Origin of the sequence: Streptomyces sp. NBC_00459 (assembly GCF_036013955.1) — a bacterium.
Classification (GTDB): Bacteria; Actinomycetota; Actinomycetes; order Streptomycetales; family Streptomycetaceae; genus Streptomyces.
On sequence record NZ_CP107903.1, the window covers coordinates 2,170,006 to 2,226,106 of the forward strand.

The 56,101-nt window shown below is 69.3% G+C and carries 54 protein-coding genes and 1 pseudogene (2 of these 55 running past the window's edge); 20 read left to right on the top strand and 35 right to left on the bottom strand.

Translation table 11 applies throughout. From position 1 onward, the window contains the following. Both OHN74_RS09430 and OHN74_RS09435 read right to left on the bottom strand, forming a co-directional pair. A protein-coding gene (locus OHN74_RS09430) for a hypothetical protein (protein WP_327694074.1) crosses the window boundary here: on the bottom strand, window positions 1-534 show its 5' portion. 162 nt of this gene lie to the left of the window's left edge; the window shows 534 of its 696 coding nt (coding positions 1-534); its start codon is at window positions 532-534; its stop codon lies beyond the left edge, outside the window. After that, window positions 531-662, bottom strand: a complete 132-nt coding sequence (locus OHN74_RS09435) for a hypothetical protein (protein ID WP_327694075.1) — start codon at window positions 660-662, stop codon at window positions 531-533. The genes OHN74_RS09430 and OHN74_RS09435 overlap by 4 nt, the downstream gene beginning before the upstream one ends. A 174-nt stretch (window positions 663-836) precedes the next feature. Here OHN74_RS09435 and dapA point away from each other — a divergent pair, with 174 nt between their 5' ends. After that, window positions 837-1,739, top strand: a complete 903-nt coding sequence (gene dapA / locus OHN74_RS09440) for a 4-hydroxy-tetrahydrodipicolinate synthase (RefSeq protein WP_327694076.1) — start codon at window positions 837-839, stop codon at window positions 1,737-1,739. A 62-nt stretch (window positions 1,740-1,801) separates the two neighbouring features. Here dapA and OHN74_RS09445 read toward each other — a convergent pair whose 3' ends face one another. The 4 genes from OHN74_RS09445 to OHN74_RS09460 all read right to left on the bottom strand — a co-directional run bounded on the left by OHN74_RS09445 (window position 1,802) and on the right by OHN74_RS09460 (window position 4,400). Further along, entirely contained in the window at window positions 1,802-2,026 is a 225-nt protein-coding gene (locus OHN74_RS09445; RefSeq protein WP_327694077.1) for a hypothetical protein, read from the bottom strand. Window positions 2,027-2,179: 153 nt separating this feature from the next. Further along, a complete protein-coding gene (gene dapD, locus OHN74_RS09450; protein ID WP_327694078.1) occupies window positions 2,180-3,169 on the bottom strand; it encodes a 2,3,4,5-tetrahydropyridine-2,6-dicarboxylate N-succinyltransferase in 990 nt (329 codons plus the stop codon). 371 nt (window positions 3,170-3,540) lie between these two features. After that, window positions 3,541-4,080, bottom strand: a complete 540-nt coding sequence (locus OHN74_RS09455) for a TetR/AcrR family transcriptional regulator (protein ID WP_327694079.1) — start codon at window positions 4,078-4,080, stop codon at window positions 3,541-3,543. Next, window positions 4,080-4,400 carry a DMT family transporter gene (locus OHN74_RS09460; RefSeq protein WP_327694080.1) on the bottom strand — a complete coding sequence of 107 codons (321 nt, stop codon included), beginning with the start codon at window positions 4,398-4,400 and terminating at the stop codon, window positions 4,080-4,082. The genes OHN74_RS09455 and OHN74_RS09460 overlap by 1 nt, the downstream gene beginning before the upstream one ends. Window positions 4,401-4,612: 212 nt before the next feature. Here OHN74_RS09460 and OHN74_RS09465 point away from each other — a divergent pair, with 212 nt between their 5' ends. Further along, window positions 4,613-5,476, top strand: coding sequence for an AbfB domain-containing protein (locus tag OHN74_RS09465; RefSeq protein ID WP_327694081.1), 864 nt, complete (start codon window positions 4,613-4,615; stop codon window positions 5,474-5,476). A gap of 72 nt (window positions 5,477-5,548) precedes the next feature. On the opposite strand, the gene OHN74_RS09470 is transcribed toward OHN74_RS09465, so the two are convergent. From OHN74_RS09470 to OHN74_RS09505, 8 genes are read right to left on the bottom strand one after another with little or no spacing between them, the layout of a single operon-like run. Continuing rightward, window positions 5,549-5,881 carry a metal-sulfur cluster assembly factor gene (locus OHN74_RS09470; protein ID WP_053741509.1) on the bottom strand — a complete coding sequence of 111 codons (333 nt, stop codon included), beginning with the start codon at window positions 5,879-5,881 and terminating at the stop codon, window positions 5,549-5,551. Then, the gene (sufU, locus tag OHN74_RS09475) at window positions 5,878-6,345 is read right to left on the bottom strand and encodes a Fe-S cluster assembly sulfur transfer protein SufU (RefSeq protein ID WP_327694082.1); all 468 of its coding nucleotides are present in this window, start codon (window positions 6,343-6,345) and stop codon (window positions 5,878-5,880) included. The genes OHN74_RS09470 and sufU overlap by 4 nt, the downstream gene beginning before the upstream one ends. Window positions 6,346-6,360: 15 nt before the next feature. Continuing rightward, window positions 6,361-7,617, bottom strand: coding sequence for a cysteine desulfurase (locus OHN74_RS09480; RefSeq protein WP_327694083.1), 1,257 nt, complete (start codon window positions 7,615-7,617; stop codon window positions 6,361-6,363). Next, complete coding sequence (sufC, locus tag OHN74_RS09485) at window positions 7,614-8,381, bottom strand: Fe-S cluster assembly ATPase SufC (RefSeq protein ID WP_327694084.1); 768 nt, start codon at window positions 8,379-8,381, stop codon at window positions 7,614-7,616. Before sufC ends, OHN74_RS09480 begins: the two co-directional genes overlap by 4 nt. A gap of 7 nt (window positions 8,382-8,388) precedes the next feature. Next, complete coding sequence (locus OHN74_RS09490; protein WP_055524031.1) at window positions 8,389-8,718, bottom strand: non-heme iron oxygenase ferredoxin subunit; 330 nt, start codon at window positions 8,716-8,718, stop codon at window positions 8,389-8,391. After that, window positions 8,718-9,905 carry a Fe-S cluster assembly protein SufD gene (gene sufD, locus OHN74_RS09495; protein ID WP_327694085.1) on the bottom strand — a complete coding sequence of 396 codons (1,188 nt, stop codon included), beginning with the start codon at window positions 9,903-9,905 and terminating at the stop codon, window positions 8,718-8,720. The genes OHN74_RS09490 and sufD overlap by 1 nt, the downstream gene beginning before the upstream one ends. Before the next feature lie 57 nt (window positions 9,906-9,962). Then, entirely contained in the window at window positions 9,963-11,387 is a 1,425-nt protein-coding gene (sufB, locus tag OHN74_RS09500; RefSeq protein WP_327694086.1) for a Fe-S cluster assembly protein SufB, read from the bottom strand. After that, window positions 11,384-12,205 (bottom strand): helix-turn-helix transcriptional regulator, encoded by an 822-nt coding sequence (locus OHN74_RS09505; protein WP_327700054.1) that lies wholly within the window; start codon window positions 12,203-12,205, stop codon window positions 11,384-11,386. The genes sufB and OHN74_RS09505 overlap by 4 nt, the downstream gene beginning before the upstream one ends. 202 nt (window positions 12,206-12,407) lie before the next feature. Here OHN74_RS09505 and OHN74_RS09510 point away from each other — a divergent pair, with 202 nt between their 5' ends. The 3 genes from OHN74_RS09510 (at window position 12,408) to OHN74_RS09520 (ending at window position 15,204) form a co-directional block, all read left to right on the top strand. Then, window positions 12,408-13,331: an ABC transporter ATP-binding protein gene (locus OHN74_RS09510; protein WP_327694087.1), complete on the top strand. Its 924-nt coding sequence runs from the start codon at window positions 12,408-12,410 to the stop codon at window positions 13,329-13,331. Further along, a complete protein-coding gene (locus tag OHN74_RS09515) occupies window positions 13,328-14,110 on the top strand; it encodes an ABC transporter permease (RefSeq protein ID WP_327694088.1) in 783 nt (260 codons plus the stop codon). The genes OHN74_RS09510 and OHN74_RS09515 overlap by 4 nt, the downstream gene beginning before the upstream one ends. A 77-nt stretch (window positions 14,111-14,187) precedes the next feature. Further along, complete coding sequence (locus OHN74_RS09520) at window positions 14,188-15,204, top strand: COX15/CtaA family protein (protein WP_327694089.1); 1,017 nt, start codon at window positions 14,188-14,190, stop codon at window positions 15,202-15,204. Between the two features lie 15 nt (window positions 15,205-15,219). Here OHN74_RS09520 and OHN74_RS09525 read toward each other — a convergent pair whose 3' ends face one another. The 4 genes from OHN74_RS09525 to OHN74_RS09540 all read right to left on the bottom strand — a co-directional run bounded on the left by OHN74_RS09525 (window position 15,220) and on the right by OHN74_RS09540 (window position 18,666). Then, entirely contained in the window at window positions 15,220-15,987 is a 768-nt protein-coding gene (locus OHN74_RS09525; protein ID WP_327694090.1) for a nucleotidyltransferase, read from the bottom strand. An 18-nt stretch (window positions 15,988-16,005) separates the two neighbouring features. Next, a complete protein-coding gene (locus OHN74_RS09530) occupies window positions 16,006-17,112 on the bottom strand; it encodes an amidohydrolase family protein (protein ID WP_327694091.1) in 1,107 nt (368 codons plus the stop codon). A 119-nt stretch (window positions 17,113-17,231) separates the two neighbouring features. After that, the gene (locus OHN74_RS09535) at window positions 17,232-17,588 is read right to left on the bottom strand and encodes a hypothetical protein (RefSeq protein ID WP_327694092.1); all 357 of its coding nucleotides are present in this window, start codon (window positions 17,586-17,588) and stop codon (window positions 17,232-17,234) included. 160 nt (window positions 17,589-17,748) lie between these two features. Beyond that, window positions 17,749-18,666, bottom strand: a complete 918-nt coding sequence (locus tag OHN74_RS09540; RefSeq protein WP_327694093.1) for a heme o synthase — start codon at window positions 18,664-18,666, stop codon at window positions 17,749-17,751. Between the two features lie 395 nt (window positions 18,667-19,061). Here OHN74_RS09540 and tkt point away from each other — a divergent pair, with 395 nt between their 5' ends. The 5 genes from tkt to pgl are packed head-to-tail and all read left to right on the top strand — an operon-like array spanning window position 19,062 to window position 25,668. Further along, window positions 19,062-21,149, top strand: coding sequence for a transketolase (gene tkt / locus OHN74_RS09545; protein WP_327694094.1), 2,088 nt, complete (start codon window positions 19,062-19,064; stop codon window positions 21,147-21,149). 35 nt (window positions 21,150-21,184) lie between these two features. After that, a complete protein-coding gene (tal, locus tag OHN74_RS09550) occupies window positions 21,185-22,303 on the top strand; it encodes a transaldolase (RefSeq protein ID WP_327694095.1) in 1,119 nt (372 codons plus the stop codon). A gap of 4 nt (window positions 22,304-22,307) precedes the next feature. Continuing rightward, a complete protein-coding gene (zwf, locus tag OHN74_RS09555; protein ID WP_327694096.1) occupies window positions 22,308-23,831 on the top strand; it encodes a glucose-6-phosphate dehydrogenase in 1,524 nt (507 codons plus the stop codon). Then, a complete protein-coding gene (gene opcA, locus OHN74_RS09560; protein ID WP_327694097.1) occupies window positions 23,828-24,886 on the top strand; it encodes a glucose-6-phosphate dehydrogenase assembly protein OpcA in 1,059 nt (352 codons plus the stop codon). Before zwf ends, opcA begins: the two co-directional genes overlap by 4 nt. Continuing rightward, entirely contained in the window at window positions 24,883-25,668 is a 786-nt protein-coding gene (gene pgl, locus OHN74_RS09565; protein WP_327694098.1) for a 6-phosphogluconolactonase, read from the top strand. The genes opcA and pgl overlap by 4 nt, the downstream gene beginning before the upstream one ends. Window positions 25,669-25,810: 142 nt before the next feature. On the opposite strand, the gene pgi is transcribed toward pgl, so the two are convergent. The 12 genes from pgi to uvrC all read right to left on the bottom strand — a co-directional run bounded on the left by pgi (window position 25,811) and on the right by uvrC (window position 41,542). After that, a complete protein-coding gene (gene pgi / locus OHN74_RS09570; protein ID WP_327694099.1) occupies window positions 25,811-27,463 on the bottom strand; it encodes a glucose-6-phosphate isomerase in 1,653 nt (550 codons plus the stop codon). 57 nt (window positions 27,464-27,520) lie between these two features. Continuing rightward, window positions 27,521-28,789, bottom strand: coding sequence for an MFS transporter (locus OHN74_RS09575; RefSeq protein WP_327700055.1), 1,269 nt, complete (start codon window positions 28,787-28,789; stop codon window positions 27,521-27,523). Between the two features lie 133 nt (window positions 28,790-28,922). Beyond that, window positions 28,923-29,258 carry an RNA polymerase-binding protein RbpA gene (locus OHN74_RS09580; protein ID WP_327694100.1) on the bottom strand — a complete coding sequence of 112 codons (336 nt, stop codon included), beginning with the start codon at window positions 29,256-29,258 and terminating at the stop codon, window positions 28,923-28,925. 244 nt (window positions 29,259-29,502) lie between these two features. Continuing rightward, window positions 29,503-29,739, bottom strand: coding sequence for a preprotein translocase subunit SecG (gene secG / locus OHN74_RS09585; RefSeq protein ID WP_079054207.1), 237 nt, complete (start codon window positions 29,737-29,739; stop codon window positions 29,503-29,505). Window positions 29,740-29,862: 123 nt separating this feature from the next. Then, entirely contained in the window at window positions 29,863-30,639 is a 777-nt protein-coding gene (gene tpiA, locus OHN74_RS09590; RefSeq protein WP_327694101.1) for a triose-phosphate isomerase, read from the bottom strand. 8 nt (window positions 30,640-30,647) lie between these two features. Then, window positions 30,648-31,859, bottom strand: a complete 1,212-nt coding sequence (locus tag OHN74_RS09595) for a phosphoglycerate kinase (protein WP_327694102.1) — start codon at window positions 31,857-31,859, stop codon at window positions 30,648-30,650. Window positions 31,860-31,989: 130 nt separating this feature from the next. Then, the gene (gene gap / locus OHN74_RS09600; protein WP_164316235.1) at window positions 31,990-32,994 is read right to left on the bottom strand and encodes a type I glyceraldehyde-3-phosphate dehydrogenase; all 1,005 of its coding nucleotides are present in this window, start codon (window positions 32,992-32,994) and stop codon (window positions 31,990-31,992) included. A 224-nt stretch (window positions 32,995-33,218) separates the two neighbouring features. Further along, window positions 33,219-36,170 (bottom strand): M14 family metallopeptidase, encoded by a 2,952-nt coding sequence (locus OHN74_RS09605; RefSeq protein WP_327694103.1) that lies wholly within the window; start codon window positions 36,168-36,170, stop codon window positions 33,219-33,221. A gap of 167 nt (window positions 36,171-36,337) precedes the next feature. Then, on the bottom strand, window positions 36,338-37,321 hold the full coding sequence (gene whiA, locus OHN74_RS09610) for a DNA-binding protein WhiA (protein ID WP_053744887.1): 984 nt from the start codon (window positions 37,319-37,321) through the stop codon (window positions 36,338-36,340). Further along, complete coding sequence (locus tag OHN74_RS09615; protein WP_327694104.1) at window positions 37,312-38,379, bottom strand: gluconeogenesis factor YvcK family protein; 1,068 nt, start codon at window positions 38,377-38,379, stop codon at window positions 37,312-37,314. The genes whiA and OHN74_RS09615 overlap by 10 nt, the downstream gene beginning before the upstream one ends. Beyond that, window positions 38,376-39,428 (bottom strand): RNase adapter RapZ, encoded by a 1,053-nt coding sequence (gene rapZ / locus OHN74_RS09620; protein ID WP_327694105.1) that lies wholly within the window; start codon window positions 39,426-39,428, stop codon window positions 38,376-38,378. Before rapZ ends, OHN74_RS09615 begins: the two co-directional genes overlap by 4 nt. Then, window positions 39,425-41,542 carry an excinuclease ABC subunit UvrC gene (gene uvrC / locus OHN74_RS09625; RefSeq protein WP_327694106.1) on the bottom strand — a complete coding sequence of 706 codons (2,118 nt, stop codon included), beginning with the start codon at window positions 41,540-41,542 and terminating at the stop codon, window positions 39,425-39,427. Before uvrC ends, rapZ begins: the two co-directional genes overlap by 4 nt. A 308-nt stretch (window positions 41,543-41,850) precedes the next feature. Here uvrC and OHN74_RS09630 point away from each other — a divergent pair, with 308 nt between their 5' ends. The 3 genes from OHN74_RS09630 (at window position 41,851) to OHN74_RS09640 (ending at window position 44,888) form a co-directional block, all read left to right on the top strand. Beyond that, the gene (locus OHN74_RS09630) at window positions 41,851-42,813 is read left to right on the top strand and encodes a hypothetical protein (RefSeq protein ID WP_327694107.1); all 963 of its coding nucleotides are present in this window, start codon (window positions 41,851-41,853) and stop codon (window positions 42,811-42,813) included. 102 nt (window positions 42,814-42,915) lie between these two features. Continuing rightward, window positions 42,916-43,980 carry a LacI family DNA-binding transcriptional regulator gene (locus tag OHN74_RS09635; RefSeq protein WP_327694108.1) on the top strand — a complete coding sequence of 355 codons (1,065 nt, stop codon included), beginning with the start codon at window positions 42,916-42,918 and terminating at the stop codon, window positions 43,978-43,980. After that, window positions 43,977-44,888 carry a carbohydrate kinase family protein gene (locus OHN74_RS09640; RefSeq protein WP_327694109.1) on the top strand — a complete coding sequence of 304 codons (912 nt, stop codon included), beginning with the start codon at window positions 43,977-43,979 and terminating at the stop codon, window positions 44,886-44,888. The genes OHN74_RS09635 and OHN74_RS09640 overlap by 4 nt, the downstream gene beginning before the upstream one ends. A gap of 146 nt (window positions 44,889-45,034) precedes the next feature. Here OHN74_RS09640 and uvrA read toward each other — a convergent pair whose 3' ends face one another. Then, a complete protein-coding gene (gene uvrA / locus OHN74_RS09645) occupies window positions 45,035-48,025 on the bottom strand; it encodes an excinuclease ABC subunit UvrA (protein WP_327694110.1) in 2,991 nt (996 codons plus the stop codon). A 223-nt stretch (window positions 48,026-48,248) separates the two neighbouring features. On the opposite strand from uvrA, the gene OHN74_RS09650 reads away from it, so the two are divergent. Then, window positions 48,249-48,935, top strand: coding sequence for a maleylpyruvate isomerase family mycothiol-dependent enzyme (locus OHN74_RS09650; protein ID WP_327694111.1), 687 nt, complete (start codon window positions 48,249-48,251; stop codon window positions 48,933-48,935). A 30-nt stretch (window positions 48,936-48,965) separates the two neighbouring features. Next, the gene (locus tag OHN74_RS09655) at window positions 48,966-49,619 is read left to right on the top strand and encodes an MBL fold metallo-hydrolase (RefSeq protein ID WP_327694112.1); all 654 of its coding nucleotides are present in this window, start codon (window positions 48,966-48,968) and stop codon (window positions 49,617-49,619) included. 484 nt (window positions 49,620-50,103) lie between these two features. Here OHN74_RS09655 and OHN74_RS09660 read toward each other — a convergent pair whose 3' ends face one another. The 3 genes from OHN74_RS09660 to OHN74_RS09670 form a co-directional block, all read right to left on the bottom strand. Continuing rightward, window positions 50,104-50,547 carry a DUF2267 domain-containing protein gene (locus OHN74_RS09660; RefSeq protein WP_327694113.1) on the bottom strand — a complete coding sequence of 148 codons (444 nt, stop codon included), beginning with the start codon at window positions 50,545-50,547 and terminating at the stop codon, window positions 50,104-50,106. Window positions 50,548-50,604: 57 nt separating this feature from the next. Next, window positions 50,605-51,000, bottom strand: coding sequence for a DUF2267 domain-containing protein (locus OHN74_RS09665; protein WP_327694114.1), 396 nt, complete (start codon window positions 50,998-51,000; stop codon window positions 50,605-50,607). Between the two features lie 104 nt (window positions 51,001-51,104). Continuing rightward, on the bottom strand, window positions 51,105-51,539 hold the full coding sequence (locus OHN74_RS09670) for an Hsp20/alpha crystallin family protein (protein WP_327694115.1): 435 nt from the start codon (window positions 51,537-51,539) through the stop codon (window positions 51,105-51,107). Between the two features lie 127 nt (window positions 51,540-51,666). Here OHN74_RS09670 and OHN74_RS09675 point away from each other — a divergent pair, with 127 nt between their 5' ends. Next, the gene (locus OHN74_RS09675; RefSeq protein ID WP_327694116.1) at window positions 51,667-52,311 is read left to right on the top strand and encodes a type III effector protein; all 645 of its coding nucleotides are present in this window, start codon (window positions 51,667-51,669) and stop codon (window positions 52,309-52,311) included. Window positions 52,312-52,514: 203 nt separating this feature from the next. Here OHN74_RS09675 and OHN74_RS09680 read toward each other — a convergent pair whose 3' ends face one another. Continuing rightward, on the bottom strand, window positions 52,515-53,123 hold the full coding sequence (locus OHN74_RS09680) for a TetR/AcrR family transcriptional regulator (protein ID WP_327694117.1): 609 nt from the start codon (window positions 53,121-53,123) through the stop codon (window positions 52,515-52,517). A 111-nt stretch (window positions 53,124-53,234) separates the two neighbouring features. Here OHN74_RS09680 and OHN74_RS09685 point away from each other — a divergent pair, with 111 nt between their 5' ends. The 4 genes and pseudogenes from OHN74_RS09685 to OHN74_RS09705 form a co-directional block, all read left to right on the top strand. Further along, complete coding sequence (locus OHN74_RS09685; RefSeq protein ID WP_327694118.1) at window positions 53,235-53,660, top strand: nuclear transport factor 2 family protein; 426 nt, start codon at window positions 53,235-53,237, stop codon at window positions 53,658-53,660. Between the two features lie 561 nt (window positions 53,661-54,221). Further along, window positions 54,222-54,419 (top strand): annotated as a pseudogene (locus OHN74_RS09695) (MBL fold metallo-hydrolase); the annotation flags it as partial. 317 nt (window positions 54,420-54,736) lie between these two features. Continuing rightward, window positions 54,737-55,621: an ABC transporter substrate-binding protein gene (locus OHN74_RS09700; protein ID WP_327694119.1), complete on the top strand. Its 885-nt coding sequence runs from the start codon at window positions 54,737-54,739 to the stop codon at window positions 55,619-55,621. Next, window positions 55,618-56,101: the 5' portion of an amino acid ABC transporter permease gene (locus tag OHN74_RS09705; RefSeq protein WP_327694120.1), read on the top strand. Its footprint extends 425 nt past the window's final position; 484 of the gene's 909 nt are visible here — the first part of the coding sequence; it begins with the start codon at window positions 55,618-55,620; the stop codon falls past the right edge of the window. The genes OHN74_RS09700 and OHN74_RS09705 overlap by 4 nt, the downstream gene beginning before the upstream one ends.

The window sequence follows — 56,101 nt, forward strand, 5'->3', positions numbered from 1 at the left end:
GCTCCCCGCCACGACCCGCAGCCCGTCCCCGGCCAGCCGCGCGAACCCCGCGAGCGACACGGACGTACGCCCTCGTACGCAGCCCGCGCACGCGGCGGCCAGACCGCGCCACCCGGGCCTTCCCCAGCCCGCGTCGGCGAGCACGGCGGCGACCGCACCGCAGGCACAGGGCCCGACGGTCGCGACGCGCACCCGCTGCCGGGCGTAGCGGAAGCCGAGCTCGAAGCGGATGTAGGCACCGAGGACGGTGACGTCGAGCAGCACGGCCGACCGGTGCTCGGCGGTGCACAGCAACCCCTCGGCTGTCGCCCGGTCGTGCACACAGTGGAAACCGCAGTCGCAGCGGCGGTTCGGCGCACGGTGTCGCAGACCGTAGACGCAGGACGCGTCGGCGAGCACCCCGTACGGCAGCGCGCCGCCCAGCGACACCCCGGTGAACCCGGCCCGGGTGCCGTCCTGGGACAGCACCGGGTGGGCGATCTTGTATCCGGTCGGCGGCTCCGCCGGACGTTCCTCGGGGAGCCGCAGCCTCATCGGGCGACCGGAGTCTCTTCGACGGATGCCTCCAACTCATCGACTTCTTCGGGGAGTTGGAGTTCCTCCTCACGGACGGGGACCTGTTCCTCCGCGACACCGGTGGCGAGTGCCTTGCCGAGCCTCATGACGCCTCCCATGACCTGCTGTTCGGTGACCGTCCCACCCATGGTGACCCATGGAGCCCCGAGTTGGCACCAGCGCCTCCCGCTTTCCGACCCCCCAAACCGAAAGCATTGCTTACGAATACCAGGTACAAGATTTAAGTGGAGCTTCATGAACTCCTTGCCGAGACTGTTCGCATGACAACACCACCCGTGCCGTCCGCTCCCCCCTTCGGCCGCGCCCTGTGTGCGATGGTCACCCCCTTCACCGCAGAGGGCGCCCTGGACCTCGACGGCGCCCAGCGGCTCGCCGGCCGGCTGGTGACCGGCGGCTGCGACGGCCTCGTCCTCTCCGGCACGACGGGCGAGTCCCCGACCACGACGGACGCGGAGAAGTCGGCACTGGTACGGGCGGTGCGGGAGGCGGTCGGTGCGGGAGTGTCGATCCTGGCGGGCATCGGCACCGCGGACACCCTGCACTCCGTCGAACTGGCGCGGGCCGCCGAAAAGGCGGGCGCGGACGCCCTGTTGGCGGTCGCCCCCTACTACAGCCGCCCCCCGCAGGACGCGATCGAGGCCCACTTCCGGGAACTGGCGGACGCCTCCTCGCTGCCCCTCGCCCTGTACGACATCCCGGGCCGCACCGGTGTCCGCATCGAGCCGGAGACGATGATCCGCCTCGCCGGCCACCCGAGGATCGTCGCCGTGAAGGACTGCGCGTACGACCTGATGGGCACCCAGAAGGTGTTGTCCCGGACCGACTTGGCGTTCTACACGGGCTGCGACGAGTACGTGCTGGCGCTGTACGCACTGGGCGGCGCCGGATACATCAGCACCGTGGCCAATGTGATCCCCCGTCACTTCCGGTCGGTCATCGACACGTTCGACGCGGGCGACACGGCCGAGGCCGCCCGGCTCCAGCAACGGGCGCTTCCGCTCACCGAGTTGATGACGGCGTCGGGACTGCCGGGCGCGGTGACGGCCAAGGCCCTGCTCGGGCGACTGGACCTGCCCTCGGGCCCGGTACGAGCGCCACTACGTCCGGCCGAGCGAAGGACGACGGACCAACTACTGACGGCGTACGAGGAGTTGACCGCATAGAGTCCGGCGGCGGGGGAGGGGCGAGGTCCGTTTCGGACCTCGCCCCTCCCCAGAGCCATGGATCATTCCCAGCGATACCCGTCGCCCAACAGCAGGAAGTGCTCCAGCACGTCCTCCATCGGGTCGTCGATCTGACCGACGTTGACGAGCCCGATCTTGGGACCGTTGTGCGAGTTCGTGTTGTACTCGTCCGCGCACGCCGTCCCCGCGGGGAGCCCGCAGACCACGGCCGCGGTGGCCGCCCCCGTCAGCCAGCGCGCAGCGATCCTCGCCCGCTCGTTCGTCATGAGCTCCGCCCCTCGTCCTGCTTCGACATCTGATCGTCGGACACTGTGTCCACCCGTTCATCTGCCTGAAGCCGGACGAGGTCACGCGGAGTAACCCGTACGTGATCTTGGGACGTTGCCGTGCGTACCCGTACGGGTACCGATACGGCTACGTCAGTTGTGGCTGTGCAGGACCTCGTTCAGCCCGCCCCAGACCGCGTTGTTCGGGCGGGCCTCGACCCTGCCCGTGACGGAGTTGCGGCGGAAGAGGATGTTGGAGGCACCGGAGAGTTCGCGGGCCTTGACGATCTGTCCGTCGGGCATGGTGACGAGGGTGCCGGCGGTGACGTACAGCCCGGCCTCGACCACGCACTCGTCGCCGAGCGCGATGCCCACACCGGCCTCGGCGCCGACCAGGCAGCGCTCGCCGATGGTGATACGGACCTGGCCGCCACCGGACAGCGTGCCCATCGTGGAGGCACCGCCACCGATGTCGGACCCGTCGCCGACCACGACGCCGGCGGAGATGCGGCCCTCGACCATCGACGTTCCGAGCGTGCCCGCGTTGAAGTTGACGAAGCCCTCGTGCATGACGGTCGTTCCCTCGGCGAGGTGTGCGCCGAGGCGTACCCGGTCGGCGTCGGCGATGCGGACGCCCTTGGGGGCCACGTAGTCGGTCATCCGGGGGAACTTGTCGATGGACGTGACCTGGAGGTACAGGCCCTCGGCGCGGGCGTTGAGCCGCACCTTCTCGACGTCGTCCACGGCGACCGGCCCGAGCGAGGTCCAGGCGACGTTGGCGAGGTGGGCGAACATGCCGTCCAGGGACTGCCCGTGGGGCTGCACGAGCCGGTGCGAGAGCAGGTGGAGGCGGAGGTAGACGTCGTGCGCGTCGAGCGGCTTGTCGTCGAGGGAAGCGATGACCGTGCGGACCGCGACCACCTCGACACCCCGGCGCGCGTCCGGCCCGACGGCTTTCGCCGCACCCTCGCCGAGCGCCTCGACGGCCCGCTCGACGGACAGCCGCTCGGTTCCGGCGGGGCCGGGCTCGGCGGACAGTTCGGGGGCGGGGAACCAGGTGTCGAGAACGGTGCCGTCAGCGGCGACGGTGGCGAACCCGGCGGCCACGGCGCCGGTGGTGCGGGGAGCAGTCGTGTCGGTCATGGAGAAAACCTAACTTGAGGGAGCCCGCCCGGGCGAACCGCTACGGACCGGATCTCAAGGACCGGTCACAGGGCTGACCTGAGTTCGAGGACAAGGCAGCACCCCTCAGCGCCGGCCCGCATTTCCAGCCCGTCCGGCCGTTGAGAACAAGGCAGCGTCCCTCAGCACCGGCCCGCATTTCCAGCCCGTCCGGCCGTTGAGAACAAGGCAGCGTCCCTCAGCACCGGCCCGCATTTCCAGCCCGTCCGGCGCTTGAGGACAAGGCCCGTTCAGGGCCGGTGGGGGGTCTGGGGGCGCAGCCCCCAGTGGGGGTCCCCCTCTGGGGGAGGGATGGGACGGGTAGGGGCGGCGGGGGCGAGAAAACTCCCCCCTCACCCCCGCAGCACCCGCCCGAACACCTCCCGAGCAAACCCCTCGTCATAAGCACCGCCGGTAAGCAGCACCTGCAGACAGATCCCGTCCATCACCGCCACCAACGCCCGGGCCGTCACCGCGTCCGTCCGCCCGCCCAGCAACTCCACGACCCCCTCCGCCCACTCGGCCGCCACGGGCCGCAACGCCGGCCTCCGAAGCGCCGCCAAGTACAACTCGCACTCCAGCTCGACCCCCGCCCGGTCCCCCGAGAGCCACTCCCCCAACAGCCCGGCGAGTTCCCCCGCCGGATCGAGCCGGTCGTCCCGCAGCCCACCCCGCGCGGCCACCACCTTCGCGAACCCCTCGTTCGCCTGCCGCAGCGCGGCGACGAGAAGCTCGTCAAGGGTGCTGAAGTGATACGTCGTGGACCCCAGCGGCACATCCGCCTCCGCGGCCACCGACCGATGACTCAGCCCGGCGATCCCCTTCTCCCCCACCACCCGGATCGCCGCGTCGATGATCCGCTGGCGCCGCTCGGGGTCGTACCGCCGCACCATCAGTGCGCACCGCCCAGGTTGAGCACGACGACCCCGCCGATGATGAGCACGATTCCCGCGACCTTGGTCACACTCATGCCCTCCCCGAGGAACACCGCCCCGATCGTCGCGACGGCCGCCGTGCCGATCCCCGACCAGATCGCATACGCCGTACCGACGGACACGGTCTTCAGCGTCTGCGCGAGCAGCACGAACGCGACGGCATACCCCAGACCGGTCAGCACGGAGGGCCACAACCTGCTGAAACCGTCGCTGTACTTCATCGCGGTCGTGGCGCCCACCTCGGCGGCGATGGCTCCGACCAACAACACATATCCCATGTGTACGAGTGTACGCATTGATGTGTACGGTCGTACACAGTACCTGCCCAAATCCACCCGCACTCCGCACCACGCCACCAACTCCCCCGTCCTCCGGTCTCATTGAGGAAACAACCCTTCTCACGGCACTGGACGTCACCTAGCCTCGCGTCCATTACTGTTTCAACCACACGTTCACACGTTCGCCACAGGCGACGCCGGAGGAACAGCGCATGACAGAAGAAAAGCCCCGGCTCATCCCAACTCAACCGTGGGAGAACGGCTGGGCCCCGGACACCTCGCGTGTGCCCGGGACGCGGCGGCTCTGGATGGCGGGCACCCTGGCCCTGTCGGTCGTTGCCGCCTGTGTGACCGCGATCGTCATCACGGACCGGCAGGCCGAGGATCCGGTACCGGTGGCGAAGATACCCGCGCCTTCGCCCGGTTCGACGTACCCCGGGCTGCTCACCTTCGCCTCCCCGTCGGCGTCCGAAAGCGTGCCCCCGGGCGGAAAGAGCGGCCTGTCGTCGGCGCAGCCGACCACCTCGGCCGCCACGACTCCCGCCCCCGCTCCGGACGTCAAGGGCTCCGCCTCCGCTCCCGCCTCTCAGGCCCCCGGGAAGCCCGCCGCCTCCCCGTCCCCCAGCAAGTCCTCGGCCGCGCCCACGACGCCGGACCGCTCCTCCCTGAGGTCCGTCGAGTCGATCAACTACCCCGGCCGCTACTGGCACGTGTCAGGCGGTCTGGTGAGGCTCGATCCGGTCGGCGGCTCGGAGTCCCGCGAAGACTCCAGCTTCAGCCTGGTGCCGGGACTGTCCAACGGCTCCTGCTACTCGTTCAAGACGCACGACGGCAAGTACCTGCGCCACCGTGACTTCATCCTGCGCGCCGACCGCAACGACGGCTCCTCGCTGTTCAAGCAGGACGCCACCTTCTGCGCCGGGTACGCGGGGAATTCGGGCACCGTGATCCAGTCGGTCAACTACCCCAACTACGCACTGCGCCACAGGAACTTCCAGCTGCGCCTGGACCCGTACGGCTACAACACGACCAACCGGCAGGACTTCTCCTTCCGCGTGGTGGCCCCGCTGGCCTGAGACGCATGCGAAAGCGGCGGCACCCGAGCAGGGTGCCGCCGCTTTCGCATGCGGTGTTCGTTCGAGTGGCCCTCAGACGTTGAACCCGAGCGCCCGCAACTGGTCCCGTCCATCGTCCGTGATCTTGTCCGGGCCCCACGGCGGCATCCACACCCAGTTGATGCGCAGCTCGTTGACGATGCCGTCCGTGGCGGACTTGGCCTGGTCCTCGATGACGTCCGTGAGCGGGCAGGCCGCGGACGTCAGGGTCATGTCGATCGTCGCGATGTTCGCGTCGTCGATGTGGATGCCGTAGATCAGGCCCAGATTGACGACGTCGATGCCCAGTTCGGGGTCGACGACGTCGTACAGCGCCTCGCGGACCTCGTCCTCCGAGGCCGGCTTCATCTCAATGGTCTCGCTCATGCCGTCTTCCTTTCGGCGGCGTCCGAGCCCAGGGCCTGGGCCGTCGCATCCTTCCACGCCATCCAGCTGAGCAGCGCGCACTTCACCCGGGCCGGGTACTTGGAGACACCGGCGAACGCGACAGCGTCCTCCAGCACCTCCTCCATCTCGTCGTCCGGTTCGAGCTTGCCCTTGGACTGCATCAGCTCCAGGAAGGTCTCCTGGATCTTCTGCGCCTCGGACAGTTCCCTGCCGACCAGGAGCTCGTTCAGCACGGAGGCCGACGCCTGGCTGATCGAGCAGCCCTGGCCCTCGTACGAGACATCGCTGATCGTCGTGCCGTCGTACTTCACGCGCAGGGTGATCTCGTCGCCGCATGTCGGGTTGACGTGGTGCACCTCGGCGTCGCCATCCCGGAGACCGCGCCCGTGCGGGTGCTTGTAGTGGTCCAGGATGACTTCCTGGTACATCGAATCAAGCTTCACGACTCAGCCAGCTCCTCAGCCGAAGAAGTTCCGTACGTGCTCCAAGCCGTCGATCAAAGCATCGATCTCGGCCGGTGTGGAGTACAGATAGAACGACGCTCGCGTGGTCGCAGGAATTCCGTAGCGCAGGCAGACCGGCCGGGCGCAGTGGTGGCCGACACGGACCGCGATGCCCTGCTCGTCGAGGACCTGGCCCACGTCGTGCGGATGGATGTCCCCGAGCGTGAAGGAGATCGCCGCCCCCCGGTCCTCGGCCGTGGACGGGCCGATGATCCGCAGGTCGGGAACCTCGCCGAGCCGCTTCACCGCGTACTCGGTGAGCGCGTGCTCATGGGCGAGGATCTTGTCCATGCCGATCGCGGAGAGATAGTCGATCGCCGCACCGAGGCCGACCGCCTGCGCGATCGGCGGAGTGCCCGCCTCGAACTTGTGCGGGGCGGGAGCATACGTCGACGAGTGCATCGACACGGTCTCGATCATCTCGCCGCCGCCCAGGAACGGCGGGAGGTCCTCCAGCAGCTCCTGGCGGCCCCACAGCACCCCGATGCCCGTCGGGCCGCACATCTTGTGGCCGGTGAAGGCCACGAAGTCGGCCTGGAGGGCCTGTACGTCCAGCGGCATGTGCGGGGCGGCCTGCGAGGCGTCGATCAGGACCAGGGCCCCGACCTCCTGCGCGCGGCGCACGATCTTCTCGACCGGGTTGACCGTGCCCAGGATGTTGGAGACCAGCACGAAGGAGACGATCTTCGTCTTCTCGGTGATGACCTCGTCTATGTTCGAGAGGTCGAGCCGGCCGTCGTCCGTGAGGCCGAACCACTTCAGCTTCGCGCCCGTGCGCTGCGCGAGCAGCTGCCACGGCACGATGTTGGAGTGGTGCTCCATTTCCGTGATGACGATCTCGGTCTCGTGGTCGACCCGGTAGGGCTCGTCGGCCCAGCCGAGCATGTTGGCCACGAGGTTGAGCGACTCGGAGGCGTTCTTGGTGAAGATCACCTCGTCGCGGCTGGGCGCGTTGATGAACGCGGCGACCTTGTCGCGCGCGCCCTCGTACAGCGCCGTGGCCTCCTCCGCGAGCACATGGATGCCACGGTGCACGTTGGCGTTGTGCTGCTCGTAGTACTCGGAGAGAGTGTCGATCACCTGGCGGGGCGTCTGCGAGGTCGCCGCGTTGTCCAGGTAAACGAGCTTCTTGCCGTCGTGGATCACCCGGTCGAGGATCGGGAAGTCCTTACGGATCGCCTCTGTGTCGAGGAGGCCAGGCAGCTGGGTCACTCGGATACGCCACCCTTCACGTCGTACGACTCGTAGCCCTCGTTCTCCAGCTTGTCGGCGAGCTCGGGGCCACCCGACTCGACGATCCGGCCGGCCGAGAACACGTGGACGTGGTCGGGCTTGATGTAGCGCAGGATGCGTGTGTAGTGCGTGATCAGCAGGGTGCCGACCTCGCCGCTCTCGCGGACGCGGTTGACGCCCTCGGAGACGATGCGCAGGGCGTCGACGTCCAGACCGGAGTCGGTCTCGTCGAGGATCGCGATCTTCGGCTTGAGCAGCTCCAGCTGGAGGATCTCGTGGCGCTTCTTCTCACCGCCGGAGAAGCCCTCGTTGACGTTGCGCTCGGCGAAGGAGGGGTCCATGTTGAGGCGCTGCATGGCCTCCTTGACCTCCTTGACCCACAGGCGCAGCTTCGGCGCCTCACCGCGGATGGCGGTGGCGGACGTACGAAGGAAGTTGGAGACGGAGACGCCGGGGATCTCGACCGGGTACTGCATCGCCAGGAACAGGCCCGCGCGGGCACGCTCGTCGACGGACATCTCCAGGACGTCCTCGCCGTCGAGGGTGACGGTGCCACCGGTGATCGTGTACTTCGGGTGACCGGCGAGCGAGTAGGCGAGGGTCGACTTGCCGGAGCCGTTGGGGCCCATGATGGCGTGGGTCTCGCCCTGCTTCACGGTGAGGTCGACGCCCTTGAGGATCTCCTTCGTGGCGTTGTCGGCCTCGACGGTGACGTGCAGGTCGTGGATTTCAAGCGTTGCCATGGGTTCCTCAGGACTCCTGGGTGAGGGAGACGAGCACGTCGTCCCCTTCGATCTTTACGGGGTATACGGGGACGGGGCGCGTCGCGGGAAGGCCGGACGGCTTGCCGGTGCGGAGGTCGAAGCTGGAGCCGTGCAGCCAGCACTCGATCTGACAGTCCTCCACCTCGCCCTCGGAGAGCGAGACGTTCGCGTGCGAGCAGATGTCGTGGATCGCGAACACCTCGCCCTCGGTACGGACGACCGAGACCGGCGTGCCGTCGAGTTCCACCCGCTTGGGGGTGTCCTCGTCCAGCTCGCTCAGCCCACAGGCGCGTACGAACGTCGGGGAGGCAGTCATCAGACCGACGCCTCCAGCTCCTCGTCGATCTTCGTGAGGAGGCGCTGCTCGATGTCGTCGACACCGATCTGCTGGACCAGCTCGGCGAAGAAGCCGCGGACGACCAGTCGGCGGGCCTCGTCGGCCGGGATGCCGCGGGCCATCAGGTAGAACAGCTGCTCGTCGTCGAACCGCCCGGTGGCACTCGCGTGCCCGGCGCCGACGATCTCACCGGTCTCGATCTCGAGGTTCGGTACGGAGTCCACGCGGGCGCCGTCCGTGAGAACCAGGTTGCGGTTCAGCTCGTAGGTGTCGGTGCCCTCGGCCTTGGCCTCGATCAGCACGTCGCCGATCCACACCGCGTGGGCGCCCTCGCCCTGGAGCGCGCCCTTGTAGGCGACGTTCGACTTGCAGTGCGGGGTGTTGTGGTCGACCAGGAGGCGGTGCTCCTGGTGCTGGCCGGCGTCCGTGAAGTACAGGCCGAACAGCTCGGCCTCGCCACCGGGACCGGCGTAGGAGACGCGCGGGTGGAGGCGTACGAGGTCGCCGCCGAAGGTGACCACGAAGGACTTGAAGGTGGCGTCGCGGCCGATCAGCGCGCTGTGCTGGGCGACGTGCACGGCCTGGTCGTCCCAGTCCTGGATGGAGACGACGGTGAGCTTGGCGCCGTCGCCGAGGACGTACTCGACGTTGGCGGCGATCACGGCGTCACCGGTGTGGTCGATGATGACGACCGCTTCGGCGAAGGCGCCCAGCTCGATGAGCTGGTGGCCGTAGCGCACCCCGCCCTCGCCGTGCACGGCGACGCGGATCGGCTCGGTGAGGACCATCTCCTTGGGGACGGTGATCACACCGGCCGCCTCGAAGGAGCTGAACGCCTGGGCGGCGACGCGGTCCACGGGGGTGCCGGCCCGCCCGAGGCGCGCGTCGTCACGGCCGACGGCCTCGACGGTGACGCCTGCGGGTGCCTGGACGTCCACCTTCACGCCGGTGCCGGTGGCGACGGCGGTGCCGTCGTGCAGCCCGCGCAGGCGCTCCAGCGGGGTGAACCGCCACTCCTCCTCGCGGCCGTGGGGGACGGGGAAGTCCGCCACGTCGAAGGAGGGGGGCGCGCTCATGCGCGTGGCAACGGTCGACTCGGCCGCGGCAGCAACCGCGATCGAGCCGGCGGTGGTGCTGCCCACCGGAATATTCTGGGCCTCAGCCATGGCTGTCGGTCTGCTCTCTTTCCTGCGTAAGTGGCTTGATGGGACGGCGACCGGCGATCAGCCGACCGAACCTTCCATCTGGAGCTCGATCAGCCGGTTGAGTTCCAGCGCGTACTCCATGGGCAGTTCCTTGGCGATCGGCTCGACGAAGCCGCGCACGATCATCGCCATCGCCTCGAACTCGGACATCCCGCGGCTCATCAGGTAGAAGAGCTGGTCGTCGGAGACCTTGGAGACGGTCGCCTCGTGGCCCATGGACACGTCGTCCTCGCGGACGTCGACGTACGGGTACGTGTCGGAGCGGGAGATGGTGTCCACCAGCAGCGCGTCGCACAGCACGTTGGACTTGGAGCCGTGGGCGCCCTCGCCGATCTCGACGAGACCGCGGTAGGACGTACGGCCGCCACCGCGCGCGACGGACTTCGACACGATGTTCGAGGAGGTGTTCGGCGCCATGTGGACCATCTTGGAGCCGGCGTCCTGGTGCTGGCCCTCGCCCGCGAAGGCGATGGAGAGGGTCTCGCCCTTGGCGTGCTCGCCCATCAGGTAGACGGCCGGGTACTTCATCGTCACCTTGGAACCGATGTTGCCGTCGATCCACTCCATGGTCGCGCCCTCGTACGCCACGGCGCGCTTGGTGACCAGGTTGTAGACGTTGTTCGACCAGTTCTGGATGGTCGTGTAGCGGCAGCGGGCGTTCTTCTTGACGATGATCTCGACGACCGCGCTGTGCAGGGAGTCCGACTTGTAGATCGGCGCCGTACAGCCCTCGACGTAGTGCACGTAGGCACCCTCGTCGACGATGATCAGGGTCCGCTCGAACTGGCCCATGTTCTCCGTGTTGATACGGAAGTAGGCCTGGAGCGGGATCTCGACCTGCACGCCCTTGGGCACGTAGATGAACGACCCGCCGGACCAGACGGCGCTGTTCAGCGACGCGAACTTGTTGTCGCCGACCGGGATGACCGTCCCGAAGTACTCCTTGAAGAGCTCCGGGTGCTGCTTCAGCGCGGTGTCGGTGTCGAGGAAGATGACGCCCTGCTCCTCCAGGTCCTCACGGATCTGGTGGTAGACGACCTCGGACTCGTACTGGGCCGCGACACCGGCGACGAGGCGCTGCTTCTCCGCCTCGGGGATGCCGAGCCTGTCGTACGTGTTCTTGATGTCCTCGGGCAGGTCCTCCCAGGACTCCGCCTGCTTCTCCGTGGAGCGCACGAAGTACTTGATGTTGTCGAAGTCGATCCCCGACAGGTCCGAGCCCCAGTTGGGCATGGGCTTCTTGTCGAAGAGGCGCAGGCCCTTCAGACGGAGCTTGGTCATCCACTCCGGCTCGGACTTCTTGGCCGAGATGTCGCGGACGACGTCCTCGTTGATGCCGCGCCTGGCAGAGGCACCGGCCACGTCGGAGTCGGCCCAGCCGTATTCGTACGTACCCAGACCCTCGAGCTCGGGGTGGGCGGTCTCCTCGATGGGGAGCGTCATGCTGGGTTCCTCCCGGCGGTACTTGCAGATGCTTTATGGGTGGTGGTGGACAACTGTGGAGCAGGTGGCGCCGAGGCGTGTGAGGCCTTGGGAATGAATGTCGTGCACACACCGTCGCCGTGGGCGATGGTCGCGAGCCGCTGGACATGCGTTCCGAGCAGCTGGGAGAAGATCTCAGCCTCTGCCTCGCAGAGCTGCGGGAACTTCTCCGCGACGTGGACCACCGGGCAGTGGTGCTGGCAGAGCTGCTCTCCGACCGGTGCGCTGCGCGCCGTAGCAGCGTACCCGTCCGCGCTCAGGGCCTTGGCCAGTGCTTCGGCGCGCTTTTCGGGGCCGGCGGCCTCGACGGCCTCACGGTAGCTCGCGGCCTGCTCGGCGAACCGGGCACGCGCGAACGTGAGCACCGCCTCGTCGCCGCCCTCGCGCGCTGCGATCCAGCTCAGCGCGTCCATGGCGAGCTTGTCGTACGACTGGTCGAAGGCGTCGCGTCCGCAGTCGGTGAGCGCGAAGGCCTTGGCGGGCCGGCCACGGGTACGCGCCCCGTAGACCCGCTGCTCACGCGGTTGTACGACGTCGTCGGCGACGAGCGCGTCCAGGTGACGCCGTACGGCCGCATGGGTCAGTCCCAGGCGCCCGGCGAGTTCGGCGACGGTCGACGGTCCGTGGTCCAGGATGGATCGCGCGACCCGGTTGCGCGTCGAGCGCTCACCGGTCGCGATCTCCTCCTGGGGGGCGCCCGTGGAGGCCGCCGCGCCCTCGCCATCCCCGCCGTCGTATTTCACAACACCATTGTTGCGTAATTCCTCAGAGCACGGCAAGCCGCGTCCGGCCCGCACGACGGTGCCCTGCATCACTTAGGCTCACCTAACCTGACCTGCGGAAACGATCTTTGATCGATCAGAGACCGCCCCGGAGCAGCACAGGAGCACACCCGGAGCCGGGCCCGCACCGGGCCACGAACGGGTCCTGATCCGGCCCCGCGCGCCTGGGCCCACCTTCCCGTACCTAGACTCTGGAACCATGCGAAGCGAGCCCGTGGTCCAGGTCCAGGCCCTGGTGAAGCGGTACGGAACGAAGACCGCGGTGGACGGCCTCGACCTGGTGGCCCTGGCGGGCATCACCGCCGTACTCGGCCCGAACGGCGCGGGCAAGACGACCACCGTCGAGACCTGCGAGGGGTACCGCAGACCGGATTCCGGGACGGTGCGCGTCCTGGGCCTCGACCCCGTGCGGGAGGCCGCCGCCCTGCGTCCACGGGTCGGCGTGATGCTCCAGTCCGGCGGTGTCTACTCGGGCGCCCGCGCCGACGAGATGCTCCGCCACGTGGCGAAACTCCACGCACACCCGCTCGACGTGGACGCCCTCGTCGAGCGCCTCGGCCTCGGCAGCTGCGGCCGGACGACCTACCGCCGCCTCTCCGGGGGCCAGCAGCAGCGTCTGGCGCTCGCGATGGCCGTCGTCGGCCGCCCCGAGCTGGTCTTCCTCGACGAACCGACAGCCGGCCTCGACCCCCAGGCCCGCCGCGCCACCTGGGACCTGGTCCGCGACCTGCGCGCCGACGGCGTCTCCGTCATCCTCACCACCCATCACATGGACGAGGCCGAGCAGCTCGCCGACGACGTCGCGATCATCGACGCCGGCAAGGTCATCGCCCAGGGCAGCCCCGAACAGCTGTGCCGCGGCGGCGCCGAGAACACCCTGCGTTTCATGGGCCGACCCGGCCTGGACGTGCACTCCCTGCTGAAGGCCCTCCCGGCGGACTGCACAGCCGTCGAACTGACCCCGGGCGCCTACCGCGTGGGCGGCAAGGTCAACCCGCAGCTCCTCGCGACGGTGACGTCCTGGTGCGCCCAGCACGGGGTGATGCCGGACCGGATCTCGGTGGAACGGCACACCCTGGAAGACGTCTTTCTGGAGCTGACCGGCAAGGAGCTGCGTTCATGACCACCACCGCCGGCGGTACGGGCACGTACACCCCACAGCCGGGTGCCGCCCCGCTCCCCCGCATGATCGGGGCGCAGGCGGCCCTGGAGACGAAGATGCTGCTGCGCAACGGCGAGCAGCTGCTGCTGACGGTGATCATCCCGGCTCTGCTCCTGCTGCTGTTCGGCTCGGTGGACATCGTCGACACGGGCGCCGGCAAGGCCGTCGACTTCCTCGCCCCGGGCATCCTCGCGCTCGCGGTCATGTCCACAGCCTTCACCGGCCAGGCCATCGCGACGGGCTTCGAGCGCCGCTACGGCGTCCTGAAGCGGCTCGCCTCCTCGCCTCTCCCCCGCTGGGCCCTGATGACGGCGAAAACAGCGTCCGTGCTGGTCACCGAGGTCCTCCAGGTCGCCCTGCTGACGGCCATCGCCTTCGCGCTCGGCTGGTCCCCGCACGGCAACCCCTTCGCCGTGCTCCTCCTGCTCCTCCTCGGCACGGCCGCCTTCTCGGGCCTCGGCCTGCTGATGGCGGGCACCCTGAAGGCGGAGGCCACGCTGGCCGCCGCGAACCTCGCCTTCCTGCTGCTCCTGGTGGGTGGCGGGGTGATCGTCCCCCTGGACAAGTTCCCGGCCGGCGCCCAGGACGTACTGGGCCTGCTCCCGATCTCGGCCCTGTCGGACGGGCTGCGGGACGTGCTGCAGCACGGCGCCGGGATGCCGTGGGGCGACCTGGGGATCCTCGCGGTGTGGGCGGTCGTGGGACTGGCGGCGGCCGGCCGGTTCTTCCGCTGGGAGTGAGCGGTGGGAGCTGGCCTCAGAGGTGACCGAGGGGCCGGGGGACCCCTCGTGAAAGCGTGCACAAGCAGCCGCCTACGATGGGACGCGTGCCAAAGATGACCCCCGCCGAGGCCCTGTCCGCCGTGCGGAACCCGCTTGCCCTCATCGCCGCCCGCTGGACGCCGACCCCCCGTACCGTGCGGCGTGCGGCGCTCGCCGCGCTCGTCATGTCGGTGGTCATCGTGGTCACCGGCGGTGCCGTACGGCTGACCGGTTCGGGCCTCGGCTGCCCGACCTGGCCCAAGTGCACCGACGACTCGCTGACGACGACGAGCGCGATGGGCGTGCACGGCGTCATCGAGTTCACCAACCGCATGCTGACGTACGTGCTGTGCGCGGCGGTCGGCTGGGCGATCATCGCCGCCCGCTCGGAGAAGCCGTACCGCCGCAGTCTGACCCGGCTGGGCTGGGCGCAGTTCTGGGTCGTCATGAGCAACGCGGTCCTGGGCGGCGTCGTAGTCCTGGTCGGCCTCAACCCGTACACGGTCGCGGCCCACTTCCTGCTCTCCTCGGCCCTGATCGCGGTCGCCGCGGTGATGTGGCAGCGCACGCAGGAGGGCGACGGGGCGCCCCAGCCGCTGGTCGGCAAGGCCGTGCAGCAGTTGGTGTGGTTCCTGGTGGTCGCCACGGTCCTGCTGATCGCCGTCGGCACGGTGGTGACCGGGTCGGGCCCGCACGCGGGTGACTCCAGCGAGATCGAACGCATGCCGCTCGACTGGGAGAACGTCAGCAAGCTGCACGCGGTGCTCGCCTGGATCGTGGTGACACTGACGTTCGCCCTGTGGTTCGTCCTGAAGGCGGTCGACGCCCCCAAGGGCCCGCTGGACCGCACCCGGGACCTGTTCCTGATCCTGCTCGCCCAGGGCGTCATCGGATACGTCCAGTACTTCACGAACCTCCCCGAGGTCCTGGTCGGCCTGCACATGCTCGGTTCGGCACTGGTGTGGATCGCCGTCCTGCGTGTCCTGCTGGCCCTGCGCGAGCGCCCCGCGCTCCCCGCCCCGGCCGACGTACCCGGCCCGGCGACCGAGGCGACGGTCGGCACGCGCGCGTAGACGTTCTTCAGGGCATCAGCTGTACGAGGTCACCAGACGGTCGATCGCGCCGCCCAGGTAGTCCCGCGTCAGCTCGGCTCGCCGCTCGCGCCACCCTTCGTCGTCCGGTCCGCCTTCCTGCCGGTACCGCCGCCGCGCGATGTCCTCGACGACCTCCGCGGGTGCCCCCAGCCCCGGCAGCAGGTCCAGTGCCTCCCGTTTCGAGATCAGGCTGCCGTCCCTCAGGGTCATGGTGGCCCGGGCGAAGGTGACCAGCCCCAGATCGACCCAGACGTCCTGAGTCCAGAGGTGGGCCTTGTCCACGACGGGCCGCCAGAAGTCGCGCTGGTCGTGTACGACGAAGTCGGTCAGCTGCCGGTCCGGCACCACCGGAAGCAGCTCCCCGGGAGCCTTCCCGTGCAGCACCCGTCCGAAGGCGTGCAGCTCGCGCCGGGTCACCGGGGTGACGGTGCGCCGGAACAACTGGCTGTGCGCCCAGGTGAGGTGCCGTCGCCCGGGGTTGGCCGTCGTCGCGTCGGACAGGTAGGTGCAGTGCAGCAGCGGGGCGAGCGGGTGCGCGCGCAGACGGGCGTGCAGCTTTCCCACCCGCCAGGCGGTGCCCGGCCCGATCGGCCCCTCCAGGACGGCGATCAGGTCGAGGTCGCTGCGGCCCTCCTGGTAGTCGCCGCCGCCGAGCGATCCGTGGGCCCAGACGGCGACCGGGGCGAGTGCTCCCAGCTCTCCCAGGAAGCGGTCCAGCAGGGCCTCGGTCGAGGCATCCGTACGAGTCCCGTGTGTCGTCATGCCCCCAGTCTTCACACCTCACCCCAGCCCATACACGCGCCGCGCGTTCCCCGCCGCGATCAGTCCCGCCACCCGCTGCGCGTCCCCCAGCGACCACGCCCCCTCGGCGACCCAGCCGCCGAGCACCTGGCCGAGGGCCTCGCGGAAGAGTCGGGCGCCCACCACATGGAGCTCGGGCAGGCCGTGGGCACCACTGGAGAAGATGATCTTGCCGAACGGGGCGAGTTCGAGGATCTCGGCGAGGATGGCGGCGGCCCGGGCACCGGTGCGGACCAGGGCGGCGCCCAGGTCGGCGTACACATGCGGGAAGACCCCGGCGAGGTGGGCCGCGTGGCGGTGGTACGGGTACCCGTGCAGCAGCACCAGGTCGGTGCCGAGGCCGGCCGTCGCCCGGACGAAGTCCGTGAGCAGGACCGGGTCGGTGCGGTCGATACGTAAGCCCGGTTCGCCCAGTCCGGCGTGCAACTGGAGCGGCAGGCCCGAGGCGATCGCGATCCACAGCAGGTGGCGCAGCAGCACCGGGTCGCTGAGCGTGCCGCCGACCCGGCGCCCGGCCAGCCAGCGGCCCGCCGCGCCCCGGACCTCCCCCGGCCCGGGCGGATCGGGCGCGAGCGCCAGTCCGTGCCGTACGCCCGCCACGGAGGTGAAGGCGACGGCGCTCGTCGCCGCGCCGTGCACCGACTCGGCGAGGTTGGCGAGGAAGGACTCGACGGTGCCCGAGGTGTCGGCCACCTGTTCGGCGAGGAGTTCGAGCCGGACGACCTCATGGGCGTCGGCGGCCCCCGCGGCGGCCATCTCACCGGGCCCAGTGAGGTCGCCGGGCAGCCCGGCGTCCACCAGATATGTCGTGATTCCGCTCCCCCGCAGCAGCCGCCGGCCCGATTCCAGTACGCCGAGTTCACGGCGCCGGGCGAGATAACGGGCGGGGGAGGCGTGCGGTTCCAGGCCGAGCAGCGGGGGGCACCAGCGGCGTACGGCGAACCCGGTCTGGGTGTCGAAGAGGGTGGTACCGGCGGCGGGCGGCCCCTCGGTACGCGCGAGCTGGGCCTCGAAGGTGCCCAGGCCCAGCTCTGTTCTCAGTACGCCGTGGCAGTACTGGTCCACGAGGGACGGCGTTTCGATCATCCGGGCTCCCCGTGACTGGACCGTGTGTTCCTAAGGTCCTAACGGGTGAACCGACAATCAGGTGTTGCTCGCGCACACCCCGTGGGAACGACCGACGCCGACCGGCCACTCCCCGCACCTCACGGCTTGCCCGGCCCGCCCACCTGGATTCCCGCCATGCGTGTCCACTCGTACGGCCCGGTGGTCACCTTGGCCGCGAACTCGCCGTCGAAGTCCTCGTGGACGGTGATGCCGGCCTTCTCGACGGCCTGCTGGGCGATCGCGTACGTGGGGGCCACGAGGTCGCCCCAGCCGCCGTCCTCACCGACGAGCACGATCCGGGCCCCGCGCTCCCCGATGTACGCCACCTGCCCCTCGGCACCGCCGTGCTGCTTGGCGAAGCCCTCGATCCGCTTGGCCAGCTTGGCCGCCCTGCGCTCCGCCTTGGCTGTCTGCTTGGCGTCGGCGGTCTCGTCAACCTGCTGCGTGTCTGCCATGGCCAGGATGCTACCGACGAGTAGATCGGCTGGCGACGGCGGGTGGAAGTGGCCTTGCCCACGTAACACCGGCGACCGGGGCGCCCCATAGGGGCGCGGGGCTGCGACATCAGTGGCTCCGCCACGGGGCGCGACCGGCCACATCGCACCCGCGGCCGAACTACCGCAGGAAGGGATCCACCGCGACAGCCACGAACAGCAGCGACACATAGGTGATCGACCAGTGGAACAGCCGCATCTCCTTGAGCTTGCCCCCCGACGCCTCGGCCCGCGCACGCCCCTGCAGGGCATGCGCCTCCCACAGCCACCACCCACCCGCCGCCAGCGCCACCGACGTGTAGAACCAGCCGGTGTAACCCAACGGAGTGAGCAGCAGCGAGACGAAGACCATCGCCCAGCTGTACGCCACGATCTGCCGGGCGACCGTCTTGTTGGAGGCGATGACCGGGAGCATCGGGACGCCCACGCGCGCGTAGTCGTCCTTCACCTTCATGGACAGCGGCCAGTAGTGCGGCGGGGTCCAGAAGAAGATGACCAGGAAGAGGATGAGCGGCGCCCAGGAGAGCGAGTTCGTGACCGCGGACCAGCCGATGAGGACCGGCATACAGCCCGCGATGCCGCCCCACACGATGTTCTGCGACGTACGCCGCTTGAGGATCATCGTGTAGACGACCACGTAGAAGAGGAGCGCGCCCAGCGACAGCCAGGCCGACAGCCAGTTGACCGTGAGGCCGAAGAGGAGGGTGGAGACGACGGCGAGGGTGATGCCGAACGCCAGACACTCGCGCGGGCTGACCATGCCGGTGACCAGCGGGCGCTGCGAGGTGCGGTCCATGAGCGCGTCGATGTCACGGTCGATGTACATGTTGAGCGCGTTGGCGCCGCCCGCGGAGAGATAGCCGCCGAGGCAGGTGAGCAGGACGAGTCCCAGATCCGGTACACCCTGCTCCGCCAGGAACATCACCGGAACGGTGGTGATCAGCAGCAGCTCGATGATCCGCGGCTTGGTGAGAGCCACGAACGCCATGACACGGGCCCCGAACGGCCGGTGGCTCGGGCTCTGACTCGTCCCGGTCATCCCCGCTGGACGGGATTCAACGGCCGTCACGCACACCCCTGACAGAGACATTCCAACAAGCCCCCGGCTGTGAAGTCCCGGTAGAGGCTCGCGCTTACCACGCCACTCTAGACGTTGCCCAGACCCCGCCCTTCGCGGGGGTGGGGTCGTGTTGGGGGGTGCTTTGTGACGGGCGTGACGTGGCTCCATTGAGCACTCGGACGGCGCGCTTCGTATTGCAGTCCGGCAGTGGTCGGGAGGCGGACGCGAAGCAGTCCCGGCAGTCTGGAATGACTCGAAATACTGCACGTTCTTACGAGGGTAGGCTCGACAAAGGCCGAGGGTGTCAGCCCCCGGCAGCCGGTGGACACAGAGGACTCCGGCATTAGACATGTGGAGAGGAGCCCTGACCCAGGGTGAGCACCAAGCCGACCACCACAGACCTCGAGTGGACCGAGTTGGACCAGCGGGCCGTCGACACCGCCCGCGTCCTGGCCGCCGATGCCGTACAGAAGGTCGGCAACGGCCATCCCGGTACGGCGATGAGCCTGGCCCCCGCCGCGTACACCCTCTTCCAGAAGGTGATGCGGCACGACCCGGCGGACGCCGACTGGGTCGGGCGCGACCGTTTCGTACTGTCCGCCGGCCACTCGTCCCTGACCCTCTACACCCAGCTGTACCTGGCCGGTTTCGGCCTGGAGCTGGACGACCTGAAGGCGTTCCGGACGTGGGGTTCCAAGACCCCTGGCCACCCGGAGTACGGGCACACGACGGGCGTCGAGACGACGACCGGTCCGCTCGGCCAGGGTGTCGCCAACGCCGTGGGCATGGCCATGGCCGCCCGCTACGAACGCGGTCTGTTCGACCCGGAGGCACCCGAAGGGGAGTCCCCGTTCGACCACTTCATCTTCGCGATCGCCGGTGACGGCTGCCTCCAGGAGGGCATCTCCGCGGAGGCGTCCTCGCTGGCCGGCCACCAGAAGCTCGGCAACCTGGTCCTGCTGTGGGACGACAACCACATCTCGATCGAGGGCGACACCGAGACGGCCGTCTCCGAGGACGTCGCCAAGCGGTACGAGGCGTACGGCTGGCACGTGCAGCGGATCGCCCCGAAGCCGGACGGCGACCTCGACCCGCACGCCATCTACAACGCCGTCCAGGCCGCCAAGGCGGTCACGGACAAGCCGTCGTTCATCGCGATGCGCTCGATCATCGCCTGGCCCGCCCCGAACGCCCAGAACACCGAGGCCGCGCACGGCTCGGCGCTCGGCGACGACGAGGTGGCGGCCACCAAGCGTGTCCTCGGCTTCGACCCCGAGCAGTCCTTCGAGGTCTCGGACGCGGTCCTGAACCACACCCGCGAGGCGCTGGAGCGCGGCCGTCAGGCCAAGGCCGAGTGGGAGAAGTCGTTCCAGGAGTGGCGCAACAACAACGCGGAGCGCGCCGCCGAGTTCGACCGTATCGCCGCTGGTGAACTGCCCAAGGGCTGGGAGGAGAAGCTCCCGGTCTTCGAGGCGGGCAAGGGTGTCGCCACGCGTGCCGCGTCCGGCAAGGTCCTCCAGTCGCTGGGTGCGGTCATCCCGGAGCTGTGGGGCGGCTCGGCCGACCTGGCCGGTTCGAACAACACGACCATCGACAAGACGTCCTCCTTCCTCCCGGCGGACAACCCGCTGCCGGAGGCGGACCCGTACGGCCGTACGATCCACTTCGGTATCCGCGAGCACTCGATGGCCGCCGAGATGAACGGCATCGCGCTGCACGGCAACACCCGTATCTACGGCGGTACTTTCCTCGTCTTCTCCGACTACATGCGCAACGCGGTACGCCTCTCCGCGCTGATGCACGTACCGGTGACGTACGTATGGACGCACGACTCCATCGGCCTCGGCGAGGACGGCCCCACGCACCAGCCGGTCGAACACCTGGCCACGCTGCGCGCCATCCCGGGCCTGAACATCGTCCGCCCGGCCGACGCCAACGAGACGGCCATCGCCTGGCGCGAGATCCTCCGGCGCTGGACGAAGGTCTTCGGCAAGGGCGCCCCGCACGGCCTCGCGCTGACCCGCCAGGGCGTGCCGACGTACGAGGCCAACGAGGACACGGCCAAGGGTGGCTACGTCCTCTTCGAGGCCGAGGGCGCCGCGCCCGAGGTCATCCTCATCGCGACCGGTTCCGAGGTCCACGTGGCCGTCGGCGCCCGTGAGCTGCTCCAGGCGGAGGGTGTGCCGACGCGGGTCGTGTCGATGCCGTCCGTGGAGTGGTTCGAGGAGCAGGACCAGGGGTACCGGGAGAGCGTTCTGCTCCCGTCCGTCAAGGCGCGCGTCGCGGTCGAGGCCGGTATCGGTCTCACCTGGCACAAGTACGTAGGGGATGCCGGTCGCATCGTTTCCCTGGAGCACTTCGGCGCGTCGGCCGACGGCAAGGTCCTCTTCGAGGAGTTCGGCTTCACTGCCGAGAACGTCGCCGCAGTAGCCAAGGAATCGATCGCCGCAGTCCAGCGCTGACGCTGGCATACCGACACGTAGGAGATGCATTTTCCATGACAGACGCACTCAAGCGCCTCTCCGAGGAAGGCGTCGCGATCTGGCTGGACGACCTGTCGCGCCAGCGGATCACGTCCGGCAACCTCGCCGAACTGATCGACCAGCAGCACGTGGTGGGCGTCACGACCAACCCGTCGATCTTCCAGAAGGCGATCAGCAGCGGTGACGGCTACGAGCAGCAGCTCACCGAGCTCGCCGCCCGCAAGGTCACCGTCGAAGAGGCCATCCGCATGATCACGACGGCGGACGTCCGTGACGCCGCCGACATCCTGCGTCCGGTCTTCGACTCGACGCAGGGCCAGGACGGCCGGGTGTCGATCGAGGTCGACCCCCGTCTCGCCCACAACACCACCGCGACCGTCGCCGAGGCCAAGCAGCTGGCCTGGCTGGTGGACCGACCGAACACCCTGATCAAGATCCCGGCCACCGAGGCGGGTCTGCCGGCGATCACCGAGGTCATCGGCCTCGGGATCAGCGTCAACGTCACGCTGATCTTCTCGCTGGAGCGCTACCGCAAGGTCATGGACGCCTACCTGGCGGGCCTGGAGAAGGCCAAGGACCGCGGCCTGGACCTGTCGAAGATCCACTCCGTGGCGTCCTTCTTCGTGTCCCGCGTGGACACCGAGATCGACAAGCGGATCGACGCGCTGGGCACCGACGAGGCCAAGGCCGCCCGCGGCAAGGCCGGTCTGGCCAACGCGCGGCTCGCCTACCAGGCGTACGAAGAGGTCTTCGGCTCGGAGCGCTGGGCGGCCCTCGACAAGGCGCAGGCCAACAAGCAGCGTCCGCTGTGGGCCTCGACCGGCGTCAAGGACCCGGCGTACAAGGACACCCTGTACGTCGACGACCTGGTCGCGCCGAACACCGTGAACACCATGCCGGAGGCGACCCTGTTCGCCACCGAGGACCACGGACAGATCACCGGCAACACCATCGCCGGTACGTACGAGCAGTCCCGCGCCGAGCTCGACGCGGTCGAGAAGCTCGGGATCTCGTACGACGAAGTGGTCCAGCTCCTGGAGGACGAGGGCGTCGAGAAGTTCGAGGCGTCCTGGACCGACCTGCTCAAGTCGACCGAGGCGGAACTGACGCGCCTCGCCCCCTCGGAGGGCTGAAACCTTGTCAAGCAGCAACCCGCTGCGTGACCCCGCAGACCGACGGCTCCCGCGTATCGCGGGGCCGTCGGGCCTGGTCATCTTCGGGGTCACCGGCGACCTGTCACGCAAAAAGCTGATGCCTGCCGTGTACGACCTCGCCAACCGCGGGTTGCTGCCGCCAGGTTTCTCCCTTGTCGGCTTCGCCCGGCGCGAGTGGGCGAACGAGGACTTCGCGGCTGAGGTCCACGACGCTGTCAAGGAGCACGCCCGTACACAGTTCCGCGAGGAGGTCTGGCAGCAGCTCATCCAGGGGATGCGCTTCGTCCAGGGCACCTTCGACGACGACGAGTCCTTCGAGCGGCTGCGCTCCACGATCGACGAGCTGGACAAGGCGCAGGGGACGGGCGGCAACTTCGCCTTCTACCTCTCCGTGCCGCCGTCCGCCTTCCCGGTCGTCATCAAGCAGCTGAAGAAGCACGGTCTGGCGGACCAGGACAACGGTTCCTGGCGGCGCGCGGTCATCGAGAAGCCCTTCGGTCACGACCTCAGGTCGGCCGAGGAGCTGAACACGACCGTCGAGGAGGTCTTCGCCCCGGACCAGGTCTTCCGGATCGACCACTACCTCGGCAAGGAGACCGTCCAGAACATTCTGGCGCTCCGCTTCGCCAACCAGATGTTCGAACCGATCTGGAACCGGTCGTACGTCGACCACGTCCAGATCACGATGGCCGAGGACATCGGCATCGGCGGCCGGGCCGGCTACTACGACGGCATCGGCGCGGCCCGTGACGTCATCCAGAACCACCTCCTCCAGCTGATGGCCCTGACGGCCATGGAGGAGCCCGCCTCCTTCGACGCGGACGCGCTGGCCGCCGAGAAGACCAAGGTGCTCGGCGCGGTCAAGCTGCCGCAGGATCTGGGCAAGGACACGGTCCGCGGGCAGTACGCGGCGGGCTGGCAGGGTGGCGAGAAGGCCATCGGCTATCTCCAGGAAGACGGCATCGACCCCAAGTCGAAGACCGACACCTACGCGGCGATCAAGGTCGAGGTCGACAACCGCCGCTGGGCGGGCGTCCCCTTCTATCTCCGCACCGGCAAGCGTCTGGGCCGCCGCGTCACGGAGATCGCGGTGGTCTTCCAACGGGCGCCCCACTCCCCCTTCGACCACACGGCGACGGAGGAACTGGGCCAGAACGCGATCGTCATCCGCGTCCAGCCCGACGAGGGCATCACGGTCCGCTTCGGCTCCAAGGTGCCCGGCACCTCGATGGAGATCCGGGACGTGTCCATGGACTTCGCGTACGGCGAGTCGTTCACGGAGTCGAGCCCGGAGGCGTACGAGCGGCTGATCCTGGACGTCCTCCTCGGGGACTCCAACCTCTTCCCGCGCACCGAGGAGGTCGAGCTGTCCTGGCGGATCCTCGACCCGATCGAGCAGCACTGGGACAAGCACGGCAAGCCCGCGCAGTACCCCTCGGGCACGTGGGGCCCCGTCGAGGCGGACGAAATGCTCGAACGAGACGGACGGAGCTGGCGGCGCCCATGAAAATAGACCTCACGGACACCACGGCCAGCAAGGTCAACAAGGCGCTGGTGCAGGGCCGTCGGGCCATAGGCACACCGGCCGTCGGCATGGTCCTCACCCTCGTCATCGTCACCGACGAGGAGAACGCGTACGACGCCCTGAAGGCGGCGAACGACGCCTCGCGCGAGCACCCCTCACGCACCCTGGTGGTCGTCAAGCGCGTCTCCCGCTCCCCCCGCGACCGTACGACGTCCCGTCTCGACGCCGAGGTCAGGGTCGGCGCTGACGCGGGCAGCGGCGAGACGGTCGTCCTGCGACTGTACGGCGAGGTCGTCGACCACGCAGACTCGGTGGTCCTGCCCCTGCTGCTGCCGGACGCCCCGGTGGTCGTCTGGTGGCCGGTGAACGCCCCGCTGGACCCGGCGAAGGACCCGCTGGGCGCTCTGGCACAGCGCAGGGTGACGGACACGTACGCGGCCGAGCAGCCGGTACGGGAACTGGCGGCGCGCGCCGACGCGTACACGCCGGGCGACACGGACCTCTCGTGGACCCGGATCACCCCGTGGCGCTCGATGCTGGCCGCCGCCCTGGACCAGGTCACCTGCGAGGTGGACGCGGTCGAGGTGGAGGGCGAGGAGTTCAACCCGAGCTGCGAGCTGCTGGCGATGTGGCTGGCGGACCGGCTGGACGTCCCGGTGAAGCGCTCCCTGTCCTCGGGCCCCGGTCTGACGGCGGTCCGGATGCGGACGAGCACCGGCCCGATCATCCTCGACCGCGCCGACGGCTCCCTGGCGACCCTCTCCATCCAGGGCCAGCCCGACCGAGCGGTGGCGCTCAAGCGGCGCGAGACGGCCGAGCTGATGGCGGAGGAGCTGCGGCGTCTGGACCCGGACGACACGTACGCGTCGGCGCTGCGGTACGGGGTGGAGCGGCTGACCGCCTCGACGGCACCCGAAACGCCGGCACCGGCGTCGGCCCTGGCACTGGAACCGGCGAAGAGGGAGACCCCGGCGGAGTCCTCGGACAGGGCCACACCGGCCCTGATACCGCCGGTGAAGAAGGCGGCCTCGAAGTGAGTACGGCACCGCAGCTCGTCGTCCACCGCGACAAGGAGCTGATGGCCGAGGCCGCGGCGGCCCGCCTGATCACGAAGATCGTGGACGCGCAGGCCTCACGGGGCTCGGCGTCGGTGGTCCTCACCGGCGGCCGCAACGGCAACGGCCTGTTGGCCGCCCTGGCCTCCGCGCCCGCCCGGGACGCGATCGACTGGGCCCGGCTCGACCTGTGGTGGGGCGACGAACGCTTCCTGCCCGAGGGCGATCCGGACCGCAACATCACCCAGGCGAAGGAGGCGCTGCTGGACGCGGTGCCCCTGGACCCTTCCCGCGTCCACGCCATGCCCGCTTCGGACGGCTCTTACGGCTCCGACGTGGACACGGCAGCGGAGGCGTACGCGGCGGAACTGGCGAAGGCGGCGGGCCCCGAATCCCACGGCCCGGTCCCCACCTTCGACGTCCTGATGCTGGGTGTGGGCCCGGACACACACGTGGCGTCGCTCTTCCCGGAGCTGCCTGCGGTACGGGAGACGGAACGCACGGTGGTGGGCGTCCATGGCGCCCCGAAGCCCCCACCGACCCGGGTCACCCTCACCCTCCCGGCGATCCGCGCGGCCCGCGAGGTATGGCTGCTGGCGGCGGGCGAGGACAAGGCCGGGGCGGCGGCGATAGCCCTTTCGGGCGCTGGCGAGATCCAGGCCCCGGCAGCAGGCGCCTACGGCAGACAACGCACCCTGTGGCTACTGGACGCGGCAGCGGCATCCCGACTCCCGAGGGCGCTGTATCCACCGGCATCGCCCTGACCTGACGCCGGACGGGCTGGCATCTTCAGCCCGTCCGGCGTTTGAGGACTAGGCCCGTTCAGGGCCGGAGGGGGGTCTGGGGGCGCAGCCCCCAGGTACGGGATGGGACGGGTAGGGGCGGCGGGGGCGAAACAAACACCCCCTACCTCCCGCGCAGCTCCCGATACGTGGCGACCAGCGCCACGGTGGACGCATCCAGCCCCGACACCTCCACCCCCTCCGTCAACGCCGGCTCGACCCGCTTCGCCAGCACCTTCCCCAGCTCGACCCCCCACTGGTCGAACGAGTCGATGTTCCACACGGCCCCTTGCACGAACACCTTGTGCTCGTACAACGCGATCAACTGCCCCAGCACCGACGGAGTCAACTCCCGCGCCAGCACAGTCGTCGTCGGATGGTTGCCGAGGAACGTCTTGTGGGCGACCAAATCCTCCGGCACCCCTTCGGCCCGCACCTCGTCCGGTGTCTTGCCGAAGGCCAGTGCCTGCGTCTGCGCGAAGAAGTTGGCCATCAGCAGATCGTGCTGGCCCTTGAGTCCGTCGCTCAACTCCCCCACCGGCTCGGCGAACCCGATGAAGTCCGCCGGGATCACCTTCGTCCCCTGGTGGATCAACTGGTAGTAGGCGTGCTGTCCGTTCGTCCCGGGCGTGCCCCACACCACCGGCCCCGTCTCCCACTCCACCGGCAGCCCGTCCCGCCCCACCGACTTGCCGTTGGACTCCATGTCGAGCTGCTGCAGGTAGGCCGTGAACTTGGACAGGTAGTGGCTGTAGGGCAGTACGGCATGCGACTGCGCACCGAAGAAATTGCCGTACCAGATGCCCAACAGCCCCAGCAGCAGCGGCACATTGCTCTCCGCCGGAGCGGTCCGGAAGTGGTCGTCGACCAGCGCGAACCCGTCCAGCATCTCCCGGAACCGGTCGGGGCCGATCGCGATCATCAGCGACAGCCCGATCGCCGAGTCGTACGAGTACCGTCCGCCGACCCAGTCCCAGAACTCGAACATGTTGTCCGTGTCGATGCCGAAGTCGGCGACCTTCCCACCGTTCGTCGACAGCGCCACGAAATGCTTGGCGACCGCCTCCTCCGCACCCCCCAGACCCGCGAGGAGCCAGGAGCGGGCCGAGGTGGCGTTCGTGATCGTCTCGATGGTGGTGAACGTCTTCGACGCGACGATGAAGAGCGTCTCGGCCGGGTCCAGGTCACGGACCGCCTCGTGCAGATCCGCACCGTCGACGTTCGACACGAACCGGAACGTCAACTCCCGTGCCGTGAACGCCCGCAGAGCGTCGTAGGCCATCGCCGGACCGAGGTCCGAGCCACCGATGCCGATGTTCACGACGTTCCTGATGCGCTTGCCCGTGTGGCCGGTCCACTCGCCCGAGCGCACCCGGTCCGCGAAGGCCGCCATCCGGTCCAGGACCGCGTGCACGGCCGGGACGACGTTCTCCCCGTCGACCTCGACCACCGCGCCTCGCGGCGCCCGCAGCGCGGTGTGCAGCACCGCACGATCCTCGGTCGTGTTGATCTTCTCGCCGCGGAACATGGCGTCCCGCAGCCCGAACACGTCCGTCGTGGCGGCCAGCTCGCGCAACAGTCGCAGCGTCTCGTCGGTGACGAGGTGCTTGGAGTAGTCGATGTGCAGATCACCGACCTGGAGCGTGTACCCGGCGCCGCGCCCGGGGTCTGCCGCGAACAGGTCCCGCAGATGGGTGTCCGCCAGCTCCTCACGGTGCTTGGCCAGGGCCGTCCACTCGGGCGTCTGGTTGAGCCTGCTACGGCTGTCTGCGTTCATCTCGGACTTCCGCCTCTTTCCTGCCTGGGCCCCCGCTGCCGGTCCCAACCTAATTGATCAGTGCGGTGGTGGAGCTGTCGTCGTACCGTCGTCCGGTCCAACAACAGATACGTCCGACCGAAGCGCCGGTATCAGTGCGGTGACCGACAGAACGAAGAAGGCGGCGGCCAGCAGCGCCGGCGTGTTGAGTCCCCACGCCGCCGCGACGGCTCCGCCCAGCAGCGCGCCCAGGGGCGCTCCGGCGACCGCCAGCGTACGAAAGGCCGAGCTGACCCGGCCCAACATCTCGGCGGGGCTGCGGCTCTGCATCAGGGTCGTCGAGTTGACGTTCCACACCATCCCCATGGACCCGAACACCGCCATGGCAGCCACCAGTGCGGCCAGGCTGCGCACCGAACCCATGACGACCAGCGCGCCGATCTGCACCATGCCGGCGAGCAGCACGGCCCGTAGCCGCCCGAGCCTGCCGACGAGTCGGCCGTTCAGCGCGCCGCCGGCGAGGCTGCCGACCGTGTACGCGGTCATCGCCGCCGCGTACCCCGCGTTGCCCGCGTCCAGCCAGTCGGTGACCAGCAGGACCATGGTGGCGATCAGGGCACCCATGCCCACGTTGCACAGTGCCGTGGCCGCGCACAGGCCACGCAGCGGCCCGTCGTGCCACAGGACGCGCAGGCCGGCTGTGATCTCCGCGCGCAGGGTGCTGCCCGCCGGTCTCGGGGCCTGCGCGGACACCTCGGGCCGCAGCGAGGCGACCAGGGCCGCCCCGGCCAGGAAGGTGAGGGCATCGGCAGCGAAGGGAACGGCCAGGCCCAGCGCGATGAGCACCGGCACCACGGGCCCGCCCAGCAGGCCGCCCGCGATGCGCTGACCGGTCATCAGGCGGGCGTTCGCGCCACCGAGCGCTTCCTTGTCGACCAGGGTCGGCAGCAGGGCGGTCGAGGCATTGTCGAAGAGGGTCTGAAGGGTCGTCAGCGCGAAGGCGAGCGCGATGAGCAGGCCGATCGAAGCGTGCCCGAGACCGACGGCCACGGCGAAGCAGGCGACCAGCAGCCCTCGTACCGCGTCCACCGTCCACATGGCGCGCCGCTGGTCGACCCGGTCCGCGACGGCCCCGCCCAGCAGGCCGAAGACGAGCCAGGGCAGATAGCCACAGGCCGTCACGGAAGCGATGAGCAGGGGCTTGTCGGTGAGAGTCGTGGCGAGCAGGGGCAGCGCGGCCGTGCGCAGCGCGTCACCGAAGCTGGAGAGTACGGCGGCGCTCCACAACCGTCCGAAACCCCCGCGCCACGCGGGCACACGCGCTCCCGCCAACTCGACCGTCGTCACCATTCCCCCTTGCGGTTCGCCGATTCACAAACCGTAGAGGGCACCACTGACAATCGGTCGGGGAGCCGGTGCGTGACGCCCCGTCAAACGGCTCCGGTCAGGCACCTCTCGGTACCTGACCGGCCGTCAACTTCTAGACCTCGCCCCGCAGTTTGGCGAGCGCCTCGGCGAGGATCGCCTCACCGTCCGCATCGCTGCGCCGTTCCCGTACATACGCCAGGTGCGTCTTGTACGGCTCGGTTCGCGGCGGGTCCGGTGGGTTGTCCCGGTCCTGTCCGGCCGGAAAGCCGCAGCGCGGGCAGTCCCAGGTTTCGGGAACCTGCGCGTCGCTGGCGAAGCTGGGCACCGTCTCGTGTCCGTTGGAGCACCAGAAGGAGATGCGCAGCCGTGGCGCGGACTCGCCACGCTCGGCCTCGCCCATCGGCCCCGCCCCGACCCGGCTTCCTCGGATCGCGTTGCCACTTGCCACGGTCGTAACTCCCTGCGTAATGGTGCCGCGAAGCGAGTCGACTTTTTCGCTTCGTTGCGAGCGCCTCAGTCTACGTAAGGCCCAACGCGCGTCCAGTGCTCGGAGTTACAGGCCCTGCACCAAGACGCAAGCCCCATGATAGGCCGCCCCTGGCGGGGCGTACCGAACATGGGGCCTTACGTGCGGAATGTGCGTGCGTAATGTGCTGTCGTACCGGAATTTGACGACCGGTGTCAGCCGCTGATCAGTTGTTCACCTTCATCAGGATGCCGAGCACCACAATGCACGCGAACCACAGCAGACCGAGCACCACGGTGATGCGGTCGAGGTTGCGCTCGGCGACCGAGGAGCCGCCGACGGACGACTGCATGCCGCCACCGAACATGTCGGAGAGGCCGCCGCCCTTCCCCTTGTGCATCAGCACGAGCAGCATCAGCAGCAGGCTGAAGACGATCAGGGCGATCGAGAACCCCAAAACCACGGCTGGACCAACTTCCTCGGATTCTGATGGACGACGGGGCCGGAACTCTCATTCGGAACGCTCGGCGCACCAAATACTAGTTTCGGCCCCGCCAGGGTACGACGGATCTCCGCTAGCGCATACTCACTGGTCGCGGAACCGAACGATCTTGACGAACTCTTCGGCGTCCAGCGAGGCGCCGCCGACCAGTGCGCCGTCGATGTCGGGCTTCGCCATGATCTCGGCGACGTTGCCGGACTTCACCGAGCCGCCGTACTGAATGCGTACGGCGTCGGCGACATCCTGGGAGTAGAGCTCGGCGAGCTTCACACGGATCGCCCCGCAGACCTCCTGGGCGTCGTCGGAGCCGCAGACCTTGCCGGTCCCGATGGCCCAGACGGGCTCGTACGCGATCACGACGGTCTCGGCCTGCTCGGCCGGGAGGTCCTTGAGGCCGCCCTCGACCTGCGCGAGCGTGTGGGAGACGTGGTTGCCCGCCTCGCGGACCTCCAGCTCCTCGCCGACGCACAGGATCGGCGTGAGGCCGTGCTTGTAGGCGGCCTTCACCTTGGCGTTGACGAGCTCGTCGGTCTCGTTGTGGTACTGGCGGCGCTCCGAGTGACCGATCGCGACATAGGTGCACTTGAGCTTGGCCAGCATCGGGCCGGAGATCTCGCCCGTGTAGGCGCCGGTGTCGTGCGCGGAGATGTCCTGGGCGCCGTACTTGATCTTGAGCTTGTCGCCGTCGACCAGGGTCTGTACGGAGCGCAGGTCGGTGAAGGGCGGCAGAACCGCGACCTCACAGGCGTCGTAGTCCTTGTCCGCGAGGGCGAAGGCGAGCTTCTGGACGTGGGCGATGGCCTCGAGGTGGTTGAGGTTCATCTTCCAGTTGCCCGCCATCAGCGGCGTGCGAGTGGTCATGTGCGGGGTCAGCCTTCCAGTGCGGCGAGGCCGGGGAGCGTCTTGCCCTCGAGGTATTCGAGGGAGGCGCCGCCGCCGGTCGAGATGTGGCCGAATGCGTTCTCGTCGAAGCCCAGGATGCGCACGGCCGCGGCGGAGTCTCCGCCACCGACGACCGTGAAGGCCGGGGAGTCGAGGAGAGCCTGGGCGACCGCCTTGGTGCCCTCGGCGTAGTCGGGGTGTTCGAAGACGCCCATGGGACCGTTCCAGAAGACGGTGGCGGCGTCGGCGAGCTTCGAGGCGTACAGCGTGCTGGACTCCGGACCGATGTCCAGGCCCATCTGGTCGGCGGGCATCGCGTCCGCGGCGACGGTGGTGGGGTTCGCGGGAGCCTTGGTCTTCAGGTCCGGGAACGCGGAGCCGACCAGCACGTCGACCGGGAGGATCAGCTCGACGCCGTTCTTCTCCGCGCGCTCGATGTACTCGTTGACGGCCGGGAGCTGGTCCTCCTGGACGAGCGAGGCACCGATCTCGTACCCCTTGGCCTTGAGGAAGGTGAACACCATGCCGCCGCCGATGAGGATGCGGTCGGCCTTGCCGAGCAGCTGGTCGATGACGGCGAGCTTGTCGGAGACCTTGGCGCCGCCCAGCACGACGACGTACGGCCGCTTGACGTCCTCGGTGAGCTTCTTGAGGACAGCGACCTCGGTGGCGATGAGGTAGCCGGCGTAGTGCGGCAGACGGGCCGGCAGGTCGAGGACCGAGGCGTGTCCGCGGTGCACGGCGCCGAAGCCGTCGCCCACGTAGACATCGGCGAGGGCGGCCAGCTGATCGGCGAACTCGCCGCGCTCGGTGTCGTCCTTCGACGTCTCGCCGGCGTTGAAACGCAGGTTCTCGAGGACCGCCACCTGGCCGGGCTGAAGGCCGTTCACGGCGTCGTGGGCGGCGGGGCCGACGGTGTCCTGGGCGAAGGCCACGGGGGCGTCCAGGAGCTCACCGAGGCGCTCGGCGGCGGGCAGCAGGGAGAAGACAGGGTCCGGGGCGCCCTTGGGGCGGCCCAGGTGGGAGGCGACGAGGACCTTGGCGCCGGCGTCCGCGAGGGCCTTGACGGTGGGCAGGACGGCCCGGATGCGGCCGTCGTCGGTGATGACTCCGTCGGCCAGCGGCACGTTCAGGTCGGCGCGGACGAAGACCCGCTTGCCGTCGACTCCTTCAGCGAGGAGTTCGTCGATCGTCTTCATGAAGGGACTCCTAGGGAGGGCTCTTTTGTCCGGGAGGGGCCGGATCGATCAGTACGTGCCACAGGGCTCGGGCAACGCTGCGCTGCGTTGCCCGAGCCCTGTGCTCACATCGAAGTGCCTGCCCTGAGACTCAGAGCTGGTTGCCGACGAAGACCGTGAGGTCGACGAGGCGGTTGGAGTAGCCCCACTCGTTGTCGTACCAGCCGATGATCTTCACGCTGTTGCCCTGCACCATGGTCAGGGAGGAGTCGAAGGTGCAGGACGACGGGTCGCTGACGATGTCCGAGGAGACGATCTGGTCCTCGGTGTACGTCAGGTAGCCCTTCAGCTCGCCCTGGGCGGCCTTCTGGAACGCGGCGTTGACCTCTTCCTTGGTCACCACACGCTCCGTCTCGACGACCAGGTCGGTGACGGAGCCCGTCGGGACCGGCACACGCATCGCCATGCCGTTGAGCTTGCCCGCCAGCTCCGGGATGACCACGCCGAGCGCCTTGGCCGCACCGGTGCTCGCCGGGATGATGTTCTCGGCGGCGGCACGCGCGCGGCGCAGGTCCTTGTGCGGGAAGTCCTGGAGACGCTGGTCGCTGGTGTAGGCGTGGACCGTGGTCATCAGGCCCGAGACGACACCGAAGTTCTCCAGGAGAACCTTGGCCATCGGCGCCACACAGTTGGTGGTGCAGGAGGCGTTGGAGATGATGTGGTGGTTCGCCGCGTCGTACTTGTCCTCGTTGACGCCGAGAACGATGGTGATGTCCTCGTCCGAGGCCGGAGCCGAGATGAGGACCTTCTTGGCGCCGCCGGCGATGTGCTTCGCGGCGTCGGCCTTCTTGGTGAAGATGCCGGTCGACTCGATGACGATGTCGACGCCCAGCTCACCCCAGGGGATGTCGGCCGGGTCGCGCTCGGAGAGCACCTTGATGGTGTGACCGTCGACCGTGATCGTGTCGGCGGTGTGCGTCACCTCGGCCTTGAGGCGACCCAGGATCGTGTCGTACTTCAGAAGATGAGCTGTGGTCGCGGTGTCACCCAGGTCGTTGACAGCCACGATCTCGATGTCAGCACCCTGCTCCAGCAGCGCGCGGAAGTAGTTACGACCGATGCGGCCAAAGCCGTTGATGCCTACGCGGATCGTCACGAACCGATCTCCTCGTTAGGTACGCCGGCTTTCGTGCCGGCGAGTTGTATGGGATGTCCCCGACCGCCTACGACCCTACCTCTCCGAGGCCCGGGTGGTGACATCGAGATGCCCCATACACGGCAGGGCGGTCCGTACCCGCCAGTAGGGGTACGGACCGCCCAGGTTTCACACCGCGATCACCCGATCGAAATCGGCACGATCACCCGATGAACGGGTGTTGATCAGCCCTTCAGCGCGGCCAGGGCCTTGCCGAGGAGGGCCTTCCGGTCGGCCGCCGTGGCGACGTGCTCCAGGCCGAAGCCCAGCAGCACGGTGTCATCGGTGGTGACCGCTCCGTACGTCTTGAACAGTTCGCCCGACAGACCCCAGTCCTTGATGACGGCGGGGCTGCCCGCAGGCGGTCCGGGGGTGCTCCAGGCGCCCAGGGACGTCTCGAAGCCCTCGACCGCGCCCGCCGTGCCGCCGATCACGACGGTGGCGTTGTCGGCGAGGACGCCGCGGCCTCCGGAGCCGGGGTCGGTGATGTAGCTGAGCGAGATCTCCACCTTCTTGCCCGCGTAGGCCGAGAGGTCGAAGTCGACCTCCTGCCAGCCCGCGGAGGTCCCGGTGAAGCTGTTCCAGGAGCCGCTGGTCCCGGTGGGCGTGCAGGCGCCCGAGCCGAGGGTCAGATAGCGGGAGAGAGCGGGATGGCCCTGGATGAAGAAGCCGGCCTCGCACTCGGTGGGCACGGTGGTACTGGTGGCGCCGCCCTTCTCCGGGAGCGTGGTCCAGTCGTCGGCCCCGGCCGTGTGGGCTTCGAGTACGGCGTGGTCGTAGCCCTCCTCCGTGTCCCACAGGAGCTGAGTACGGAAGGTGGGCGCGTCGGCCGCGCTCACCCCGGTGAGGTCGATGGTGCGGGCGAGACGGTTCCAGGCGTAGTCGGTGTGCGTGACGGCCGCCATGGAGGAGCCCGCGTACGGTCCGTACGGGTTGACGGTTCCGGGATATCCGCCCGCGCCCGCGCTGGCGAACTGCGGGTACGTCGCCACGGGCAGGCTGTCCGAGGTGGCGCTGAAGGACCCGGCCGCGTTCAGCGGGTTGCCCGGCGCGGCGCCCAGAGCGCCGGTGAAGCCGGTGAGCTTCCCGGTGCCGTTGAAGGCGGTGACGGACGGCAGGGTCGTACGGGAGTAGGCGCCCAGGTAGTACTGGCTGAAGTCGTTCGACAGGGTGCCCCCGCCGAGGTCGACGGAGCCGCCCGCGGTCTCGCCGGCCTCGACCAGCTTGCCGCCCTCGTTGAGGTAGGCGCGCAGCTGGAGCTGGGTGGCGTTGCCCGGCCGTACGGCGCCCGTGTAGTGGACGACCGTCTTGAAGTGGCCGAGCACGCCGAGCGCGTCGGGTGCGCCCAGGGCGGCGACGTCCCAGACGAGCGGCTTCCTGCCGTTGGCCTTCAGCGCGTCGACGTAGACCTGCGTCTGTGTGGCGGTCGCGCCCTCCTCGGCGACGACGAGCGTGTCGGCGCGCGGCCGTTCGGCGACCGTGTACGTGAAGTGCGTGCTGCTGGTGCGCTTCTTGTCCTTGGTCCTGCCGGTGAACCAGACCTCGACCTTGTCGCCCGGGTCGCCGTCGGTGACCTTGGCGCGGTACTCGTCGAAGTACAGGTTGTCGTCACCGCCGAAGGTCTCGCCGCCCTTCCATGCCTTGAGTGCCGTGCTCTTCGTACGGCCGCCGTCGACACGGTAGTTGAGCCGCTTGTCGCCCACGGACCTGCGTGCGACGACCGAGACCTCCTGGTCGGCGCCGCGCGAGTACGAGGTGGTGAAGGGTGCCGGGGTGAAGTCCGGGGCGTCGATGCCGACCGAGGACTTCGGCTGGTCGGGCCTGCCCGCGGACTCGGCGACCGACAGGGCGAACGGGATGTTCTTGGCGAACTCCTCCTGGATCAGCTTCTCGTCGTCCGGGAAGGTGAAGACCGAGGCGCAGTCGGCCGCGTTCCAGGCGTCGTCCGGATAGAGGTTCGACACGGTCTGGCAGGTCGACATCTCCGGGGTGAACATCGCCGTGCCGTTGACGTTGGCCGCGTGGCCGTCCGCCTCGCCGTTGGTCGTGTACAGCTCGGAGGAGAGCTGGGGGTGGTAGCCGGGGATCGCGGAGTTCTCCGGGGTCCCGGCCAGCGACTTGTAGAGGACGTCGTCGGGGCTCGGCGAGGCCACCTGCCAGCCGACCCCGTAGAGGAGGAGCTCGGCGGCGGAGTGGTAGTTGATGCCGTACTCGAAGCCGATGCGCCGCTCGAAGGCGTCCAGGGCCTTGGTCTCGGGCTCCGAGCCCGGGCCCGCGCCGCGGTAGGTCTCGCTGGTGGGGAACGGGGACGAACCCTCGTTGTCGTAGCCCCACTTGTAGGCGAAGTTGCGGTTGAGGTCGACACCGTCGCCGATGGTGGTGGCGCCGTCGCCGTTGATGTCCCGCATGTTCTTGCGCCACTGGCGTTCGCCGTCGGCCCGGTGGGTGAAGTCGTAGCCGTCGGGGTTCGCGGACAGGACGAACCACAGTTCGGTCGAGTCGACGATCTTCTTGATGCGCTTGTCCTTGGAGTAGCTGTCCAAGTAGTGGTGCATCAGACGCCGGGTCATCTCCGGCGTGATCCATTCACGCGCGTGCTGATTGGACATGTACAGGACGGACGGCTTGGCGCCGTCCTTGGTCTTCTTCGCGCCCTTGGTCAGTTTGAGCGCGAGGATGTCCTGCCCCTGCAGGGTCTTGCCGATGGAGACGACCTTGGTCAGGGCCGGGTTCTCCTGTGCGGTCCGGAGGATCTCCTCCTGGAGGTTGCCGGCTCCGCTGTACGGCCGGAACACACCGTCGCCGGCGGCGGCCACGCGCGCGCGTGCCTTCGCCGTGAGCGTGTGCTCCTTGAGGTCGACACCCTTGTCCTCCAGCTGGTCGGCCTGTTTGTCGGTGAGGTAGACCTCGACCGTGGCCGTGCCCTTCTCCGGTGCCTGCTCCCCGAGCTCGTGGCCGTCCTGGCCGGCCGCGAGGAGCAGGGGTATCTGCGCCTTCGTGACCTCGGCGCGGAAGACCTTGACCTCGTCGGCTCCGGGCGTACCGGCGTCCTCCGCGGCCACGGCGACGGGCACGATTCCCGCGCCGCCCATCAGGAGTGCGCCGGTGGCGAGGATCGTTCTCGCTCTGCGTCTCATGTACCCCCCTAGCGACGGTCCGCCGCAGTGGCGGACCAGATGCCAGGCTCATGACAGTTCATGATCCAGTCAAGGGGGCACCAACAACTGACAAACGCCGATACCGGCACCCGAAGCGGGTACCGGCACCGGCGTGTTGAGGCTCCGTCAGCCTGCCGCGAGCTCCGTCAGCCCGCGTCGGCCATCTCCTCGGTGAGGTTGGACTCCGTCCCCGGGATGCCGAGGTCCTGGGCCCGCTTGTCCGCCATGGCGAGCAGCCGGCGGATCCGGCCCGCGACGGCGTCCTTGGTCAGCGGCGGGTCGGCGAGGGCGCCCAGTTCCTCCAGGGAGGCCTGCTTGTGGTCCATGCGCAGCCGGCCGGCCGCCGCGAGGTGCTCGGGGACCTCGTCGGCGAGGATCTCCAGCGCGCGCTGGACCCGGGCGCCGGCGGCGACCGCCGCTCGCGCGGAACGGCGCAGGTTGGCGTCGTCGAAGTTGGCGAGACGGTTCGCGGTGGCGCGGACCTCGCGGCGCATCCGCCGCTCCTCCCAGGCCAGCACGGACTCGTGTGCGCCGAGCCGGGTGAGGAGGGCGCCGATCGCGTCCCCGTCCCGGACGACGACCCGGTCGACGCCCCGCACCTCGCGGGCCTTGGCCGCGATCGAGAGGCGGCGGGCGGCACCGACGAGGGCCAGCGCGGCCTCGGGGCCCGGGCAGGTCACCTCCAGGGACGAGGAACGTCCCGGCTCGGTGAGCGAGCCGTGGGCCAGGAAGGCGCCTCTCCAGGCCGCCTCCGCATCGCAGGTGGCCCCGGAGACCACCTGCGGGGGCAGGCCTCTGATCGGGCGCCCACGGCCGTCCACGAGCCCTGTCTGGCGGGCCAGCTGATCGCCGCCCGCGACCACCCGGACCACGTAACGGGAGCCGCGGCGAAGTCCGCCGGGCGCCATCACGATCAGTTCGGAACTGTGGCCGAAAATCTCCAGAATGTCCCGCTTGAGCCGACGAGCCGCCATCGCGGTGTCCAGCTCCGCCTCGATCACGATGCGCCCGCTCACCAGGTGGAGGCCGCCGGCGAACCGCAGAATGGCAGAGACCTCCGCCTTCCTGCAGCAGGTACGGGTGACGGGGAGCCGGGAAATCTCGTCCTTCACCGCTGCCGTCATCGCCATGGGCCGATCCTTCCATGCATCCGAAAAATACGGTCGTACGCGGCGGCCAACAGCTCCGTATCGTGCCGAGGAGATCCGTCGGTCCGGGCCACCGGCGCCAGCTCGACCGCGGCACCGAACCGTTTGGCGGCATCGGTCAGCAAGTCGCGGTCGGGCACGGCGGCCTCGTCGGCCAGCACCACGTCCAGGGCGAGTTTAGGGGCGTGTCGTCCCAAAACCTCCAAATGACGCTGCGGGGAGAAGCCTTCGGTTTCTCCGGGTTGCGGCGCGAGGTTCAGCGAGAGTACCCGTCGGGCCTTCGTCTCGGTGAGCGCCTCCAGCAGTTCGGGCACCAGTAGATGCGGGATCACGGAGGAGAACCAGGATCCCGGCCCGAGAACCACCCAGTCGGCGTCCAGGACCGCCGCGACGGCTTCCGGGACGGCGGGCGGGTCGTGCGGCACGAGATGCACGCTCTGCACCTCGCCGGGCGTCAACGCGACGGTCGCCTGTCCCCGTACGGTGTCGACGTCGTCGGGCCGCTCCGGGTCGTGCCCCTTGACCAGGGCCTGCAGTTCCAGGGGTACGGCGGACATCGGCAGCACGCGGCCGTGCGCGCCCAGCAGCCTGCCGACCAGGTCGAGTGCCTGGACGTGGTCACCGATCTGCTCCCACAGGGCGACGATCAGCAGGTTGCCGACCGCGTGGTCGTGCAGGTCGCCCTTGGACTGGAAGCGGTGCTGGATGACACGGGCCCAGGTCTGGCCCCATTCGTCGTCGCCGCACAACGCGGCCAGGGCCTTGCGGAGGTCGCCGGGCGGCAGGACGCCCAGCTCGTCGCGCAGGCGCCCGCTGGAGCCGCCGTCGTCGGCCACGGTGACGACGGCGGTCAGGTCGCCGGTGATCCGGCGCAGTGCGGCGAGCGAGGCGGACAGGCCCATGCCGCCGCCCAGGGCGACGACCTTGGGCTGGGCGCCCCGGCGGCGCGGCTTGGCGCCCCGGGCCTCGACGGGCCGGCCCGCGCGGCCCTCGCCGGCGACCCGGCGCAGCCTGCTCAGCCGCGGTGTACGTCCCGTCATTCCCGTCCCATGTCCCGGTGCACGATCACGGTCTCCACGCCCTGCGAGGCGAGGCGGGCGGCGAGCTTCTCGGAGGTGGCGACCGAACGGTGCTTGCCGCCCGTGCAGCCGACCGCGATCGTCACATAGCGCTTGCCCTCGCGGCGGTATCCGGCGGCGATGAGCTGGAGCAGCTCGGTGTACCGGTCGATGAACTCCTTGGCGCCGGGCTGGTTGAAGACGTACGCCGACACCTCCTCGTTGAGGCCGGTGTACGGACGCAGTTCCGGGACCCAGTGCGGATTGGGCAGGAAGCGCATGTCCACGACCAGGTCGGCGTCGACCGGGAGGCCGTACTTGAAGCCGAAGGACATCACCGTGGCCCGCAGCTCGGGCTCCTCCTCACCGGCGAACTGGGCGTCCATCTTGGCGCGCAGTTCGTGCACGTTGAGGCTGGAGGTGTCGATCACCAGGTCGGCGTCGCCGCGCAGTTCGCGCAGCAGTTCGCGCTCGGCGTCGATGCCGTCGACGATGCGGCCGTCCCCCTGGAGGGGGTGCGGTCGGCGCACCGACTCGAAGCGGCGCACCAGGGCGTCGTCCGAGGACTCCAGGAAGACGATCCGCCGGGTGACGCCCTTCGTCGCCAGATCGGCGAGCGACTCACGGAGGTTGTCGAAGAAACGCCTGCCGCGTACGTCGACGACGACCGCGATCCTGGCGACGTTGCCCTGGGACCGGGCGCCGAGCTCCACCATGGTGGGGATCAGCGCGGGCGGCAGGTTGTCGACGACGAACCAGCCGAGGTCCTCCAGACACTTGGCCGCTGTCGAACGGCCCGCTCCGGACATGCCGGAGATGATCACCAGCTCGGGGATGGCCGCTTCGGCCGCCCCTGCTGTCTCGATGCCCGTACCCACTTGCTCTCCGTCTTCCTGGCCCGGTGGTTCCTGGCCCGCCGCGTCACCCGGTGCCGGGCCCTCGGCGTGTCGCGAGCGATCATGGCCCGCTTCCTTGTGACCTGCCTGGCCGTCCGCTGTGTGCTCGGCCTTCGGTGTCTCGTGCTCGGTCATGTCTCCTGCCCCCGTCGCTCGTCCGGGGCGCCCGCGGCTACGGGTTCCCCCGGGGCACCGGCCCTCGTTCCGGGTGCCCCGTCCTGCGTGTCCGCTGTGCCGTCCGTGTGTTCCGTGTCTTCCATGATCTCTCCGGTCGCCGTGTTCACGGCGGGTGCGGCCGGGGCCGCCTGTGCGAGGGCCACGGCGATCGTCTCGGCCGTCTTGAGGCCTATGCCGGGAACCTCGCGGATCTGGTCGATTGTGGCGGACCGCAGCTTCTTCACCGAGCCGAAATGCTTGATCAGCGCCTGTTTGCGGGTTTCGCCGAGTCCGGGGACGTCGTCGAGCGGGCTCGCCCGGAAGCGTTTGGCCCGTTTGACGCGCTGGTAGGTGATCGCGAAGCGGTGGGCCTCGTCCCGTACACGCTGGAGCAGATACAGGCCCTCACTGGTGCGGGGCAGGATCACCGGGTCGTCCTCGCCGGGCACCCAGACCTCCTCCAGGCGCTTGGCGAGGCCGCAGACGGCGATGTCGTCGATGCCCAGCTCGTCCAGCGCCCGCTGGGCGGCGGCGACCTGCGGCTGCCCGCCGTCGACGACGACGAGCTGCGGCGGATAGGCGAACCGCTTGGGCCGCCCCTCCTCGTCCTTCAGCTCCTCGCCGGGTTCCCGGCCGAGCTCCTGACCGGTTCCCGGGCCGGGGTCCTGGCCGTCCGCCCATTCCCCGGTCCTCTCCTTCTCGGCGATGTAGCGCTTGAAGCGTCGGCCGATGACCTCGTGCATGGACCGGACGTCGTCCTGTCCCTCGAAACCCTTGATCTGGAAGCGGCGGTACTCGCTCTTGCGCTGCAGTCCGTCCTCGAAGACGACCATCGACGCCACCACGTCGTCGCCCTGGAGGTGGGAGATGTCGTAGCACTCGATCCGCAGCGGGGCGCTGTCCAGGTCGAGGGCCTCGGCGATCTCCTCCAGGGCGCGCGAGCGGGTCGTCAGGTCGGAGGCACGCTTGGTCTTGTGCAGCACGAGCGAATGCTGCGCGTTGCGCTGCACGGTCTCCATGAGGGCCTTCTTGTCGCCGCGCTGCGGGATGCGCAGCGAGACGCCGGCTCCGCGCCGCTCGGCCAGCCACTCCTGGACGGGCTCCACGGGGTCGGGCAGCGCGGGGACGAGCACCTCCTTGGGCACGGAGTCGCCCTTCTCCTCGCCGTAGAGCTGCTGGAGGGCGTGCTCGACCAGTGCCCCGGTGGTGATCTCCTCGACCTTGTCGGTCACCCAGCCCCGCTGGCCGCGCACCCGCCCACCGCGAACGTGGAAGATCTGCACGGCAGCTTCCAGCTCGTCCTCGGCGACCGCGATCAGGTCTGCGTCGGTCGCGTCGGCGAGTACGACCGCGCTCTTCTCCATGGCCTTCCGCAGGGCGTCGATGTCGTCGCGCAGCCGGGCCGCCCGCTCGTACTCCATCTCCTCGGCCGCTTCCGTCATCCGCTGTTCGAGCCGGCGGATGTACGTCCCTGTGCGGCCGGCCATGAAGTCGCTGAACTCGTCGGCCAGTTCGCGGTGTTCCTCGGCCGAGACCCGCCCGACGCAGGGCGCCGAGCACTTGCCGATGTAGCCGAGGAGACAGGGGCGGCCGGTGCGGGCGGCGTTCTTGAAGACGCCGGCCGAGCACGTGCGCACCGGGAAGACCCGCAGGAGCAGGTCCACCGTGTCGCGGATCGCCCACGCGTGCCCGTACGGCCCGAAGTAGCGGACGCCCTTGCGCTTCTGACCCCGCATCACCTGCACACGCGGGTACTCCTCGTTCATCGTCACCGCGAGATACGGGTAGCTCTTGTCGTCGCGGTACTTGACGTTGAAACGGGGGTCGTACTCCTTGATCCAGGAGTACTCCAGCTGGAGCGCCTCGACCTCCGTGGAGACCACCGTCCACTCCACGGAGGCGGCCGTGGTGACCATCGTGCGGGTGCGCGGATGGAGACCGGCAAGATCCTGGAAGTAGTTGGCCAGGCGTTGGCGCAGGCTTTTCGCCTTCCCGACGTAGATCACCCGGCGGTGCTCGTCGCGGAATCTGTACACCCCGGGAGAGTCCGGGATCTGTCCCGGCTTGGGGCGGTAGCTGGAGGGGTCGGCCATGTCTCACACCCTACTGGCGGGGTGTGACAGCGCGGTGATCCTGTGGACCGGCGCCGCCGGTCCCGGGGAGGGGCGGACAGGAGAGCGGGAGCCTCAGCGGTCGCGCATGTTGCGTCTCAGGTGTTGTCGCGCATTGGTCAACACGCTTCAATGCGGGGGAACTCGGGGCGGTGAACGGCCGCGTACGCACGTGCGGACACAAGGACACAGACACGGGGACGCCGCGCAGGCCCCGCCGGGCCGCCCCGGTTCGACCCCACACGTGCGGTCCGACCAGCCGCCGTGATCATTCACAGAAGGGCCCCTGCATGCGCCAAGGCACACCGCACGCGGACGACGACGTCGCGGAGGACGCCACCGCGGATCTGGAGACGGCTCTGCGAAACGGCCCCTTCCATGTGGCCCTGCGGGCCGCGATCACCGCGCGCGGTCTGCCGCTGCAACGTGTCCAGCACCATCTGTGGCGGTACGGGGTCAAGGTCGGCGTCACCAGCCTGAGTTACTGGCAGCAGGGTGCCCGCCGCCCGCAGCGGCCCGAGTCGCTGCGGGCCGTGAGAGCCCTGGAGGAGATCCTCCAGCTGCCGGACGAATCGTTGATCCGGCTGCTCTCCCAGGACGACGAACGCGCGGGCACCCAGCGTCCCTCCGGGCGTTCGTACCGCTCCCTGGTGGAGGCCTCCGGAGCCCTGGAACAGCTGCTGGCGGAGCTGGAGACGCCGCTCGACGGCGGCCTGCACACCCTCGGCCTGCACGAACGGGTACGGATCGGCACGCACCGTGAACTTCTCGCCCGCGAGGCCCACCACATCGTGCGCGCCCACCGGGACGGCACCGACCGTTTCGTCGCCGTGCACCACGGCGATCCCGGTTGCGCGCCGGACCGTATGTCGGTCCACGCCCTGGAGAACTGCCGCACGGGGCGGATACGCCGGCACCACGACACCGGGGTACTCGTCGCCGAACTCCTCTTCGACACGCGACTGCGCGCAGGCGATACGTTCCTCTTCCGCTACGCCGTGGAGGACGGCACCGCGGGCGTGTCCCGTGAGTACGTGCGCGGATTCGGCGTCGCGGGCGGCCAGTACGCGCTGCAGGTCCGCTTCGACGACGGGGCCCTGCCGGTGCGCTGCCACCGTTTCGCCCAGCACTCACCCGCGGCGCCCCGCAGTGGTCGCCAGGACCTGCCGGTGAGCGCCCGCCACCGCTCGGTCCACCTCGTCGAGCCGAGGCTGCGACCGGGAATCCTGGGCATCGGCTGGGACTGGGAGTGACGTAAGCGATTGCGTAAACGCTTACGTAAGCGTTTACGTCTCTCTGCGCATGCGATACGTTTCCGCCGTTGACGCCCGATCGGGACGGGAAGGCGGGGCTCCATGGCGACGATGGCCGACGTGGCGCGGCACGCCGGTGTGTCCGTGGCGACCGTCTCCCACGTGCTGAACGACACCCGTGTCGTGCGCCCCGCGACCCGTCAGGCCGTCCTCGACGCCATCGAGGTACTGGGTTACACCCCGAACACGCTGGCCCGTTCCCTGGTCACCGCACGGACGCGGTCCATCGGACTCGCGGTGTCGGCGATCAGCAACCCGTACTTCACGGAGATCCTCCAGGGCGTCGAGGCCGGTGCTCTGGAACACGGCTACAGCCTCCTCGTGGCCGACCCGCACGACGACCCCGAGCACGAGCGCAAGGTCGTCCAGCTGCTGCACGAACGACGCGTGGACGGCATGATCGTCGCCCCCTCGGCGGATCCGAGCGCTCTGGTCACCTACCTGACCCGGCACGGCGTACCGACCGTGTTCCTGGACCGGCTGCTCGACACCTCCTCGGACAGCGCCCCGCGCTTCGACCAGGTGTGCGCCGAGAACACCGAACCCATGGCCCGGCTGGTCGCCCACCTCACCGCGCTCGGGCACGAACGCGTCGGACTGGTCGCGGGCCGCCCCGGCCTCAGCACGACGACGGAACGGATCGCCGGCTACCGCATCGGCCTCGCGTTCGCCGGGCTCCCCGTCGACGAACGCCTGGTGGTCCACGGCGACTCCGAGTCGGAGGGGGCCGAGCGGGCCACCGCCGCCCTTCTCTCCCTCGCGGCGCCGCCGACCGCCCTCGTCACCGCCAACAACGTGATGACCATCGGCGCCCTGCGTGCCCTGCGCGAGCGGGGTCTCACCGTGCCGGACGACCTGGCACTGTGCTGCTTCGACGACTTCGCCTGGGCCGACCTCTTCACCCCGGGGCTCACCGCCGTCGCACAGCCAGGCAAGGACATCGGCGCCCAGGCGGTGCGTCTGCTCCTGGACCGCCTGGCCGACCCGGACCGCCCGACCCGGACCGTGCGGCTCCCGTGCACGTTCGTCCATCGCGAGTCGTGCGGATGCGCGGCCCGGGAGCACGCCGAGAACTCCCGCCAGGCCGAGAAAGGACCCGTCTCATGATCGTCGTCGCCGGTGAGGCACTCATCGACCTGGTGCCGCGCGCGGCGGGCGCCCTCGCGGATCTGCGACCGGCGCTGGGCGGCGGGCCCTACAACACGGCGGTGGCCCTGGGCCGCCTCGGCTCCCCCACCGCGTTCTGTTCCCGCGTCTCGTCCGACGCGTTCGGCGAGGCGCTGCTCGACGGGCTGCGTGCGGCAGGCGTCGACGTGTCGTCCGTACAGCGCGGCAGCGAGCCGACGACGCTGGCGGTCGCCTCGATCGGTGTGGACGGCTCCGCCGCCTACTCCTTCTATGTCGAGGGCACCGCCGACCGGCTGTTCACGGCGCCCGCTCGGCTCCCCCGCACAGCCAGGGCGGTGTCCTTCGGCACCTGCTCGCTGGTCCTGGAACCGGGTGCGAGCGCGTACGAGGAACTGCTGCGGAGCGCTGCCGCACAGGGCGTGTTCACCGCGCTCGATCCGAACATCAGGGCGGGATTGATTCCCGACGCGGATGCCTACCGGGCCCGTTTCACGAGTTGGCTGCCGTCGGTGTCGCTGCTCAAGCTCTCGGAGGAGGACGCGAAGTGGCTCGGCGGAACTCCGCGCGAGTGGCTGGCCGCCGGTCCCTCCGCCGTCGTCGTCACCCGGGGCGGCGACGGGCTGACCGTCTTCACCCCTGACGGTGGCGAACACTCCGTGCCCGGTGAGGAGGTCGACGTCGTGGACACGATCGGCGCCGGCGACACCGTGAACGCGGCGCTGCTGCACGGCCTGTCGGCCCGGGACGCGCTGTCGCCGGCGGCCCTGGCCGACCTGGGCCCCGACGGCTGGACCGACCTGCTCCGCCTCGCGGCCCGCGCGGCGGCGATCACCTGCTCACGAGCGGGGGCGGAACCTCCGTACGCGGCCGAACTGGGCGCACTCTAGGGCCGGTTCGGCCGACCGGGGTGTGAGGTCGGGGCGGTCGGCCGTATTCGGCTGTATGTGGTTGTCGAACGTGCGGCGGCCCGTGGGGAGTACCCGCGGGCCGCCGTGTCTGCTGTGTTCGCCGTGGTTCCGAGCGCGTCGACAGCTCAGGCCTTGCGGGCCCGAGCTGTCGTCTTCTTCGCCGGAGCTGTCTTCTTCGTGGCTCCGGCCGTCTTCGTCGCCGTCGACCTGGCCGCGACCGCCTTCTTGGCTGCCGTCTTGCGCGGGGCCTTCACCGAGGTGGCGTCGCTGACCCGCTCGGCGCCCAGGACCTCACGCAGGAACTTGCCGGTGTGGCTGGTGGCTACCCCGGCGATCTCCTCGGGCGTGCCCTCGGCGACGACGAGACCACCGCCGGCGCCTCCCTCGGGGCCCATGTCGACGACCCAGTCGGCGGTCTTGATGACATCGAGGTTGTGCTCGATGACGATGACCGTGTTGCCCTTGTCGACCAGGCCTGAGAGGACCTTGAGGAGCTTGCTGATGTCCTCGAAGTGCAGACCGGTGGTCGGCTCGTCCAGGACGTAGACCGTGCGGCCGGTGGAGCGCTTCTGGAGTTCGCTGGCGAGCTTCACCCGCTGGGCCTCGCCGCCGGACAGGGTTGTCGCGGACTGGCCGAGCCTGACGTAGCCGAGGCCGACGTCGTGCAGCGTGTTGAGGTGGCGGGCGATCGCCGGGACGGCCTCGAAGAAGTGACAGGCCTCCTCGATCGGCATGTTCAGGATGTCGGCGATGGACTTGCCCTTGTAGTGGACCTCCAGGGTCTCCCGGTTGTAGCGGGCTCCGTGGCAGACCTCGCACGGGACGTACACGTCCGGGAGGAAGTTCATCTCGATCTTGATGGTGCCGTCGCCCGCGCAGTTCTCGCAGCGTCCGCCCTTGACGTTGAAGGAGAAGCGGCCGGGCAGATAGCCCCGCACCTTCGCCTCAACGGTCTCCGCGAACAGCCTGCGGACGTGGTCGAAGACACCGGTGTACGTCGCCGGGTTGGACCGCGGGGTGCGGCCGATGGGCGACTGGTCGACGTGCACGACCTTGTCGACGAGGTCGTCGCCGTCCACGCGCGTGTGGCGGCCCGGCACGCTGCGGGCGCCGTTCAGTTCGCGGGCGAGGTGCGTGTACAGGATGTCGTTGACCAGCGTCGACTTGCCGGAGCCGGACACCCCGGTGACGGCCGTGAGGACACCCAGCGGGAACGACACGTCGATGTCCTGCAGGTTGTTCTCGCGGGCCCCGTGCACGGTGAGCCGGCGGGAGGGGTCCTGCGGGCGCCGGATGTCGGGCAGCGGGATGGCCTTCTTGCCGGACAGGTACTGCCCGGTCATCGACTCCTCGTTGGCGAGCAGTTCCTTCAGGGAGCCGCTGTGCACGACCCTGCCGCCGTGCTCGCCCGCGCCTGGGCCGATGTCGACGATCCAGTCGGCGACCTTGATGGTGTCCTCGTCGTGCTCGACGACGATGAGCGTGTTGCCCATGTCCCGCAGCCGGACCAGGGTCTCGATCAGCCGGTGGTTGTCGCGCTGGTGCAGACCGATGGAGGGTTCGTCGAGGACGTACAGGACACCGACCAGCCCGGAGCCGATCTGGGTCGCGAGGCGGATGCGCTGAGCCTCGCCGCCGGAGAGGGTGCCGGCCGCGCGGTTCAGCGAGAGGTAGTCGAGGCCGACGTCGACCAGGAACTTCAGCCGCTCGTTGACCTCCTTGAGCACCCGCTCGGCGATCTTCTTGTCGCGGTCGTCGAGTTTCAGCTCGGCCAGGAAGTCCGCGCAGTCGCTGATCGACATCGCGGCGACCTCGGCGATGGACTTCTCCATGACCGTGACCGCGAGGACGATCGGCTTGAGGCGGGTGCCCTCGCAGGTGGGGCAGGGCACCTCGCGCATGTAGCCCTCGAAGCGCTCCCGGCTGGCGTCGCTCTCGGACTCGCTGTGCCGCCGCTTCACGAACGGGACGGCGCCCTCGAAGGGCGTGGTGTACACGCGCTCCCGGCCGTACCGGTTGCGGTAGCGGACCTCGATCTGGGTCTTGTGACCGTGCAGAAGCGCCTTCCGCGCACGCTGCGGGAGGCCCGCGAAGGGGATGTCCGTGCGGAATCCCAACGCGTCCGCGAGGGCGGTGATGAGGCGGCTGAAGTAGTCCTTGGTGTGGCCGTGCGACCAGGGGTGGATGGCGCCCTCGTCGAGGGACTTGTCCTCGTCCGGGACGATCAGCTCGGGGTCGACCTCCATGCGCGTGCCGATGCCCGAGCAGTCGGGGCAGGCACCGAAGGGCGAGTTGAAGGAGAAGGAGCGGGGCTCCAGTTCCTCGAAGGACAGGTCGTCGTACGGGCAGTACAGGTGCTCCGAGTACATGCGCTCGCGCTCGGGGTCGTCCTCGGGGAGGTCGACGAAGTCGAGCACGACCATGCCGCCGGCGAGACCGAGGGCGGTCTCCACGGAGTCGGTGAGGCGGCGCTTGGCGCCCTCCTTGACCGTGAGGCGGTCGATGACCACCTCGATGGTGTGCTTCTCCTGCTTCTTCAGCGTGGGCGGGTCGGACAGCTGGATCGTCTCGCCGTCCACACGCGCGCGGGAGTAGCCCTTGGTCTGGAGGTCCGCGAACAGGTCGACGAACTCGCCCTTGCGCTCCCGCACGAGCGGTGACAGCACCTGGAAGCGGCTGCCCTCCGGCAGCTCCAGGACCCTGTCGACGATGGCCTGCGGCGACTGACGCGAGATGGGGCGACGGCACTCGGGGCAGTGCGGCTTGCCGATGCGCGCGAAGAGGAGACGGAGATAGTCGTAGACCTCGGTGATGGTGCCCACCGTCGAGCGCGGGTTGCGCGAGGTCGACTTCTGGTCGATCGAGACGGCCGGTGAGAGGCCCTCGATGAAGTCGACGTCCGGCTTGTCCATCTGGCCGAGGAACTGGCGGGCGTACGACGAGAGCGACTCGACGTAGCGGCGCTGGCCCTCGGCGAAGATCGTGTCGAAGGCCAGGGAGGACTTGCCCGACCCCGACAGGCCCGTGAAGACGATGAGCGAGTCGCGCGGGAGGTCGAGCGAGACATTTTTGAGATTGTGCTCGCGCGCGCCACGGACGATGAGACGGTCGGCCACGCCGGTCCGCACCTTTCTTGAGAGAAGTGACAGGGGCGGGGCCCCCGTGCTTTCTCAGACTAGGGGGAGCCACTGACAACGCCGGTCGGATTCCTGGGGTGGTAACAATCCCCGGCCATCCAGCATGCCCGACGCCGCACTCGACCATATAGCACGCACATTCGATTTGCGGGCCTGTCCCATCGGCTTCACCCGAACGTGTGGCGGGGCTATCGTCGGCTCCATGGCCGATCATGTGCGCGACCTGGCATCTGTACACGACGCGACGGAGCGACTGCTCACCGCAGTCGCGAAATTGAACAACGATTCGGTGGCCGAACCGTCACGGCTGCCTGGCTGGACCCGCGGCCATGTCCTGGCCCACCTCGCCCGCAACGCGGACGCCCTCGTGAACGTCCTCGAAGGACGTCTCATGTACGTCTCCGGGGAGGCCCGCGACGCCGGCATCGAGCGGGACGCCCCACGCCCCCTCGACGTACAGCTCTCGGACGTGCGCGAGAGCGCCGCCCGCTTCCAGGAGGCGGGGGCAGTGCCCGCGGACTGGTCGCGCACGGTGGAGCTGCGCAACGGGGTCACCGACACCGCCTCGCGGGTCCCGTTCCGCCGCTGGATCGAGGTCGAGCTGCACCACGTCGATCTGGGGATCGGGTACGAGCTCGAAGACCTTCCGGCGGAGTTCATGGAGCGGGAGATCACGTTCCTGGCCGACCGGTTCACAGGCCATCCGGAGGTGCCGCCCACGGTGATCACGGACGGCACGCGCGCGTGGAGGACGGGAAGCGAAGCGGGCGGGCCCGAGGTCACGGTCACCGGAGCCGCGCCCGAGCTGCTGGGCTGGCTCGCCGGTCGCCGCGACGGAGCGGAACTCGACGTCCAGGGCGGAGCACTGCCCACACTGCCCGCGCTCTAGGGTCACCGGCGCCGCTATAGGCTGAACGTCATGACGTACAGCGGAGCGGTGAAGGTCGGCGGCCCTGCCGATGTGCACGAGTTGCCGGACCTGATGATCACCAAGGTCGCGGTGGGCCCAATGAACAACAACGCCTATCTGCTTCGCTGCCGGGCCACGGACGAGCAGTTGCTGATCGACGCGGCGAACGACGCCCATACGCTGATCACACTGATCGGTGACGACGGCATCGCGTCGGTCGTCACCACGCACCAGCACGGGGACCACTGGCAGGCGCTCGCGGAGGTCGTGGAAGCCACCGGTGCCCGTACGTACGCGGGCCGGGACGACGCCGAGGGCATCCCCGTACCCACCGATGTACCGGTCGCCGACGGTGACACGATCCGCGTCGGGCGTGTGGAACTCACCGCACGCCATCTGGTCGGGCACACTCCGGGTTCGATCGCGCTCGTCTACGACGACCCGCACGGGCATCCGCACGTGTTCACCGGGGACTGTCTCTTCCCTGGCGGTCCTGGGCGGACGACGCGTCCGGAAGAGTTCAACTCCCTGATGGGCGGCCTGGAGACGAAGCTGTTCGACGTCCTGCCTGACGAGACGTGGATCTACCCCGGCCACGGCAACGACACCTCCCTCGGCACGGAGCGGCCCCACCTCGCGGAGTGGCGCGCACGAGGCTGGTAACCCGTCCGACGACGACCGCCCCCGTTTCGAACCGAAGCGGGGGCGGTCGCGCGTTCAGGCACGTCGAAGCTCCGGCAGCGAAGCCACCCGCCAGGAACATGCAGAGGGTCCCGGGAAGACGTCTCGCGCCACGTCGCCATCGCGGTACGTTCTCGCCCGGCAAGATGCGTACGCCGCCCGCCGACACCGGCGCCCACGCCGAAAGGTGATCGACCGGTCAAGGTCCTCCGGGGCCCGCTTCCCCCGGCATATCTCGATACGGCGGGAGCGTGGGAGACCGCCAGGAGCGAGCAGAAGATGCCAAGGAAGCAGGCGACCGCGGCGCAGAAGGCCCGCCAACGCCAGGCGGCCACCGGCGGGAAGTACACCGCCGCCCTCCGCGCCGGACCCGGAAGAGAAGTTCGGTGACCTGTGCTGGAAGGGCACGCCATGGCCCCAGGTCCCCGACGTGCGGTGGGGTCGCGTCCGCCCCGCACGTCGCCGGCTACGCGGCGGGTGTGAGCTCGGCGCGGCCGAACAGCAGGGCGTAGCCGGTGGGGAGCCGGCCCAGGACGCGGGTGATGAGGTCGGAGCCTGCGTGGGCGGCGACGGCGGAGAAGACGGATCCGGTGTCCCAGCGGGTGGTGGCCAGGGAGGCACCGGTGCGGGCGGCGAGGTCCTTGACGAAGGCCCAGCCCGTCAGGGGCTGGGGGTCGGGGATCTGCGCAGTCAGCACGCGTGCGCCCTCCAAGGGCAGACAGGCGGCGAGATCGACGCGTTCGTCACCGGTCAACTGGCGCCCCAGGCCGGAGAGGACCAGGCGGACGGCTTCGTCGGCCCGCTCACGGGTGGGGTAGGCGCCTTCGTAGCGGACCTTCTCCAGCATCTGCTCGTACGCCGTCGAGTACGGCTGCCGGTGCTCAAGCGGTTCGCGCACGTCGGTGATCACTGCGGTGCATGCCTTTCATGGGAGCCATGGTGCCGGTGTGCGGCACCGAGGTACGGGTCAGGTGGGAAGGGGGCGGCCGAAGAGGAGGTCGTAGCCGACGGGGAGCTGGAGCAGGATCTGCCCCAGCAGGTCATCGCCGACGGCGTCGGCGACCGTGGACAGCACGGCGCCGACGTCCCAGGTGGCGGTCTGCTCGGTGGCGCCCTCGATCCAGGCGGCGGTCGCCCGGACGAACCGCTCCGGGGGTAGCGGTTCGGCGCTCTGCAGCGGGTTGAGCAGGATCAGGGCGAAGCCCTCTGGCAGGCGCGCCGCCAACTGGGCGCGGACTTCGCCGACCAGGTGCGCGCCCAGCAGGGCGAGCACCACGCGGGCCGCGCGCTCGGCTTCCTCCGCAGTGCCGTATTCGCCCCGTTCCTTCACGTGGTCGAGGAACGCTTCGCGTCGCAGAGTCATGTCGGCCGCCACCCATGCTTGTTTCTCGGACTGCCCACGGGGTCGCGGAGGACGGGGTGAGGGGGAGATCAGGTGCCCGTCCTCCGCACCGGTCCGGCCAGGTGTCAGCCGGAGATCTCCTGGCGGCCGGAGCCGACGCCGATGGAGATCTTGCGGGGCTTGGCGCGCTCGGCGATCGGGATGCGCAGGGTGAGCACGCCCGCGTCGTAGTCGGCCTTGATGTGCTCGGTGTCGAGGGTGTCGGCGAGCACGATCTGGCGGGAGAAGACGCCCAGGGGCCGCTCGGACAGCTCCATCTGTACGTCGTCGGCGGCCTTTGTCACCGGCCGGCGCTCGGCCTTGACGGTGAGCATGTTCCGCTCGACGTCGATGTCGATCGCGTCTGCGGTGACACCGGGAAGGTCGAAGGCCACTACGTAGTCGTCGCCCTCGCGGTAGGCGTCCATCGGCATCGCCGACGGCCTCGACCAGGTACCTGGGCCCATCAGCTGCTGCGTCAGCCGGTCCAGCTCACGGAAGGGGTCAGTGCGCATCAACATCGTGAAAACACCTCCAGCAGGTTCAGGCAGTTGCTGCCAATGCGCTCACTGACACCGTTGTAACATGTCATCCAATGGATGACAAACATGATGTCGTCTACGTGATGACAATCCGAGGGAGGTGTCTGTGACCGCAGCCGACCAGCCGTCCACGACCAGCACGAACGCCCACAGTCCGGCGTCGTTCCTCGCCGCCGTGGCGGCCCTGAACGCCATAGACGGCGCCCTGCGCGACGCCCATCGGGACTCTCCGGACATGCCCGACGGGCCCGGGACCGGACCTGGTCCCGGGCCGGAGCAGGCGCTGGCCTCCCTGATGCTGCTGCGGCAGGTGCGCGAGCTGCTCGCCGGATGGGAGACCGGCCTGATCGAAACCGCCCGCGACGCGGGCGCCAGCTGGGCCGACCTCGCCCATCCCCTCGGCGTCGCCAGCCGCCAGGCAGCCGAACGCCGTTACCTGCGCGGCCGGCCCGGCCCCGCCGGGACCACAGGCGAGCAGCGCGTGACGGCCACCCGTCAGGCCCGTGCCGTCGAACGCACCACCGCCGCCTGGGCCCGTGCCAACGCCGCCGACCTGCGCCGCATCGCGGGCCAGATCACCGCCCTCACCGACCTGCCCGCCACCGCCCGCCGCCCGCTCGACAAGCTCCACGCGGCCCTCGCCCACGACGACCCCGCCGACCTCGTCGCCCCGCTGACCGCCACCCGCCCCTACCTGGCTGCCACCCACCCCGGCCTCGCCGCCCGGCTCGACACCCTCACACCCCCCTGAACCCACCCGTTGTCCCAGGGCATGCGCGAGATCCCCCTGCCGTCACCTGACGCAGCTCCGCGCTTCTTCAAGCCAGGAGCCGGTGAGCAAGGATCGCCATATCCCCTCCGGACTGCCTCATCTGTCACATAGGGTGACGCTCTGGTTCGCCACGGCGAGCTCCAGGGGGCCGGGTACGGGGCGCGGGCAGCGCAGGGAAGTCATCACGGGGCGTCGCCTTCCGTGTGGGGCTGACCCAGGGGTGCGATTCCCGCGTGCACCAGACGGAGGAACAACGCCCTCCGCTGTTGCCGCAACTGCGGGTCCGCGCTCGTCTTCTTCAGCCCGTCCTCGACCGCGAGGAGGAGAAGCACGATGTCCTCGGCGGTCGCGCCGGAGGTCGCGAACTGCACTTCTCCCGCTGCCTCGGCGGAATGCAGCGCGGAGGTGAGCCGGACGACCAGAGCCGCATGGGCCTCGCCGGCGATGTCCCCGGCGACGTCGAGACTCGCGTCGAGGACTTCCCCGCCGTGCACGCTCGACGAGATCTGCGCCAGGAGTCCCCCGAAGTAGGCGGCCATCGCGGCATCGACTCGGGACAGCGCATCGCCCTGCCGGGTGAGAGCAGTGTCCACCTCGCCGAGCGCCCAGGAGTGCGCCCGGCGGGACCCTGCCCGGAAGAGATCTTCCTTACTGGGGAAATGCAGATACAGGGCAGCCCGGGACATCCCGGCGGCACGGGCCACGTCCTGCATGGTGGTCTTGCCGTAGCCGTACTGACAGAAGGCACTCAGTGCGGCATCGAGGATGTGTTCCGTTCGGTCGTCTGCCATGCTGTGATCATGACGCAATGGACTCCCAGCGTCAATGAGTCCAATTTGGCTGGTCATCTTGGGTTCCACACTCAGTGCCCGACCTCTCAACCCATCAGGAGCAAAGGCCCCATGACACAGACAGCAGCCGTCCCGGCCGGTGGTGCGATCGCCGAGCAGATCCGCGAGGTCGAGCGGGCCAGGCTCCGAGCGCTCGTAGCAGGCGACATCCGTGCCGCTTCCGAGCTGCACTCACCCGACTTCCAGCTCGTCACCCCCGTCGGTCACCTGCTGCCCAAAGACGCATACCTCCAGGCGATCGCGACCGGAGACATCGACTACGTGGAGTGGGAACCCGGCCCCATCGACGTCCGGATTCACGGGACCGCCGCCGTCATCCGCTACCAGGCCACGCTGGAGGTGATCTTCAAGCATCACCGGGTACCCCGCGCGAGTTATTGGCACACCGACACCTATGAGAACGCAGACGGCCAGTGGCAAGCGGTCTGGTCCCAGGCAACCGCGATCGAGCAGATGACAGAGCGCCCACTCCCGTAGCGGACCCGGACCGCCGGACCTGAGAGCGCCGCAGCTCCCAGGGGGCATGGGCGCGTCCGCGGACATTTGCCGCACGCTCCGCTCACCTCGGTGATATTCCGACCCAGACGGGTCGCCGGCGGACCCGCGTGGAAGGACGCGATCGCCCTGGCCGCCGCGCTCGCCACCGAGCCCACTGTTGTGGCCGCGCTCGCTACGACGCCGAGCGCCGACCGCGCAGCCAGGCCGTCGTGCGGGCCGGCCGGACGGGCCGGCTGCCCTCCCACCCACTGACCGTCGCCCTGCGGAACGATGCAATGCGGCCGACACCCTCCCACACCGCAACACACATGCCCCTTCGGCACCACGCCTGGATCCCAGCATGGCGGAGCTGATCCGATTCGCGCCCCGCCGGCTCACCCCCAGACGCCTTCCCAGACAAAGTCGAGTTGGGTGTCTTGCCGTTGGCGGTCGCGGTCGGCGTCGGCGTCCGGGTGCGTGCTGATCTTGTTCCGGACGACCTGTGGCAGCGGGTGGCTCCACTGTTGCCGCGTGCTCCCGAGCGCAGTCAGCGCTATCCCGGGCAACCGCGCGTTCCCCGGCGGCGTGGGCAACACACGCAAGGACCCGGAAGCCTTCGCCAGCCTGATCCACGACGTGGAGACGAAGATCTTCGGCCCGCTCCCGGACGAGAGCTGGGTCTATCCGGGCCACGGCAACGACACGACCCTGGGTACGGAGCGGCCCCACCTGCCGGAGTGGCACGCACGGGGCTGGTGAGCCGACCGGCGGGGACCGCGCACACGAGGTGGTGAACTCCCCCGTAGGGGCGTGCAATTGATGGACGCGCGCCCCGTGTGAAACGAACACACGCGCCAGTGACGTACACGCGCTCCCGGCGTGCGCGCTGGCGTAGTCCACTGAAGGCAGCCCCGCGCAGGATGACGGCTCCTGAGCGGCACGGGCCGCCGACCTGTCGATCCCCGCCCTCGGTCGGCGGCCCCGGCGTTCACAAGAACGCAACACACGTTCCCATTATGCGGACAATTCCGCGTGTGACCTGGACAAATGGCACGGTCCGCTGTCACTCTCCCGCCATGCACCTTGCCCCTTACATGTTGCGCCGCGCGTTCTCCGCCGCCACTGTCGCCCTGCTCGCCACCGCTGTCGGCTGCGCCCCGCAGCCGGAGGAGAAGAGCAGCGCCGCCTCCACCGAGTCGGCCGGAGCCACCTGTGCCAAGGGCAAGTTGGCCACCCAGACGTCGGGCAAGCTGACGATCGCCACCGACGAGCCCGCGTACGAGCCCTGGTTCAAGGACGACAAGCCCGCGAACGGTGAGGGCTTCGAGTCGGCGGTCGCGTACGCCGTGGCGAAGCAGCTCGGCTACGACAAGGCGAACGTCGTGTGGCAGAGCGTGCCCTTCAACAAGGCGTTCGCGCCCGGGGCGAAGACCTTCGACTTCGACATCAACCAGGTGTCGATCAGCGCCGAGCGCAAGAAGGCAGTGGACTTCTCGTCCGGCTACTACGACGTGCGCCAGGCCGTCATCGCGCTGAAGACCTCCAAGGCCGCGAAGGCGACGAGCATCGCGGACCTCAAGGGCCTCAAGCTGGGCGCCCAGGTCGGCACCACCAGCCTCGACTACATCGACGACGTGGTGAAGCCGACCCAGGAGCCGGCCGCGTACGCCAAGAACGACCAGGCCAAGTCCGCGCTGCAGAACGGCCAGGTGGACGCCATCGTCGTCGATCTGCCGACCGCCTTCTACATCACCGCCGCCGAGGTGACCGACGCGAAGATCGTCGGGCAGTTCGAGAACCAGGGCGGTACGCCGGAGCAGTTCGGGCTCGTGCTCGACAAGGGCAGCGCGCTCACCTCGTGCGTGACGACAGCGGTGGACGCCCTGCGCAAGGACGGCACGCTCGCCTCGATCGAGAAGCAGTGGCTGTCGGACGCCGTCGACGCTCCGGTGCTCAAGTGACCGCAGTGAAGGAGGAGTCCGGGCAGGAGGACCCGGGCGACATGGCGGACCGGGGTGACGGTTACGTCCCCTCGCAGCGGCGGCTCGACCGCGAGCGGTTCAAGCGCAATCGCGCGCGCCGGGCCACGTCGATCGCCGCGCTGTCCACCCTGGTCACCGGGGTCGTCCTCTACCTGGTCGTCGTCAACGCGCCGGGCTGGCCGCGCACCAAGGAGACGTTCTTCAACGGGGAGTACGCGCGCGAGGCGTTCCCCAAGGTCCTCGAAGGGCTGTGGCTCAACGTACGGCTGCTGCTGATCTGCGGTGTCGCGGTGCTCGTCCTGGGCATGCTGATCGCCATCGCGCGCACGCTCCGCGGCCCGGTGTTCTTCCCACTGCGCGCGCTGGCCGCCGCGTACACGGACTTCTTCCGCGGCCTCCCGCTGATCATCAACCTGATGATCGTCGTCCTGGGTGTCCCGGCGCTGCGGCTGACGGGCG

Coding starts and splice junctions, on each gene's coding strand:
- OHN74_RS09435 (WP_327694075.1), bottom strand. CDS start 662: ATGAGGCTCGGCAAGGCACTCGCCACCGGTGTCGCGGAGGAACAGGTC.
- dapA (WP_327694076.1), top strand. CDS start 837: ATGACAACACCACCCGTGCCGTCCGCTCCCCCCTTCGGCCGCGCCCTG.
- OHN74_RS09445 (WP_327694077.1), bottom strand. CDS start 2,026: ATGACGAACGAGCGGGCGAGGATCGCTGCGCGCTGGCTGACGGGGGCG.
- dapD (WP_327694078.1), bottom strand. CDS start 3,169: ATGACCGACACGACTGCTCCCCGCACCACCGGCGCCGTGGCCGCCGGG.
- OHN74_RS09455 (WP_327694079.1), bottom strand. CDS start 4,080: ATGGTGCGGCGGTACGACCCCGAGCGGCGCCAGCGGATCATCGACGCG.
- OHN74_RS09460 (WP_327694080.1), bottom strand. CDS start 4,400: ATGGGATATGTGTTGTTGGTCGGAGCCATCGCCGCCGAGGTGGGCGCC.
- OHN74_RS09465 (WP_327694081.1), top strand. CDS start 4,613: ATGACAGAAGAAAAGCCCCGGCTCATCCCAACTCAACCGTGGGAGAAC.
- OHN74_RS09470 (WP_053741509.1), bottom strand. CDS start 5,881: ATGAGCGAGACCATTGAGATGAAGCCGGCCTCGGAGGACGAGGTCCGC.
- sufC (WP_327694084.1), bottom strand. CDS start 8,381: ATGGCAACGCTTGAAATCCACGACCTGCACGTCACCGTCGAGGCCGAC.
- OHN74_RS09490 (WP_055524031.1), bottom strand. CDS start 8,718: ATGACTGCCTCCCCGACGTTCGTACGCGCCTGTGGGCTGAGCGAGCTG.
- sufD (WP_327694085.1), bottom strand. CDS start 9,905: ATGGCTGAGGCCCAGAATATTCCGGTGGGCAGCACCACCGCCGGCTCG.
- sufB (WP_327694086.1), bottom strand. CDS start 11,387: ATGACGCTCCCCATCGAGGAGACCGCCCACCCCGAGCTCGAGGGTCTG.
- OHN74_RS09510 (WP_327694087.1), top strand. CDS start 12,408: ATGCGAAGCGAGCCCGTGGTCCAGGTCCAGGCCCTGGTGAAGCGGTAC.
- OHN74_RS09515 (WP_327694088.1), top strand. CDS start 13,328: ATGACCACCACCGCCGGCGGTACGGGCACGTACACCCCACAGCCGGGT.
- OHN74_RS09520 (WP_327694089.1), top strand. CDS start 14,188: ATGGGACGCGTGCCAAAGATGACCCCCGCCGAGGCCCTGTCCGCCGTG.
- OHN74_RS09525 (WP_327694090.1), bottom strand. CDS start 15,987: ATGACGACACACGGGACTCGTACGGATGCCTCGACCGAGGCCCTGCTG.
- OHN74_RS09530 (WP_327694091.1), bottom strand. CDS start 17,112: ATGATCGAAACGCCGTCCCTCGTGGACCAGTACTGCCACGGCGTACTG.
- OHN74_RS09535 (WP_327694092.1), bottom strand. CDS start 17,588: ATGGCAGACACGCAGCAGGTTGACGAGACCGCCGACGCCAAGCAGACA.
- OHN74_RS09540 (WP_327694093.1), bottom strand. CDS start 18,666: ATGACCGGGACGAGTCAGAGCCCGAGCCACCGGCCGTTCGGGGCCCGT.
- tal (WP_327694095.1), top strand. CDS start 21,185: ATGACAGACGCACTCAAGCGCCTCTCCGAGGAAGGCGTCGCGATCTGG.
- opcA (WP_327694097.1), top strand. CDS start 23,828: ATGAAAATAGACCTCACGGACACCACGGCCAGCAAGGTCAACAAGGCG.
- pgi (WP_327694099.1), bottom strand. CDS start 27,463: ATGAACGCAGACAGCCGTAGCAGGCTCAACCAGACGCCCGAGTGGACG.
- tpiA (WP_327694101.1), bottom strand. CDS start 30,639: ATGACCACTCGCACGCCGCTGATGGCGGGCAACTGGAAGATGAACCTC.
- OHN74_RS09595 (WP_327694102.1), bottom strand. CDS start 31,859: ATGAAGACGATCGACGAACTCCTCGCTGAAGGAGTCGACGGCAAGCGG.
- OHN74_RS09605 (WP_327694103.1), bottom strand. CDS start 36,170: ATGAGACGCAGAGCGAGAACGATCCTCGCCACCGGCGCACTCCTGATG.
- whiA (WP_053744887.1), bottom strand. CDS start 37,321: ATGGCGATGACGGCAGCGGTGAAGGACGAGATTTCCCGGCTCCCCGTC.
- OHN74_RS09615 (WP_327694104.1), bottom strand. CDS start 38,379: ATGACGGGACGTACACCGCGGCTGAGCAGGCTGCGCCGGGTCGCCGGC.
- rapZ (WP_327694105.1), bottom strand. CDS start 39,428: ATGACCGAGCACGAGACACCGAAGGCCGAGCACACAGCGGACGGCCAG.
- uvrC (WP_327694106.1), bottom strand. CDS start 41,542: ATGGCCGACCCCTCCAGCTACCGCCCCAAGCCGGGACAGATCCCGGAC.
- OHN74_RS09630 (WP_327694107.1), top strand. CDS start 41,851: ATGCGCCAAGGCACACCGCACGCGGACGACGACGTCGCGGAGGACGCC.
- OHN74_RS09635 (WP_327694108.1), top strand. CDS start 42,916: ATGGCGACGATGGCCGACGTGGCGCGGCACGCCGGTGTGTCCGTGGCG.
- OHN74_RS09640 (WP_327694109.1), top strand. CDS start 43,977: ATGATCGTCGTCGCCGGTGAGGCACTCATCGACCTGGTGCCGCGCGCG.
- OHN74_RS09650 (WP_327694111.1), top strand. CDS start 48,249: ATGGCCGATCATGTGCGCGACCTGGCATCTGTACACGACGCGACGGAG.
- OHN74_RS09655 (WP_327694112.1), top strand. CDS start 48,966: ATGACGTACAGCGGAGCGGTGAAGGTCGGCGGCCCTGCCGATGTGCAC.
- OHN74_RS09665 (WP_327694114.1), bottom strand. CDS start 51,000: ATGACTCTGCGACGCGAAGCGTTCCTCGACCACGTGAAGGAACGGGGC.
- OHN74_RS09670 (WP_327694115.1), bottom strand. CDS start 51,539: ATGTTGATGCGCACTGACCCCTTCCGTGAGCTGGACCGGCTGACGCAG.
- OHN74_RS09680 (WP_327694117.1), bottom strand. CDS start 53,123: ATGGCAGACGACCGAACGGAACACATCCTCGATGCCGCACTGAGTGCC.
- OHN74_RS09685 (WP_327694118.1), top strand. CDS start 53,235: ATGACACAGACAGCAGCCGTCCCGGCCGGTGGTGCGATCGCCGAGCAG.
- OHN74_RS09700 (WP_327694119.1), top strand. CDS start 54,737: ATGCACCTTGCCCCTTACATGTTGCGCCGCGCGTTCTCCGCCGCCACT.